General features: G+C 45.0%; 50 protein-coding genes and 1 rRNA gene (1 of these 51 running past the window's edge). 16 read left to right on the plus strand and 35 right to left on the minus strand.

The genetic code is table 11. The features are described 5' to 3' along the window. Nucleotides 1-74, minus strand: a 16S ribosomal RNA gene (locus tag L0660_RS25275); the annotation flags it as partial. Nucleotides 75-329: 255 nt separating this feature from the next. After that, nucleotides 330-1,961 (minus strand): L-glutamate gamma-semialdehyde dehydrogenase, encoded by a 1,632-nt coding sequence (gene pruA / locus L0660_RS25280; protein ID WP_235161905.1) that lies wholly within the window; start codon nucleotides 1,959-1,961, stop codon nucleotides 330-332. 157 nt (nucleotides 1,962-2,118) lie between these two features. Between pruA and thrC the strand changes: the two genes are divergently transcribed. Continuing rightward, nucleotides 2,119-3,426 carry a threonine synthase gene (thrC, locus tag L0660_RS25285; RefSeq protein ID WP_235161906.1) on the plus strand — a complete coding sequence of 436 codons (1,308 nt, stop codon included), beginning with the start codon at nucleotides 2,119-2,121 and terminating at the stop codon, nucleotides 3,424-3,426. Nucleotides 3,427-3,556: 130 nt separating this feature from the next. Here the strand turns inward: thrC and L0660_RS25290 are convergent, their stop codons facing one another. From L0660_RS25290 to L0660_RS25370, 17 genes are all read right to left on the minus strand, one after another. Continuing rightward, entirely contained in the window at nucleotides 3,557-5,365 is a 1,809-nt protein-coding gene (locus L0660_RS25290) for a tetratricopeptide repeat protein (RefSeq protein WP_235161907.1), read from the minus strand. A 439-nt stretch (nucleotides 5,366-5,804) separates the two neighbouring features. Then, nucleotides 5,805-7,412 (minus strand): Ig-like domain-containing domain, encoded by a 1,608-nt coding sequence (locus L0660_RS25295; protein WP_235161908.1) that lies wholly within the window; start codon nucleotides 7,410-7,412, stop codon nucleotides 5,805-5,807. A 78-nt stretch (nucleotides 7,413-7,490) separates the two neighbouring features. Beyond that, nucleotides 7,491-8,396, minus strand: coding sequence for a class I SAM-dependent methyltransferase (locus L0660_RS25300; protein ID WP_235161909.1), 906 nt, complete (start codon nucleotides 8,394-8,396; stop codon nucleotides 7,491-7,493). Next, nucleotides 8,396-10,258: a tRNA uridine-5-carboxymethylaminomethyl(34) synthesis enzyme MnmG gene (mnmG, locus tag L0660_RS25305; RefSeq protein WP_235161910.1), complete on the minus strand. Its 1,863-nt coding sequence runs from the start codon at nucleotides 10,256-10,258 to the stop codon at nucleotides 8,396-8,398. The genes L0660_RS25300 and mnmG overlap by 1 nt, the downstream gene beginning before the upstream one ends. 55 nt (nucleotides 10,259-10,313) lie before the next feature. Continuing rightward, nucleotides 10,314-10,727: an rRNA maturation RNase YbeY gene (ybeY, locus tag L0660_RS25310; protein ID WP_235161911.1), complete on the minus strand. Its 414-nt coding sequence runs from the start codon at nucleotides 10,725-10,727 to the stop codon at nucleotides 10,314-10,316. 137 nt (nucleotides 10,728-10,864) lie between these two features. Beyond that, a complete protein-coding gene (locus L0660_RS25315; RefSeq protein ID WP_235161942.1) occupies nucleotides 10,865-14,185 on the minus strand; it encodes a DUF4175 family protein in 3,321 nt (1,106 codons plus the stop codon). Nucleotides 14,186-14,374: 189 nt separating this feature from the next. Further along, entirely contained in the window at nucleotides 14,375-15,112 is a 738-nt protein-coding gene (locus L0660_RS25320) for a hypothetical protein (protein WP_235161912.1), read from the minus strand. 96 nt (nucleotides 15,113-15,208) lie between these two features. After that, complete coding sequence (gene trpA / locus L0660_RS25325; RefSeq protein WP_235161913.1) at nucleotides 15,209-16,009, minus strand: tryptophan synthase subunit alpha; 801 nt, start codon at nucleotides 16,007-16,009, stop codon at nucleotides 15,209-15,211. Next, nucleotides 16,006-16,362 (minus strand): Dabb family protein, encoded by a 357-nt coding sequence (locus tag L0660_RS25330; protein WP_141110440.1) that lies wholly within the window; start codon nucleotides 16,360-16,362, stop codon nucleotides 16,006-16,008. Before L0660_RS25330 ends, trpA begins: the two co-directional genes overlap by 4 nt. A 69-nt stretch (nucleotides 16,363-16,431) precedes the next feature. Then, the gene (locus L0660_RS25335) at nucleotides 16,432-16,632 is read right to left on the minus strand and encodes a hypothetical protein (protein ID WP_026632703.1); all 201 of its coding nucleotides are present in this window, start codon (nucleotides 16,630-16,632) and stop codon (nucleotides 16,432-16,434) included. Nucleotides 16,633-16,653: 21 nt separating this feature from the next. After that, on the minus strand, nucleotides 16,654-17,853 hold the full coding sequence (gene trpB / locus L0660_RS25340; protein ID WP_235161914.1) for a tryptophan synthase subunit beta: 1,200 nt from the start codon (nucleotides 17,851-17,853) through the stop codon (nucleotides 16,654-16,656). Between the two features lie 5 nt (nucleotides 17,854-17,858). Then, nucleotides 17,859-18,509 carry a phosphoribosylanthranilate isomerase gene (locus L0660_RS25345; protein WP_233799223.1) on the minus strand — a complete coding sequence of 217 codons (651 nt, stop codon included), beginning with the start codon at nucleotides 18,507-18,509 and terminating at the stop codon, nucleotides 17,859-17,861. After that, nucleotides 18,506-19,324: an indole-3-glycerol phosphate synthase TrpC gene (gene trpC / locus L0660_RS25350; RefSeq protein WP_235161915.1), complete on the minus strand. Its 819-nt coding sequence runs from the start codon at nucleotides 19,322-19,324 to the stop codon at nucleotides 18,506-18,508. Before trpC ends, L0660_RS25345 begins: the two co-directional genes overlap by 4 nt. Nucleotides 19,325-19,330: 6 nt before the next feature. Further along, nucleotides 19,331-20,320: an anthranilate phosphoribosyltransferase gene (trpD, locus tag L0660_RS25355; RefSeq protein WP_235161916.1), complete on the minus strand. Its 990-nt coding sequence runs from the start codon at nucleotides 20,318-20,320 to the stop codon at nucleotides 19,331-19,333. Nucleotides 20,321-20,377: 57 nt separating this feature from the next. Further along, entirely contained in the window at nucleotides 20,378-20,944 is a 567-nt protein-coding gene (locus tag L0660_RS25360) for an aminodeoxychorismate/anthranilate synthase component II (protein ID WP_235161917.1), read from the minus strand. A 32-nt stretch (nucleotides 20,945-20,976) separates the two neighbouring features. Continuing rightward, on the minus strand, nucleotides 20,977-22,392 hold the full coding sequence (locus L0660_RS25365; protein ID WP_235161918.1) for an anthranilate synthase component I family protein: 1,416 nt from the start codon (nucleotides 22,390-22,392) through the stop codon (nucleotides 20,977-20,979). A gap of 284 nt (nucleotides 22,393-22,676) precedes the next feature. Then, nucleotides 22,677-23,288: a CopD family protein gene (locus L0660_RS25370; RefSeq protein ID WP_310589648.1), complete on the minus strand. Its 612-nt coding sequence runs from the start codon at nucleotides 23,286-23,288 to the stop codon at nucleotides 22,677-22,679. Nucleotides 23,289-23,467: 179 nt separating this feature from the next. On the opposite strand from L0660_RS25370, the gene msrA reads away from it, so the two are divergent. Next, nucleotides 23,468-24,064, plus strand: coding sequence for a peptide-methionine (S)-S-oxide reductase MsrA (gene msrA / locus L0660_RS25375; protein WP_235161919.1), 597 nt, complete (start codon nucleotides 23,468-23,470; stop codon nucleotides 24,062-24,064). A gap of 141 nt (nucleotides 24,065-24,205) precedes the next feature. Then, nucleotides 24,206-24,733, plus strand: coding sequence for a porin family protein (locus L0660_RS25380; protein ID WP_235161920.1), 528 nt, complete (start codon nucleotides 24,206-24,208; stop codon nucleotides 24,731-24,733). 68 nt (nucleotides 24,734-24,801) lie between these two features. On the opposite strand, the gene L0660_RS25385 is transcribed toward L0660_RS25380, so the two are convergent. The 8 genes from L0660_RS25385 to L0660_RS25420 form a co-directional block, all read right to left on the minus strand. Further along, nucleotides 24,802-25,581 carry a hypothetical protein gene (locus L0660_RS25385; RefSeq protein ID WP_235161921.1) on the minus strand — a complete coding sequence of 260 codons (780 nt, stop codon included), beginning with the start codon at nucleotides 25,579-25,581 and terminating at the stop codon, nucleotides 24,802-24,804. Nucleotides 25,582-25,640: 59 nt separating this feature from the next. Then, nucleotides 25,641-26,372: a hypothetical protein gene (locus L0660_RS25390; RefSeq protein WP_235161922.1), complete on the minus strand. Its 732-nt coding sequence runs from the start codon at nucleotides 26,370-26,372 to the stop codon at nucleotides 25,641-25,643. A 73-nt stretch (nucleotides 26,373-26,445) separates the two neighbouring features. Further along, complete coding sequence (locus tag L0660_RS25395) at nucleotides 26,446-27,168, minus strand: RluA family pseudouridine synthase (protein ID WP_233799233.1); 723 nt, start codon at nucleotides 27,166-27,168, stop codon at nucleotides 26,446-26,448. 78 nt (nucleotides 27,169-27,246) lie between these two features. Then, the gene (locus L0660_RS25400) at nucleotides 27,247-27,507 is read right to left on the minus strand and encodes a type II toxin-antitoxin system RelE/ParE family toxin (protein WP_235161923.1); all 261 of its coding nucleotides are present in this window, start codon (nucleotides 27,505-27,507) and stop codon (nucleotides 27,247-27,249) included. 4 nt (nucleotides 27,508-27,511) lie between these two features. Next, nucleotides 27,512-27,709 (minus strand): hypothetical protein, encoded by a 198-nt coding sequence (locus L0660_RS25405; RefSeq protein ID WP_235161924.1) that lies wholly within the window; start codon nucleotides 27,707-27,709, stop codon nucleotides 27,512-27,514. 32 nt (nucleotides 27,710-27,741) lie between these two features. Beyond that, the gene (locus L0660_RS25410; protein WP_026632585.1) at nucleotides 27,742-28,452 is read right to left on the minus strand and encodes an ABC transporter ATP-binding protein; all 711 of its coding nucleotides are present in this window, start codon (nucleotides 28,450-28,452) and stop codon (nucleotides 27,742-27,744) included. Nucleotides 28,453-28,489: 37 nt separating this feature from the next. Beyond that, nucleotides 28,490-28,942, minus strand: a complete 453-nt coding sequence (locus L0660_RS25415; RefSeq protein WP_235161925.1) for a hypothetical protein — start codon at nucleotides 28,940-28,942, stop codon at nucleotides 28,490-28,492. Nucleotides 28,943-28,978: 36 nt separating this feature from the next. Next, complete coding sequence (locus L0660_RS25420) at nucleotides 28,979-31,642, minus strand: tetratricopeptide repeat protein (protein ID WP_235161926.1); 2,664 nt, start codon at nucleotides 31,640-31,642, stop codon at nucleotides 28,979-28,981. 171 nt (nucleotides 31,643-31,813) lie between these two features. Between L0660_RS25420 and atpD the strand changes: the two genes are divergently transcribed. Both atpD and atpC read left to right on the plus strand, forming a co-directional pair. After that, nucleotides 31,814-33,328, plus strand: a complete 1,515-nt coding sequence (atpD, locus tag L0660_RS25425; protein WP_026632588.1) for a F0F1 ATP synthase subunit beta — start codon at nucleotides 31,814-31,816, stop codon at nucleotides 33,326-33,328. A 28-nt stretch (nucleotides 33,329-33,356) separates the two neighbouring features. After that, nucleotides 33,357-33,599 (plus strand): ATP synthase F1 subunit epsilon, encoded by a 243-nt coding sequence (atpC, locus tag L0660_RS25430; RefSeq protein WP_026632589.1) that lies wholly within the window; start codon nucleotides 33,357-33,359, stop codon nucleotides 33,597-33,599. Nucleotides 33,600-33,722: 123 nt separating this feature from the next. Here atpC and L0660_RS25435 read toward each other — a convergent pair whose 3' ends face one another. Together L0660_RS25435 and L0660_RS25440 are read right to left on the minus strand one after the other, a co-directional pair. Further along, nucleotides 33,723-34,070 (minus strand): putative toxin-antitoxin system toxin component, PIN family, encoded by a 348-nt coding sequence (locus tag L0660_RS25435; RefSeq protein ID WP_235161927.1) that lies wholly within the window; start codon nucleotides 34,068-34,070, stop codon nucleotides 33,723-33,725. Further along, nucleotides 34,067-34,309: a hypothetical protein gene (locus tag L0660_RS25440; RefSeq protein WP_235161928.1), complete on the minus strand. Its 243-nt coding sequence runs from the start codon at nucleotides 34,307-34,309 to the stop codon at nucleotides 34,067-34,069. The genes L0660_RS25435 and L0660_RS25440 overlap by 4 nt, the downstream gene beginning before the upstream one ends. A gap of 298 nt (nucleotides 34,310-34,607) precedes the next feature. Between L0660_RS25440 and L0660_RS25445 the strand changes: the two genes are divergently transcribed. The 8 genes from L0660_RS25445 to L0660_RS25480 all read left to right on the plus strand — a co-directional run bounded on the left by L0660_RS25445 (nucleotide 34,608) and on the right by L0660_RS25480 (nucleotide 44,580). Further along, complete coding sequence (locus L0660_RS25445; protein ID WP_235161929.1) at nucleotides 34,608-35,942, plus strand: APC family permease; 1,335 nt, start codon at nucleotides 34,608-34,610, stop codon at nucleotides 35,940-35,942. Nucleotides 35,943-35,971: 29 nt separating this feature from the next. After that, nucleotides 35,972-38,404 carry a TonB-dependent receptor plug domain-containing protein gene (locus L0660_RS25450; RefSeq protein WP_235161930.1) on the plus strand — a complete coding sequence of 811 codons (2,433 nt, stop codon included), beginning with the start codon at nucleotides 35,972-35,974 and terminating at the stop codon, nucleotides 38,402-38,404. 200 nt (nucleotides 38,405-38,604) lie between these two features. Beyond that, a complete protein-coding gene (locus tag L0660_RS25455; protein ID WP_235161931.1) occupies nucleotides 38,605-40,356 on the plus strand; it encodes a tetratricopeptide repeat protein in 1,752 nt (583 codons plus the stop codon). Then, on the plus strand, nucleotides 40,346-41,200 hold the full coding sequence (locus L0660_RS25460) for a DUF4292 domain-containing protein (protein WP_235161932.1): 855 nt from the start codon (nucleotides 40,346-40,348) through the stop codon (nucleotides 41,198-41,200). The genes L0660_RS25455 and L0660_RS25460 overlap by 11 nt, the downstream gene beginning before the upstream one ends. Nucleotides 41,201-41,298: 98 nt before the next feature. Continuing rightward, nucleotides 41,299-42,639, plus strand: coding sequence for a murein hydrolase activator EnvC (locus tag L0660_RS25465; protein WP_026632594.1), 1,341 nt, complete (start codon nucleotides 41,299-41,301; stop codon nucleotides 42,637-42,639). A 45-nt stretch (nucleotides 42,640-42,684) separates the two neighbouring features. After that, nucleotides 42,685-43,503 (plus strand): 3-methyl-2-oxobutanoate hydroxymethyltransferase, encoded by an 819-nt coding sequence (gene panB, locus L0660_RS25470; RefSeq protein WP_233799240.1) that lies wholly within the window; start codon nucleotides 42,685-42,687, stop codon nucleotides 43,501-43,503. Between the two features lie 27 nt (nucleotides 43,504-43,530). Beyond that, entirely contained in the window at nucleotides 43,531-44,262 is a 732-nt protein-coding gene (locus tag L0660_RS25475) for an RluA family pseudouridine synthase (protein ID WP_233799241.1), read from the plus strand. Nucleotides 44,263-44,271: 9 nt separating this feature from the next. Beyond that, the gene (locus tag L0660_RS25480; protein ID WP_235161933.1) at nucleotides 44,272-44,580 is read left to right on the plus strand and encodes a DUF6787 family protein; all 309 of its coding nucleotides are present in this window, start codon (nucleotides 44,272-44,274) and stop codon (nucleotides 44,578-44,580) included. Nucleotides 44,581-45,302: 722 nt separating this feature from the next. On the opposite strand, the gene L0660_RS25485 is transcribed toward L0660_RS25480, so the two are convergent. Genes L0660_RS25485 through L0660_RS25495 form a run of 3 tightly spaced genes read right to left on the minus strand, consistent with a single transcriptional unit; the run spans nucleotide 45,303 to nucleotide 51,011 of the window. Continuing rightward, complete coding sequence (locus L0660_RS25485; protein ID WP_235161934.1) at nucleotides 45,303-47,624, minus strand: CehA/McbA family metallohydrolase; 2,322 nt, start codon at nucleotides 47,622-47,624, stop codon at nucleotides 45,303-45,305. A 13-nt stretch (nucleotides 47,625-47,637) separates the two neighbouring features. Continuing rightward, nucleotides 47,638-49,065 carry a DUF5723 family protein gene (locus L0660_RS25490; RefSeq protein ID WP_235161935.1) on the minus strand — a complete coding sequence of 476 codons (1,428 nt, stop codon included), beginning with the start codon at nucleotides 49,063-49,065 and terminating at the stop codon, nucleotides 47,638-47,640. Beyond that, a complete protein-coding gene (locus L0660_RS25495; RefSeq protein ID WP_235161936.1) occupies nucleotides 49,062-51,011 on the minus strand; it encodes an ATP-dependent DNA helicase RecQ in 1,950 nt (649 codons plus the stop codon). The genes L0660_RS25490 and L0660_RS25495 overlap by 4 nt, the downstream gene beginning before the upstream one ends. A 146-nt stretch (nucleotides 51,012-51,157) precedes the next feature. On the opposite strand from L0660_RS25495, the gene L0660_RS25500 reads away from it, so the two are divergent. Further along, complete coding sequence (locus L0660_RS25500) at nucleotides 51,158-52,498, plus strand: D-alanyl-D-alanine carboxypeptidase/D-alanyl-D-alanine-endopeptidase (RefSeq protein ID WP_235161937.1); 1,341 nt, start codon at nucleotides 51,158-51,160, stop codon at nucleotides 52,496-52,498. Between the two features lie 3 nt (nucleotides 52,499-52,501). Here the strand turns inward: L0660_RS25500 and L0660_RS25505 are convergent, their stop codons facing one another. Then, complete coding sequence (locus tag L0660_RS25505) at nucleotides 52,502-54,202, minus strand: hypothetical protein (protein ID WP_235161938.1); 1,701 nt, start codon at nucleotides 54,200-54,202, stop codon at nucleotides 52,502-52,504. Nucleotides 54,203-54,278: 76 nt separating this feature from the next. Continuing rightward, nucleotides 54,279-55,304: a toxin-antitoxin system YwqK family antitoxin gene (locus tag L0660_RS25510; protein WP_235161939.1), complete on the minus strand. Its 1,026-nt coding sequence runs from the start codon at nucleotides 55,302-55,304 to the stop codon at nucleotides 54,279-54,281. A gap of 96 nt (nucleotides 55,305-55,400) precedes the next feature. Here L0660_RS25510 and L0660_RS25515 point away from each other — a divergent pair, with 96 nt between their 5' ends. Continuing rightward, nucleotides 55,401-56,342: a GDP-L-fucose synthase gene (locus tag L0660_RS25515; protein ID WP_310589649.1), complete on the plus strand. Its 942-nt coding sequence runs from the start codon at nucleotides 55,401-55,403 to the stop codon at nucleotides 56,340-56,342. Between the two features lie 185 nt (nucleotides 56,343-56,527). After that, nucleotides 56,528-57,001, plus strand: coding sequence for an Lrp/AsnC family transcriptional regulator (locus L0660_RS25520; RefSeq protein WP_015813234.1), 474 nt, complete (start codon nucleotides 56,528-56,530; stop codon nucleotides 56,999-57,001). A 77-nt stretch (nucleotides 57,002-57,078) separates the two neighbouring features. Here L0660_RS25520 and L0660_RS25525 read toward each other — a convergent pair whose 3' ends face one another. Beyond that, on the minus strand, nucleotides 57,079-57,671 hold the end of the coding sequence (locus L0660_RS25525; protein WP_235161940.1) for a DUF4301 family protein. Its footprint extends 904 nt past the window's final position; only the last 593 of its 1,497 coding nucleotides appear in the window; its start codon lies off the right edge, out of view; the stop codon is at nucleotides 57,079-57,081.

A 57,671-nucleotide genomic window follows, 5' to 3' on the forward strand; every position in this document is an offset into this window, starting at 1 on the left:
GCTGCCCCCTCGCCTTGCATGTATTAAGCCTGCCGCTAGCGTTCATCCTGAGCCAGGATCAAACTCTCCATTGTAAATTTTGTTGTGATCTCTTCCCGTTAAGGAAGGACCGAATCTTCTTAAACGAGTATTTCTTACTCTCTTGGTTTATCTCATCATGTCAAAGAACAGGGCCAATCGCGCTTTCTTTTCTTCTTTTCTCTTTCGCCGTTTGCGATTGGGATTGCAAAGGTAGAAAAAGATTTTAGGGTTGCAATATCACTTCAAAAAAAAACTCCAAAAAAATGAAAGTTCTTCAACCCTTTAAACAAATCAACAAAATTATACAATTACTGGCCTCCTAAGAAAGGATATTTGTAATCAAGTGGGGAAACTAGTGTTTCTTTTATTGCCCGAGGTGAGACCCAACGAAGCAGGTTTAAAACTGATCCAGCCTTATCATTTGTGCCGGAAGCTCTTGCCCCACCAAATGGTTGCTGTCCAACGACGGCACCAGTAGGCTTATCATTGATATAGAAATTCCCTGCGGCATTGACCAAATGCTCAGAAGCATACTGAATAGCATATCTGTCCGTTGCGAAGATGGCACCAGTTAATGCATAGGGTGAAGTGCTGTCGATGATCGGGATGATTTTTTCGAACTCATTTTCATCATATACATATACAGTAAGGACAGGTCCGAAGATTTCCTCGCAGAGCGTTACATAATCCGTTTTGTGAGCCCTTATAATGGTTGGCTGAATAAAGTAACCCTTGCTCTTGTGAAAGTCGCCGCCTGCGACAATTTCGACGTCATTGTCTACTTTGGCCTTTGCTATATATCCAGTGATTTTATCAAAAGCCCTTTCATCTATAACGGCATTCACGAAATTTGAAAAATCCTCAACTCCTCCCATTTTAATCTCCTGCAAATCTGCAAGCATTAATTTTTTGACTTCTTCCCACAAATTCGAGGGAATGTAAGCGCGGGAAGCAGCTGAACATTTTTGCCCTTGATATTCAAACGCACCTCTGATCAGACCTGTTGCCAGTGCTTTCGGATCGGCTGATTTGTGAGCCACGACAAAGTCCTTACCACCTGTTTCTCCAACGATCCTCGGAAACGTCTTATATGAAGCGATATTTTCACCTATCGTCTTCCATATAGTCTGGAATACTTTCGTGCTTCCTGTGAAGTGAATTCCAGCAAAATCGGGGTTTTTGAATATAACATCCCCAGCAACCGGGCCGTCCGCCAGGATCATATTAATAACACCATCGGGCAAGCCTGCTTCTTTGAACACTTTCATGATCACATTGGCCGAATAAACCTGCGTAAATGCTGGCTTCCATATCACAACATTACCCATCAATGCAGGTGCAGCAGGTAGATTTCCAGCAATCGCTGTAAAGTTGAAAGGTGTGATCGCAAACACAAATCCTTCCAAAGGACGATATTCCATCCGGTTCCAAACACCATCAGAAGATATGGGTTGCTGGCTGTAAATGTCCCGCATAAAGTTGACATTAAGCCGGAGAAAATCAATGATTTCACACGCTGAATCAATCTCCGCCTGATAGGCGTTTTTGGATTGTCCTAACATCGTGGCTGCATTGATCTCTGCACGGTAAGGACCAGCTATCAGATCCGCCGCTTTTAAGAAAATAGCTGCACGCTGCTCCCAATTGAGCACAGCCCAACCCTTCCTCGCTTCAAGTGCCGCGTCAATGGCAAGCTTAACATCCTCTGCGGTTCCTTCGTGAAAATGGCCCAGCAAATGCTGATGATCGTGCGGTGGCGATATGGGGCGCTTATTTTGAGAGTATATCTCTTGGTTGCCTATGTATTGCGGAATATCGATGGTTTTTGCTCTCGCTTCTTCAAGGGCTTTTGTTAACAATTCCCTTTCGGGGCTGCCTGGTGCGTAATTTTTTACAGGCTCATTCCGCACTGCGGGAACATTAAAAATACCTATAGACATATTTATAGTTTGTTAATTATTATGGATCAATTTATAAAACACAGCCTTGGCCCGACAAATTCACTGACCAATTTCAAAGTCATAAAAAATTTGTAGAACCTTCCTGCCCGCTTTTTACTTAAATTTGAATTCTAAAGTTTGCACAATAGTTACTGAAATGATATTCTATAGTACAAAAACAGCCAGTATCAAGGCCTCGGCGGAAGAAGCTATCTTCAACAGCCTGCCTGCCGATAACGGGCTATATATGCCGGAATCTATCCCGCAGCTTTCGCCTGATTTTCTCGCAAACATTGAAAATAAAACATTCAATGAGATCGCTATCGAGATAACGCATACGCTATTCGGAGACGAAATTACGAGAAGCGAAATTGAAACCATCATACATAAGGCTTATGATTTCGAGGCGCCGGTTCGGCAGATCTATGAGCATGACTATGTTTTAGAGCTTTTTCACGGGCCTTCTATGGCGTTTAAAGACTTCGGAGCAAGGTTTATGGCGGCAATCATGTCCCATTATTTGCTGCGGTCCAAAAAGCAAATAAACATTCTGGTTGCTACTTCGGGAGACACAGGCGGTGCGGTTGCTCAGGGTTTTTATAAAATTCCGGGCATTTCCGTTACAATTCTTTATCCGAGCGGTAAAGTGAGCGACATTCAGGAAAAACAGCTTACCACATTAGGCCATAATGTAACGGCGATTGAAATCGACGGCACATTTGATGATTGCCAGAAACTGGTTAAAGAAGCTTTCCTGGATCCGGAGCTAAATGCTAAATTTAATCTGGCATCTGCCAATTCCATCAACATTGCGCGCCTTATCCCCCAGTCCTTTTATTATTTCTCGGCTTATGCCCAGTTGAAAAAGCTGGGTAAGCCTGTGGTTTTCTCTGTGCCGAGCGGAAACTTTGGAAATTTGAGTGCCGGGCTCCTGGCTTACAAAATGGGCTTGCCGGTCGAACATTTCATTGCGGCCACCAATCTTAATAATGCAGTGCCGCGTTATCTGGAGAGCGGAGCTTACGAACCGAGAGCGTCCATCGAAACAGTGTCCAATGCCATGGACGTCGGTAACCCCAGCAACTTTGTGAGACTGCAAAGATTTTTTGAAGATGACTGGACATTGGTAACTGAAAAAATTACCGGATTCTATTTTGACGACGAGCAGACTAAAAATGCCATGCGTGAAGTTTTTGATAAATCAGAATATGTAATGTGTCCGCACACCGCGGTTGCTTACGAAGGTCTTAAGGAATATCGCAAGATGAACACCTCAGATTTTACAGGCGTTTTTCTTTCAACAGCTCATCCGGCCAAATTTATCGACCTGGTGGAAGAAACTTTGGAAAAATCTATTGAAATTCCTGAAAGGCTCGAAGTATTGCTCTCCATTGAAAAAGTGGCTACGAAAATGGAAGCATCGTTTTCAGACTTCAAAAACTTATTAATGAGCACATTAAGTTAAAAATTGTGTTAAATCAACCGCGCGAGCTTTGAATACAGGCAATCAATCGCATCTGAGTCCGCATATACTGAAACCAAAAGAGGCAGAAATCGTGAAGATTATGCCTCTTTTGGTTTTTGCCCAAGTATCTTTAATTTATCACATCTCCTCTTAAAAGTCGGAAACGTTTTCTTGACTCGGCGACAAAAATGCTTCCCGGATATTTTTCCATCAATTCCTGATAGAGCTTCATGGCGAGATCCTTGTCTTTTAATTTTTCCTGATAAAGTTTTGCGGATACAAACAATGCATCGTCGCCATAAATGTCGTGGCCATATTTTGTAGTCAGCACTTTCAGATTTTCCATCGCCTGCTGGTTGCTATCGAGCTTCATGTATGTTTCCGCGGTGAGCCATAGGATCTCATCTGCCAAGCTGTGATTTTGATATTTGGTATAAAGCTGTTTCAATGTATCCAGTGCTTCGAACTTTTTATTTTGGAACAACAGCAGCTCCACAGACGAATATTGCTTCATTGCTGCTTCCGTACTATCTAGTCCGGTGTTATCCATAATAAGCAGCGACAGTTCGTTGGCATCATTCGCAATTTCCCGGGAAGTGGCTTTTTTCAAAATGTCCAGCACGGCTTTGGCCAGCTCAAACTCTCCCTTATAATAATGCAGCTTCGCATTTCTCAACTTCGCTTCATAACCCAACAAGTCATCCTTCTGTGATTTCTCAACTTGTGAGTACACCAATGTCGCTTCCCAGGGTTCGCCTTGCAACAGGTAAATATCGCCCAGATCAAGCTTGCATTTGTCTACAAAATTTTTCTCTGTTTTGCCTGCATCGATAGCGGTGTTGAGGATTTCAATTGCCTTTTTGAAATCATCCATATAAAAGGCATTCAGGATCGCCATATTCCGAAGCGCCTCCACGGTCCGTACATTCACCCCGAGTTCATCCACCAATTGCTGATACTGCCCAAGAAGCTTTTGCACCTCGCTGCGCTTGATCGGATAAGTAGTTTTGACCTGCTCCTCGCGCGCAAAAATAGCCATTCTGCGGGCAACCGGATAAAGCTGGCCTTTGGGATATTCCTTTACCAAATGGTCGAAGATCGTGCCGGCATTATTATAATCAACATTCTGAAGAGCCAGCATGCCCAGGTTGTATAGCCGTGACCCATTATGTTTAAATCGTTTGTCAAGCGAGCGTTCTTGTATGAATGCTTTGTAGAAATCCTTCTTCTGGATCTGATACCAGATGAGTAATTCATTATAAAAACCTTCGGCAGGGAATTTCTGGATCTTATCATATAGCACCTTTTCCAATAATGCCTGCTCCTTTTCATCCTTCGTAAAGTCCTGCAGCATGTTTTGGACAACCTCTATATTCTGGTAACGCATGCCGTAAGACAACAGCTCATCAATCATCTGTTCCGGTGCGTTGAGATCGCGGTATACACTGGCTAATTCCAGCTGAAAAATGTCGGTTCGCTTCGCAGCTTCCCTGGCTTCTATCAATATTTGCTTCGCATATTCAGGTTTATTCATAGCCCTGAACTCTTCCGACAAATCGCGTTTAAGCTCAATCCTGGTGCCGGATGCAGCAATGCTCTGCTCAACTCTTTTTGCAGCTTCCTGGGCCTTCCCCTGGCCTTCCAGCATGACGCTCCAGTATAACTGATACCAGCTCGCATTAGGCGCATCATTTTTGGTCTGTTTTTTGAAAAACTGCTCGCCGTCGCCCCAGGCCTTTGTCTTGATAATGCAGTTCGTGTAATTCTTCAGTGCATTCTTTTCAAATGTTGTTTTCAAAAAGCTCGTATAGTAAGTCAGCGCTTTCGGACAATCATTATTCTTAAAATACTCCTCGGCCATCTCTTTCTCCGACTGCCCCACCGCGGCCGCCCCGGAAAGAAGTAATCCCATCAATACCCAACTCGAAACCTTTTTCATAATAGATAAAAAAAATTTTTCTTTAGTTATTATCCCTTACTATGTCTGTGGATAAGGGGATAATTGGTTTATCCACTGTAGATTAACATAGTTATCCACAGATTGTGAATAACTATGAGAGTTTATCCACTCAAGCTTTTAGAATTACCAACATTTAACTTGCTGAATTACAAGTTATGAATTTATCTGTTCACACTCCAGTGTTGGTAACGTAGCGGTCGGTGGGTTTTGTCTTATCCACATTAACTAAAGTGTATCAACGCGGTGTTAACTTCATTTTAGATTAAATTTACCCACACAAGTAGGCGAATCGATTTTTTATCCACAGTTATCAACGCTTATCCACACAATTGTTAACAATTTCAACCCATTTACCAACAAAATTTACGGGTTATTCACATAGTTATCCACACTTAGTGTATAAGAAATTGAGAAAATTTCACTTTGGAAGCGTGGCATTGATGTCATTTAATTCAAAATTAGCCTTCAAAAGAATTTTATCAGGGAGATAGTAGATGGTTTCGGGCTGCTTGTCCTTATCGAGCTCTCCTGTGTCCCAGCGTCGGTTACGGTTGGCATCCAGCGTCACCCTAATGTAGTATTTGCCCTGCGGGATATTAATGAAAGTGTATGGCGTTGTGTACTGCGTTTCTATCAGTTTATATTGCTCGTCGACGAGCTCAATAATGTAGCGCATGGCCGTGTCTGCATTGACAATGGCCCCTCTTATCTGCCCATAATTTTCTTCCTTTAAAACAGGATGCTTAATAAGCGTTTTGGGCAATGTGTCGCCTTCAACACTCAGCATACTGCCCTTTGGGAAGTCCCATTTGATGGTGTCTTTTGCAAATGATTTTGCGTCGATGGTTAATGTAGTACGCGTCGGATCCCAGCGATATTTGAATGCGCTGAGCGGCTCGTGCGTAAGGCTGTCCGTAATGAGTGTAATGTTCTTATCATCCAGGAACTGGATGGGCTTATTGAGATTTAGGGTGTAAGTAAATGTGTTGGTAAGCGCCTTATTTCCTTCCGGTTTTGTCGTCATATTCAATGGATCCCGCTGCCGCTCCTTCCCTCTTTGTGCTTGAAATGCTATTTTTTGTTCAAAATCAGTCACTGTTCCGAGTGAGTCTGTAACGGTCAGCTTTACTAATGTAGAATCCGGATGCGGCTGCACATTGAAAAACTTTAATGCTGCTCCATTTTCGAGCATATAGGGCAAAGTGTCGTTGTTCATAAATTTCACATCCACTTTTTCAATTGACTTACTGAAAACAACTGCATAATTATTAACACGTGGAATGGTCCGCTGGATCTTAAGCACAGTGTTATCAGAGAGGAACATATCGATATGATAGGAAGCAGAATCCGATCCGGCCGTTACCGGTTTGCTCAAAAAACCCATGCGCTCATCTTTTGCGTTGTAAAGCATGTTGCGGTTTTTGTCGTCGATCGCGATCAGTTTGTAATCTCTTGTCTGAATATTCTCAATGGAAAAGATGCCGCTGCTGTCTGTTCGGGAGAAGTAATAAGGTTTTTGTTTAGCGATGTTAAGCGTGTCGCTGAGGTTATAAAGACCTACCAGGGCGTCAAAAATGGGCTTGTTGGTCTTTATATCTTTCAATGTCCCGTAAACCCGTCCGGAATCGAGCGTGTTGCCTGTGCTAAATACGAGTTTCAAGTTTTTTGCCGGATTTTTTTCTGCAAAATCCCTTATTGCATCCCCAAAATTCAATGTATAGGTGGTGCTGTCTTTGAATTCATTTTTAAAACTCAATGAAACAGACATTCCATTCTGCTTGTATGAATATGGGTTATCAGCTTCGGGCGTGATGATCAGTTTCTGATTAATGTTGTCTACGACCACGTATTCATCAAAGAAAACCTCGACTTTCTTGCCCTTAAAATTCAGCGTTTTGTTCGGCGGATTGCTTTCCAGTAGCGTAGGCGGAATGGAATCTTTTTTACCGCCCGTTGGTGAAACCTGCTGGGCACAGCGACCGAAAATAACGAGGCAAATGATAGCAATGGCAATGGTTCTGATCATTGATTTTGGAAAGTTAAAAGGCCCGCAATACAGATAACGCGTATTGAGGGCCCAGTCGGATTTTGTCAGGATTACTGATTATTTTTTTGAAACAATGTATATAAGGCTCGATGTATTGAGATGGTCTTTGTCTTTCGCCCGCCCTTTCAAATTGGATAAAAGTCCCGTTTTTACACTATCAAGATAGTTAATGCTTCCACCGCTGTATTTCGAGCTCAACATTCCAACATAAAACGAATCAAACCACATTGGCAGAATGCTTTTGACCTCCAAATTATGCTTTTGAAGAAGCGTTTTCATTGTGCCTTTGGTGAAATGATACAAATGTCTCGGAACGTCATAGGCAGCCCAAAAACGACCGTATTTTGCAGCATCAAATGATTGCGGATTAGGAACGGCGATGAGGATCTTGCCATTTGGTTTTAAATGCTTATACAGCCAGTCAATGGTTTCATTCAGTAGATGAACATGTTCCAGGACGTGCCACATTGTAATGACGTCGAATGTTTTTGTATCGAGTTCATCGGCGTAAATGGTTTCAAAGATTGAAGCCCCTGCCCGCTTCTGCGCCAATGTTCTTGCACCCGGATCCGGTTCTGTTCCCGAAATCTGCCAGCCGTCTTTTGAAGCAGCAGTCAGAAAAACACCCGTACCGCAACCCACGTCCAATATGCTTCCTTTCGATCCGGAAAGGCTATTGATCAGCTCCACTTTTTGTTTGATCGTGCGGTTTCTTACGGCTGTATAGGCCTTCGAAATCAGATTCGTTTTCTTTTCATCGTGGTGTGAAATGTAATCGTCGGACTGATAATAGGCCCCTATCTCTGCTTCCGAAGGCCTCGGATTAGTAAACAGGAAATAACAATTGTTGCATTGCTGGATTGTAAATTCCTTATGCGATACGGTGTAATCCTCCACATTCAAATAATTATTGAAGCTGGACTTGTCACATACGGGGCAATTCTGAAGCGTTTCTAATGGCATTATCGTCCTATGAATAACATTAATACTGAAATGTCGGAAGGGCTCACGCCGCTGATCCTGGAAGCTTGTCCTATGGTAGAAGGACGCGTCCTTTTCAATTTTTCACGGCCTTCAAATGACAGCGAAGTGACCACATCATAGTTGAAATTATCAATGATGCTCAAATCTTCAAGGCGGTTCATTTTCTCAACCAGCAACATTTCCTTCTCGATATAGCTGTCATATTTGAGATTTATCTCTGCCTGATGAATGGAATCGTTTCCAAATTTTTCGAGCAAAGTCTCAACAACAAGGCTGGCTTCCGTCAGCTGGTCAATCGAAATCTGCGGTCGTTTTAAAAGTTGTGCGAGTGAAATCTTCTCCCGCAATGGAGCCGTGCCGATCGCGGCAAGCGTTGGATTGATTTCTTCCGGCGTCAATTTTGTAGCAGAGAATGCTGCGATGATTTCAGCCACTTCGGCTTTCTTCTTCTCAACATTATCAAGCCTGGTCTGATCGGCCAGTCCTAGCTTAAAACCTTTTTCAGTAAGCCGAATGTCGGCATTATCCTGACGTAGCAATGTGCGATACTCAGCACGTGAAGTGAACATTCGGTAAGGTTCTTCCGTGCCTTTGTTTATCAAGTCATCAATCAAAACACCAATGTAAGCTTCTGATCTTTTTAGTACGAATGGGTCGAGCTCATGCACATTCTGGTGCGCATTAATGCCCGCCATCAATCCCTGGCAAGCTGCTTCTTCATAACCCGTCGTCCCGTTGATCTGGCCGGCAAAGAAAAGGTTTTGGATTAAATGTGTTTCTAGTGTCGATTTCAATTGAGTCGGCGGGAAATAATCGTATTCGATTGCGTAACCCGGACGGAACATTTTAGCATTCTCGAAGCCTGGGATTTTACGGAGCGCTGCATACTGCACGTCTTCAGGCAGAGAGGTTGAGAAACCATTCACGTAAACCTCCACCGTATCCCATCCTTCCGGCTCTACGAAAATCTGGTGGCGATCTTTATCGGCAAAGCGGTTGATCTTGTCTTCAACAGAAGGACAGTAACGCGGGCCAATTCCCTTAATCCTTCCCGAGAACATCGGCGATTTTTCAAAACCAGTTCTCAGAATTTCATGCACTTCTCCATTAGTGTAAGTAATCCAGCAGCTGCGTTGCTTGGCAAGCGGCTTGGTATCCGAGTAAGAGAATTTGGACGGATTTTCATCGCCCGGTTGCTCTTCCATTTTGGAATAATCAAGCGAACGCCCGTCAACCCGTGGAGGCGTTCCGGTTTTCATGCGACCTGCTTCAAAGCCTAATGTTACCAATTGTTCGGTGATGCCGGTCGCTGCTTTTTCGCCTGTCCGGCCCCCGCCAAAGTTTTTCTCACCAATGTGGATGAGTCCGTTCAGGAATGTGCCGTTGGTAAGCACTACGGATTTGGAATGGATCTCAATGCCCAGACTCGTCTTCACGCCGCAAGCCTTTCCATCCTTAATGATGATTTCTTTCGCAGTGTCCTGCCAGAAATCAACATTCGGATTTTGCTCCAAAACATTCCGCCATTCCGTGGCAAACATTGCGCGATCGCTCTGGCATCTTGGGCTCCACATGGCAGGGCCTTTTGACAAATTGAGCATCCGGAACTGTATCATTGTTTTGTCGCTAATGATCCCAGACTGTCCGCCAAGCGCGTCGATCTCACGAACAATCTGCCCTTTCGCCACGCCGCCCATAGCAGGGTTGCACGACATTTGGGCAATGGTATGCATATTCATTGTAATCAGCAGGACGGAGGAGCCCATCGTTGCCGCAGCCGCAGCTGCTTCACAACCGGCATGGCCTGCTCCCACCACGATCACATCATATTCTTGAAACATAATTCTTTTACTTATTAAACCACTTTAATTAAAGTGTTCCACGTGGAAATGTTAACTAGAAGAGCAGAAGATACTGATCCTCTTTGGCTCGCATGGCCGATTTCAGCTTTTCGTCCGTATCATCATAACCCATTAAATGCAGCAAACCGTGTATCAAAACACGCCGCATTTCGGTTTCAAAATCGGCGTGAAACGTTGCTGCATTTTCACGAACCCGATCAACGCTGATATAAATATCTCCCTCAATCACATTGTCTTCCTCACTATTGTCAAACGTAATAATGTCCGTAAAATAGTCGTGATCAAGATATTGTTTATTGATTTCCAGGAGATAATCGTCGTCGCAAAAAATATAGTTCAAATCAGCTATCTCATAACCCTCTGATTTTGAGGTGTTTTTGATCCACTTTTTTGTTTTTAACGGGCGTAACAGGTCGAAATCGACGTTTTCGGTGAAGAAATTAAGCATACCAGGCGATAAAATATTACAAACATACTAAACTATCCGGTTAAGATCAGTTTAGCCGGTGACCGCGCCTCTAACAACTTGCTTAAAAAGTGTTAAAACGCGGTCATCGGAATGTTCATAACAAAATACAGTTATAATCAGTTCTTAGCCTGATACTTGCGGAAGTAAGTGTCCACTTCCCGCTTGTAGAATGGCGAGAATGTAGGCGGGATGGTTCTCAGTAATTCGGTTTGCTTCTCCTTCTCGCGGATGTATTTTTCAAAAGCCGCAGGTGGTTGTCTTGGCAATTGTTTCGCAGTTTGGGCCTTGCGCTGCTCATCTTCGTCCTGCTCTTTCATCGCTTTTTCAGATTCGAGCAAGCGCGTCGTGATTTCCTGGTTGCGCTTAATGAGCTCCGGTGTAATGCGTTTGTTCACCAGGTCGGTTTCAGTCTCGTCCATTTTCTCGGCGATCTCCTGTAACTCCTTGCTCATTTGTTTGCCCACCTCCGTGCCTTTCTGCGACTCCATCAGGTCCTGAATCATCTTGCGGATCATCGCCTGTTCAGCCGCCATTCTGGCCAGCTTCTCGGAATTATTTCCTTGCCCCTCCTTCCCTTCTCCAAGCTTCTTCATTTCACCGTTGAGCTTCTCCTGCATTTCACCCATGCCCTTTTGCTCACCTTTCTGTTTTCCTTTTTTGCCCTTGCCGCTTCCCGGCATCGCCATGGCCATTTGCTGCTGCATCTGGTTAAAGACGTCGCTTAGCATTAAGGCAAGGTTATTCATCGACGTCATCGCAAATTGCTGCTTCGCAGTCGCCTGATTGATCTGGCGGTCCTTGATGCTCTTTACGCTCTCGTCCATATAAGACTTCATATCATTGAGCTCACGCGTAATGAACGACTGGATCTGGATCACCCGGTTCGCAAGCGCATAAAGACTGTCCTCAACAATTTTTGCGTCATCTTTCAATTTCAATTGCTGCTGGCCCAGTTTGATAAACCGGGGGTCCTGCAAGCTCACGCCGCGGAAATCTTTCATCAATGTCTCCTGATCGAAGGATAATGTGATCAGATTTTCTAAAATGTCGCGCAATGCGTCCAGATTCTCCTGCATCTGCTCCATTTCAGCAGCCTCCATGGATTCTTCCATAGACTGCGACATTTGTTTCATCGATTTAGCCGCCTTTTTTTGCGATTCTGAGGCTTTTGTGTTTTGTTGCTTGTCAAGTTGCTTCTTACCCTCTTCCATTTGCTCAGAAGCATTCTTTTGCTCCTCTTTCTGGGTGTCCACAGGTTGTTCCAGTTCTTCGCTCATTTTCTCGACTTCCTTGGAATCTTCCTTCGCCTTTTCAAACTCTTCCTGAATCTTCTCCTGTTCCTTTTTCAGCTCCTCGTTCTTGCCTTTTTTATCGTCTGCGTTTTTATTCTTATCATTTTCCTGGCTTTTATCCGCTAGCTGGTCTTCCTTGTTAGCCAAATCATCCAGCTTTTCGACCAGATTTTCCATTTTTTGTTCCAACTGCATTTGCTTAAAAAGCTTCATCGTCCGTTCGAGCTCTTTTTCAAGGTTATTTTCCTTGTTTTTGAGCTTTTCCATCATGCTCGACATGCGGTCGCTTTGTTTTTGTTCCAACAATTTTTTCAATTCCTGGTAAAGCTTTTCCGTGTCCTTGTCCATTAGCTCGTTCATGAGCTTTTGCAGCTGGTCGAGCTTACTTTGCAGTTCCGGGCTTTGCTGGTTGAACTGCTTCGATTTTCCATTCGCATTCTGATTTTTTTCTTGCAAAGCCTGCAACTCTTTCATCAGTTCCTCGCGCTTTTTAAGCACTTCCTCAATCTGCTTTTGCTCTTTAAAATCGAGTTCTTTATTGCTTTTCAGCTTGTTATCGAGGTTATTCAAATCTTTTTGCAAACTCTGCGCCTTTTTCATGGCCGATTGCATTTGATCCTCCGTCTCTTTCTCCGACTTCTTAATTTCCGCTTCCAGCTGATCTTTGGAAGGAACTGTAAACTGAATTGCCCTCGATTTGGCGCTTTTTGGGCCGTTCACGCCATCATTGTCCCACACCTGGGCATAATACTCGATCTTATCGCCGGGAGCGAGTTTGAGGCTGTCTACATACCATTGGAAATAAAAACTCTGCGTATTCACCGTTTTATTAAAAGGCACGGGAATGCCTTTTGCCGGCGACGCCTCTTCTTGATCCGCTCTTTTTACAGAATAGAACATTTTAAGCTGAGAGAAGCCATAATCATCGCTGATTGAGCCACCCAGCACCAGATAATTATAAAGCGTCGTATCCTGGAAATTTTCGAGGTTCATAACCGGAAATTTGTCCGGAACCACATTGATGAAATAACCGATTTTTTCCGAATTCGTCGTCTCATCATTTTGCAGATTCACCTGATATTGTGAAGAGCGTTTCACCGTCTTTTTAATCTCAAAATGCTCCCCATCGCTCCCCTTCGCCCGATATAATGCAGAATCATCCTCAAATTTGATCGCCAGCGATTTGGTAGACGAAGTGTTGAAATTCCACTCGACCGTCGTTCCTTCCGGCACGGAGAGATTGCCGACATTGTTCAATCCTTCCGCAGGTTTGTTCAGATAAGCCGGATAGCGCAGGTTTACGTCAAAAGAAAGCAAAGAAGGGCGCTCGGCAACATTAATGCGATATTCCTCGGAAGTAAATCCCGCCGCGTCAAACGAGAATTTGACGTCTCTTTGCAGGTTTTTGAATGTATAGGAATAAGTCTGGTTACCATCATTATTGAGCTTGAACCGAGAGCCGTTCTGAACCAGGTAAGCAGCTGCGGGCAATGCTTCGCCTTTTAGTTTGAGTTTTAATGTAAAATCCTCATTTCTAAATGCTTTCAGATTTTTGTTTTCCAAAATAAATGAAAACGGCGCGTAAGTATAATTCTTTTGAAAATGAATGATACGCTCAGAGCTGGAAGTGAAAAATGAGGGGTTAAAAAGCAAGATTGCCGCAATGGCCGCAAGCGGATAAATGGCATACTTAATGCGCTTTTTGTTCTCATTAAAACGAATGGCATCAGAAAACTTAACAATCAGTAACTGCCCCGATTTTTGCCGGATACTTGCCTCGATCAGGTCCGATTGCGTGCCTGTTAGTCCCCTTAATTGCAATGTATTGACCAGCTTATCGCCGATTTCCGGGAAATACTCACCGATTTGTAATGCAGCCTGTTCGTCCGAAATAGGCTTTTTAAGACCAGAAAGGTGTATAATAGGCTGGATGACCCATTGAAAAAAAGAAAAAACGAGCACAGCCAAAAATCCGAAGAACAGCATTCCCCGGACCCCTGAGCTAAAGCGCCCGAAATATTCGATTGTATTAAAGAAAAGAAAAACCGTCAGCAACAGCCCGGCCGAGAAAATGATGCCCTTAAGAAGCTGGTTTTGATAGTATTTCTGACGGTATTCCTGGATGCGGAGCAAAAGGCCTTCCATTGCCGGCGTAAATGCAGCCATATATGAGTCTCGTTATATCAGTTTGGAAATTTATAACGTATGCCGGAATCAAAAATTACGATCCGCTTTGCTACGCATAAAACAAACTAATATAGCGAATTATATGGAATTCCATCGTTTAAAATGGATTTTCCTCAGGCATTTTAGTGCATTCTGCGATGGTGAATTTTAAAGCGTCAGCAAAACGCCGACCGAAGCATAATTGATCCAGTTGAAATTGTAAACTTCATCCGTGTCCGCACCGCCTTCCACGACCCGATAACCTGCCTTAACGCTGAATTTCGGATTGATCTGGTAAGCCAAACCTGCGAAAACATCCTCTGCCCTACCCTGCTTCGCTGCCAAAGCATCTCCTTCCAGGATTACAGACCAGCGGTAAGACGGCTTGTAAGACGCATAAAAGTTCACCAGCGGAACGAAGCCAATGTTGTCGAAATGCGTGTCCTGTGATTCGTTTTTGAAGCGCACATCCGCGTCACGGATCTTTGCGGTAAGTCCTAATCCCACACGCCACCTTGTTTTAGCGACAATGTCGTAGCGATAGGTAAGCCGGTAAGAGTTGAATTTGTAAAAAACCTGCAAAGGCTGGCCGCTTTGGTAAGTTAACCCATTGAAACTAACGTCTTTTCCGAAAGCACCATTGTATTTAACAGACAAAGGCGCATATAATGCGCTGATATTATGCCGCTTACCAAATGTGTAGGTGCCTCTGATCCGGTAAAAAATCTTTGGATCAATGCTCAGATCCTCCGCCAGGTTCACCTCTGTGCCGCCCACATTTGGAATGCGGACTTTGTTATAATTTGTTCCAAACACTACACCACTTTCGACATCCAGCTTAAACTGGGCAAACAGCGGTGAGGAACATAGCAGTAAAAAAACGATAATAATGTTTCGAGATCCCATATCCACTCCTTTATTAAAAAAAACAAACAACCCGATATGAGTTGTTTGTACAAAAGTGGTGCCTGAGGCAACAATGTTGATATAGGCCGTCGGAGGCTATGCCTCGATCGTTTCCGGGTAATTTTTTACACTTCTTACAAAGGATTTAATGTCCTGTTCCAAGTCATTGCTCTCCTGCAAAACTCGGATGAATGCGCTGCCAATGATCGCACCGGCCGCATGATCCGAAGCTTTTTTGAATGTATCATGATCTTTAATCCCAAATCCGATCAGGCGCGGGTTACGCAGCTGCATCGCATTCAGGCGCTCAAAATATGACTCCATATCCTCGCTTACACCCGATTTCGAGCCTGTAACGCTGGCTGAGGAAACCGTGTAAATGAAGCCTTCGCTCACTTCGTCAATCTGGCGAATGCGTTTTTCGGAAGTTTGCGGCGTTACCAGGAATATATTCAGGATGCCGTAAGCGTCAAAAATGGCTTTGTATTCATTCAAATACACATCCATAGGCATATCGGGCAGGATTAAGCCGTCAACGCCCGTCTCCGCGCATTTTTTACAGAACTCTTCAATGCCAAACTGCAAAACCGGGTTTACGTATCCCATCAGCAACACAGGAAGCGAAATTGTCTCGCGCATATCCTGCAGTTGTTCGAAGAGCATTTTCACGGTCATGCCGTTTTCCAGCGCCCTGTCATTGCTTTTTTGAATGGTCTCGCCATCCGCAACAGGGTCAGAATAAGGCATTCCAATCTCCACAAGATCGGCGCCGCCGTCCTGCAAGGCTCGTAAAACGCGCATGGTGTCATTGCGTTCGGGGAAGCCGGCTGTGAAATATACATTCAGCAAGCCGCCGTCGCTTTGCGTGCCGCTAAAAAGGTTTGTTATGCGGTTCATTCCTGTGTCCAGTAGTCGATCACCAAAACCTTGTCCAAATGCGGCCCAAGGACTTTTCCAAATGCTTTGTGGTCAGGATGAGGCAAATACACTTCGCGGGCAGCTTCGTTCTCGAATGTTACGAAAAATGCGTGCGTGAAGCCTTGCGCCAATCCTTCGGGGCTGTTGTTCGTGCCCCATTCCAGGCTTTTGATCTCCTTAATCTTCGAAGGCAATGCTCTGAAAGCATCTTCTACTTCTTTCACCTGCGCAGGCGTCGCCGAATCTTTGAATTTGAATAAAACGACGTGACGGAGCATTTTTTTCGGTGGGTTTTGAGGTGAAGCAGAAGCCATAGCGCCAAAAAGGAGCATCCCTGCCATTAATAGTAATTTGAAATTCATAGTTGGATAAAAGGTTGAACTGTAAGGAATTAATTGTTACTATGCGGAGCAATTCAGGCATTCGCCCTCGTCGCTGAATTTCAGTCTGTCAAACTCGCCAAGCTTTTCTTTGAGCTCGAGAATCTCGTCTTCCAGGTCGCACCTTTCGAAAAGCGAAAGCTCGCCGGAGTTTACTTTTCCTTCCAGCTCCTGAATTTTGAGCCTCAGATCAAAAACCTCGGGTAAGGTAAGTGTTGCCATTGCAATGTATTTATGAGTAAATTAATCGATGTATTTCATGTAAGTCGCCATGTCCTTATCACCGCGACCGGAAAGGTTCAGGATCACATTCTCGTTTTCAGAAGCACCCAGCTGACCCAAAATCGCCAGGGCATGTGAAGATTCCAGAGCCGGGATAATGCCCTCAAAGCGAGTTAGTTCAAATGCAGCCTGCACGGCTTCTTCATCCGTTGCCGACATGAAAATTCCTCTTCCGCTGTCGTACAAATAAGCATGCTGAGGGCCAATCCCCGGGTAATCCAGACCGGCTGAAATCGAAAATGGCTCCACAACCTGGCCGTCTTCTGTTTGCATTAATATCGTGCGGCTTCCGTGCAAAACGCCTGGTTTTCCCAAAGCCGTCGTCGCCGCAGAATGTCCCGAAGTAAGTCCCTGACCAGCAGCTTCCACCGCCACCAGTTTTACACTTTCATCATCCAGAAAGTGATAGAAAGCACCCGCAGCATTGCTTCCGCCGCCTACGCAAGCCACCACATAATCAGGCGTTTCTTTGCCAGTCTGCTCTTTGAGCTGCCATCTCATTTCCTTCGAAATAATGGCCTGAAAACGTGCCACCATATCCGGGTAAGGGTGCGGTCCTACCACAGAACCAATGATGTAATGCGTGTCCACCGGGTTATTGATCCAATGGCGCATCGCCTCGTTCGTAGCGTCTTTCAATGTGCGTGAGCCGCAGGTTGCAGGCCTTACTTCTGCACCGAGCATCTTCATGCGGGCCACATTAGGCGCCTGACGCTCAATGTCCAGCTCGCCCATGTACACAATGCATTCAATGTCCATCAGCGCACATACAGTCGCCGTAGCAACACCGTGCTGGCCGGCACCGGTTTCTGCAACCACACGCTTTTTGCCCAATCGCTTCGCCATCAGGATCTGCCCGATGGTGTTGTTCACCTTATGAGCGCCTGTGTGGCAAAGATCCTCGCGTTTGAGGAAAATGTTGGTTTTGTATTTTTCCGAAAGCCTGTTGGCCCGGTAAAGCGGCGTAGGACGTCCAACGTAATTGCGCAGGAGATCATTGTATTCTTTTTGAAAAGAAGGCTCTGCAATGATGCTGAGATAATTTTCACGCAGTTCTTCCACGTTTGGATACAGCATTTCGGGAATGAATGCACCTCCAAAACTGCCGTAGTAACCGCGGCCGTCCACCTGATATGACTTCTTTTCTGCTATTGCTTCCATAGTTTCTAAGCTTCCGCCTCTTCTTTCTCTTTTACACGAACTAAACTGAACAGTTCTTCCAACTTGGCAATGTCCTTCACGCCCGGCTCCGTTTCAAACTGACTGTTAACATCAATTCCATAGATAGGCAGCGTTTTGGATAACTCTATAATGTCTTCAATGTTGTCCAGCCCGATTCCCCCGCTGAGGAGAAAAGGCTTTTCATTATCGTATTTTTTCAAAAGTTTCCAGTCAAACGGCACACCGTTACCGCCTGGGTTATCGCCTTTTGTATCAAACAAAAACAGGTCACAGAACGACTTGTAATTGTTGAGCATCGCAAAGTTGAAAGACGCATCAATGCTGAATGCTTTGATCACATTAACCCCTTTCTGGCGAATGCTGCGGCAAATGTCGGGCATTTCGTTGCCGTGAAGCTGTGCGTATTGCAGGTCGTATTTCTTAACCATTGCCAGGATATGGCCCGGGCTGGCGTTTACAAACACGCCTACTTTCTTGATATTATTGGGAATGCTTTTGATAAATTCTTCATCCAACTCTTCGCCGACAAAACGGGGTGATTTTTCATAAAAAATAAACCCGATGAAGTTAGGCTGTAATGCCACCACTTTTTCAATGTTGTCTTGCTGGCGCAGTCCGCAAACTTTTATTTTCATAGAACCAAAGGATTTAAATTGCTATGTTGAGTTAAGTCATTTTGCAAATCCGCCAGTGCGGTTCCGGGATTTGCAGTCTTCATAAATGTTTCACCAATTAAAAAACCCTTATAGCCGTGACCGTATAATTTCAAAATGGTCTCGGCATCTTTCAGGCCGCTTTCTGATATTTTAACAAAAGAATCGGGAATCTGTTCACTCAGCGCGATCGAAGTTTCAATGGAGGTTTCAAAAGTTTTAAGATTTCTATTGTTAACCCCCACTATATCAATGTCTTCACCCAACGTTGCGGCCAGTTCCTCAGCATTGTGCACCTCCAACAAAACTTCCAGCCCCAATTCATGCGCTTTCTTACTTAACGAAACAACTTCCGTCGGCGTAAGGCAGGCTGCAATAAGCAAGATCACATCTGCGCCGATCGCTTTTGCTTCGTAAAGCTGATATTCATCGATGATAAAATCCTTCCGGAGCATCGGAATGGTGTGGTTGGCACGGCGTGCGCTGAGAAAATCAGTAAAAGAGCCTCCAAAGAAGTCAATATCCGTCAACACAGACAGCGCGACCGCGCCTGCATTCACGTAGTCAAAGGTCACAATTTCCGGAGCAACCCGATCATTAATGACTCCTTTGGAAGGCGATTTTCGTTTAAACTCCGCTATAATTTTGGGAGATGAAGCATTTCGTAGTGCCGCCGAGAGGGAAACCGTTTTGCGTGCAAACAAATCCTCTCTTTCCAGGTCGGAAACAGACTTATTTTGCTTAGCCTCAATGACTTCTCCTCTTTTCCGGGCAACGATTTTATCTAGTATGTTCATCTGTAATTAGTCTTCTATCAATTTTTTAAAACTTCTGAGCGCCTTTTTGCTTTCCAGGGATTCCCGCGCCGTCTCCACCGCATCCGGCAATGTCAACGCAGGATTTGCACAATGCAGTGCCAATGCAGCATTTGCCAGCACAGCCTGTTTTTGGGAAAACGTAGCTGTATCGTTCAATACATTCATGAAAATTTTGGCGGATTCCTCGACTGTTTTTCCTCCCGAAAGGTCCTCTGCGCGCAAGGTTTGTAACCCCAGATGCGAGGGATTCAGAACTTGCTCCGTTTGAGCGGTGATCATTTTAAAAGCACCTGTTAATGACACTTCGTCGTAGCCGTCTAATGCGTGAAGAACCAGAAATTGCTTATCAGTCTGTTGGTAAAGATAAGCAAAAAGCCGCGCTAATTCGAGACTAAACACGCCTACAAGCTGTTTTTTGGGGGAAACCGGGTTCACCATCGGGCCCAGCATATTGAAGAAAGTTTTCACGCCCAGTTCGCGCCGGATCGGCGCTACATTCTTCATCGAAGGATGAAAAAGCGGTGCATGCAGGAAGCAAACGCCGGCCTCATTGATCTTGCGTTCGAGCACATCCTTATCATTGGTAAACTTGGCGCCCAGATATTCCAGCACCGTGGATGAGCCGCAAAGCGAAGAAACGCCGTGGTTGCCATGCTTGGCCACCTGCTGGCCCGCGCCTGCCACTACAAAACAGGATAATGTTGAAATATTGAATGTGTCCTTCCCGTCCCCGCCCGTTCCGCAAACATCGATGGGATCATAAGCCGAAAGATCAACGGCCAGGCACAATTCCAGCATGGCGTCGCGGAAGCCTTCGAGCTCCTCCACCGTAATGCTTCGCATGGCATAAATTGTCAGGAAAGAGGCGATTTCAGAATTGGAATATTTACCCGTACTAATGCCGATGAGGACGTCTTTGGATAACTCTTTACTTAAAACCTTATATTCAAAAAGATGGCTAAGAATCTGCTTCATGATAATGCTAAGCGTAATGAAAGAATGTTTTTACTGTTGAGAAATTGAAATTGTTTTCTAAATCTTCAACCAGTTTTCCAACATTTCTTTGCCGTGCTCCGTCAGCACCGATTCCGGGTGAAATTGCAGGCCTTTTACATCATATTTCTTGTGCGAAAGTCCCATAACCCGGCCCTTTTCGTCCAGCGCCGTGATCGTCAGATCGTCCGTAAATGTTTCCGGAATAACAGTCCAGGAGTGATAACGGCCGACTTTGATCTCTTGCGGAAGTCCCTGGAAAATGCGTTCGGTGGGATCGGTCACAATGGCTGTGTCGCTGATGCCGTGCAGCACGTCGGTCATGTTTTCGAGCGTGGCACCATAAACTTCGCCGATGCCCTGGTGTCCCAGACAAATGCCCAGAATGCTCTTGCTGGGTCCATATTCGCGAATAAGCTCGTGCATAATGCCCGCTTCCGAGGGAATGCCCGGACCTGGGGAAAGAAGAATTTTGTCGTAATTCCCAACCTCCTCGAGCGCGATTTTATCATTGCGGACAATGTCCACCTGGTCATTCAGCTCGCGAAGAATGTAAACGAGATTGTAAGTGAAAGAGTCGTAATTATCGAGCACTAAAATTTTCATTATTTCCTGTATTTGAGGATTTTACCAATGATTTAAATTTCTCCTGCAAAGTCAATCGCCTTTCTCAAAGCGGCCAGCTTGCTGTTAATCTCCTGCAATTCGCTCTCCACATTCGACTTCGCCACAACGCCCATCCCAGCCCTGAAAAACAGTGTGTTATTCTTGCTAAGGAACGTCCTGATCGCAATGGCGTGGTTGAAATCCCCATTGAAATCCATAAACCCGATCGCGCCGCCGTAAATGCTCCGGTTGCTCGTTTCCATCTGATCGATGAGCTTCATTGCATTGTGCTTGGGCGCACCCGAGAGCGTTCCTGCGGGAAATGTGTCCGCCACCAGCTGCAAAGGATTTACGCCTTCATTCATCTTTCCTACGACTTTGGAAACCAAGTGGATTACGTGCGAATAATACTGGACTTCCTTATAATTCGTCACTTTCACCGCATCACAACTTCTGCTCAAATCGTTTCTTGCCAGATCAACAAGCATTACGTGCTCCGCAGTTTCCTTAGGATCATTCAACAATGCCTGTGCCGCCTCGGCATCCGCCTGGTCATCGCCCGTTCTGCGGAATGTGCCTGCTATGGGGTGGATTTCAGCTTGTCCGTTTTTGATAAAAATTTGTTTCTCAGGCGAAGAACCGAAGATCTTGTAACTGCCGTAATCGAAATAAAATAAATAAGGCGAGGGATTAATAGAGCGCAAAGCGCGGTAAACATTGAATTCATCGCCCTGGAAATCACGGCTGAAACGGCGTGAAGGCACGATCTGGAACACATCACCGCGGAGGCAATGATCGATTCCCTTCTGGATTACGCCACGCATTTCGTCATCCGTAACATTAGACGTTTCTTCGGAAGCGATCTGAAAGCCGTATTTAGGAAAATTGCGGTTTTTGATCAAAATTTCAATCTGCTCAATGCCGCTTTCCTGCTCGTCGTTGCCATACTGATGTTCAAAAATGTAAAGCTCATTTTTGAAATGGTTAATGGCGATTACATAGCGGTAAACCTGGTAAAATATCTGGTCTATTTCTGTTTCCGGACTCGCTGGCTGAATCGTAATGTCTTCAAAATAACTCACTGCATCGTAAGTCATATGTCCGAAAAGACCATTGGAAATAAATGGAAAACCGCTTTTTTCCGATTTGAAACTTTGCGCAAATGCATATAATGTCTGCACAGCATCTCTCGGATTTTCCAGCGTGATATTTTGCTGCTGCCCGTCCGGAAATTGCTGCGTAACCACATTTTGACTCAGCTTGAAAAAAGCAACCGGATCACAGCAGATGTAGGTAAATGAGTTCTCATTGCCGTGATAGTCAGAGCTTTCCAGCAAAATGGTATTGATGAAACGATCTCTTAATTTTAAATAGATAGAAACCGGTGTTAATGTGTCCGCCAATAATTTTTTGTGACGGGTCGTAATCTGAAAGGTAGGATTTGACATTTTTTAAATCTTAAAATTTTTAATAATGGCACAAAAAAAACGGCTCGCTGTCAGATGAACAGCGAGCCGTTTGTAAAGTATATTTTTATTTATACCAAAGCAATAGCTACTCGTCCATCTTGTTAAGACGTGCACGCCACCACCAAATAGTATTCAAATAGTTTTTCATATCTCGGTTTGACAAGTCATGCGATATTTCATGCGACATTGTCACTGGCAAATATAGAATAAAATAAATATGATTTAATTTATTTTAAAAAAAATTATTGCAATGTTTCGTTCAGTTACTTCTCGCGTATCCGCTTCACGATCCGGACGGCTGTCATCATCAGAACCGCAAAAATAACCAGCCCCAGCACGCCCCAGAGCCAATCGACAGTATTTTTCAAAACCACCAGGAAAACGATGGAGAAAAGAAAGATCGTGGCAATCTCATTGAAAAGCCGCAGCTGAAAAGACGAAAACCGGAATATTCCGCGACGCAGTTCCAGCAGAATCTTCCGCGTGTAAAAATGATAAGCCAGCAAACCGGCCACAAAAAGCAATTTCAGCTGCATCCAGTCCTGATCGAGCCAGGAAGGCGTAATGTATAGCATTATGGACCCGAAAATGATCGTCAGCCAGCAAGCAGGCGTCATAATGGCATTCCAAAGCAACTTTTCCATCTTGCTAAACTGCGCAAAAAGAACCTGCCGCTCCGCTTCTGTTTTGTCCCGGGCCTCGGTGTGGTAAACAAACAGCCTCGGCATATAAAACAATCCGGCAAACCAGGAGACCACGAAAATGATATGCAGCGCCTTAAAATGAAGATAAGTCATGGTTATGTAGTAATCACGGCGCGGGCAGGCCGCAGAAGCATTCTGCCCCGGGCAAACAGCCGATCTTTTTGAATTCAAATTTCGTAAATATTGTGCGAATCCGCCGGATAAACTTTCTTGGAACGCGATTGGTTTACCAATTAGCAATAATACAATTCAACAACATGAGGACTACGATCCCAATTTTCACGTTCCTGTTTTTGTGTTGCATGGTGGTGATATCATGCGCACAGTCGGATAAAAAACAAAAAAAGCAGATGAATAACGAAGCGTCTTCTACGGCATTGGACGAAGATAATGTGGATATGGCCAACACTGAAATTGCAACATTCGGAACAGGATGTTTTTGGTGTACGGAAGCTGTGCTGGAATCTTTGGACGGTGTAAAAAAAGTGGTTTCGGGCTATGCCGGCGGCAGTGTTGCCAACCCGAGTTATAAGGAGGTTTGCACGGGAACAACCGGGCATGCAGAGTGTGTGGAGGTTGTTTATGACCCGAAAGTCATCACCTATGCGGAACTTTTAGAGGCATTTTTCCGCAGCCACGACCCGACATCGCTGAATAAGCAGGGAAATGACATTGGAACACAGTATAGGTCGGTGATTTTTTATCACAACGAGGACCAGCGCAAATTAGCGGAACAGGCCAAGGCCGAACTGGACAAATCAGGCGCCTATGCGAAGCCAATCGTGACGGAAATTTCGAAAGCTCCCAAGTTTTATATTGCTGAGGATTACCATCAAAACTACTTTGCAAACAACCCGGATCAAGGCTACTGCTCATTTGTGATCGCGCCTAAACTGGACAAGTTTAAGAAGGTTTTCAAAGAAAAATTGAGAAAGAATACATTATAGATCAGGGGTGAAGTTTCGGCTTCGCCCCTTTTGTTTAGGCATCGCCCCGAATAATAACTACAATGGCACAAGTTTTGAAGCATTGAAATTATGGCTTTAATTTGTGCCATTATTATTTTTAACAATAACTAATCTATTACGATGAAAAAGATTCTATTTATGTTTTTCGTTGCGGCCGTCCTAGGCGTAACTTCGGAAAAGGCTTTTGCCCAACAATTTGAAAAAGGAGATAAATTATTGAATGTTGGTATTAACCTTGGCGGAACTTACGGCGGCGGCGGAATCGGTGCTGGTGCTTCCTACGAAGGTGGTGTACACGACTTTATTAGCGTCGGTGGTCAGTTTGACTTTGTACACTGGGGTTACGGCGGCGGAATTTATGGTTACGGCTGGAATTACAATTTCATTAGCATTGGTGCAAGGGGTTCATACCATTTTGGAAAGCACTTCCTGACTATCGATAATCTTGATCTTTACGCTGGTCCGGCATTAGGTTATCGTATTGCTACTTCTTCTTATGACGGTGTTGGTTATGATGCTTACGGAAGCGGCGTATTCTTCGGAGCGTTTGCAGGTGCACGTTACTATTTCAAACCTACTGTCGGTGTTTTTGCAGAAGTTGGTTACAATGCATCGCCATTGAAAGCAGGATTAACATTCAAGTTCTAATTAGAACAAAATATATGAAAAAGGCTTCGGAAAACCTCCGAAGCCTTTTTTTTTGTGCATTACTTGCATTAAAATTGCATGCTCAATGCTAAATGGCCTGATCTGTTTGCAGGATTAAATCCTGGACTTATGCGAAATGTTATCGGTTCGTTTCTTCTGGTGAGCTCCCTTCTTACCCTGGTTGCTTTGGAGCCGTTTTTGCCGCCCTTTACAAACCCAACCGTGCCTACTGTGACCGCACCGGCAAACCCGCCGATCATCATCCAAGCGCCTCTCATTGCTCTTTTTTCGTCCTGATAAGTCGCATAGTTCCCATTGGCGTCTGTGGCACTTACTACAATCCCGGTTCCTATTGCCGCGACAATCACGCCCGCTGAAACCCCGGCGATACCCATGATCATTCCGCCCTTTGACTTAGTTTTATAATATTTGTAGATAGCCCGAAGCCTGTCCGGGGTCGCAGTTCGCAACTCTTCTTGAAAACGCGCTTTTGGAGAAACTGCTGTGGACGATGATGCTACCGGCACAGTTGCTTTCGGAGCTGCCGGAGCATAATAACCCGGCACTTCCATCACCGCTTCAAATGTCTCAACCTCACCATTACCATAATGGATGGATGCGATTTCACTCTTTCTAGCTGAAAAAAGAGGGCCCTCGGGATCCGTTAATTTCTTATACTTCACAACATTATCATCGACTTCCTGTATGAGGACTTCGAGCTTCGTGGCATTGCGGAGGGTGATAACGTCGGCTTTGCGGGGCGTTTGGGCATGAGCGAAATAGGCGGCTAATACCAAAAACAGAAAGAAGACCGATCTGATCTTCTTCCGGAGCATTGTGATTTTCATTCAGGAAGGATGTTATAATACGACATTTAGTAACCATTAATGTTACTAAATAAAAGGTATTAAAACGATAACCTCAATGATAATTGGCCTGACTTATTGAACGGGTCCAAATTAGGACTGACTGTTAAAATGCTCAATGACTGATTTCTGCGCAACAATTCCGTCTTTACTTTCTCCGCTTTCTTGCGATGGAATTTGTAATTGCGAAAGCCGATAAGCCCAAGCCCTACACCCAATACCGGACCCGCAATGGCCAGGGAGTTTCCTATGGTTTTATTGTCCGGGCTGGTGCCTGAACCCGCTATAATAACGCCTGAAACGAGCGAAGCGGCAGCAAAAGAGGTAAATACAATAGCACCTGTTTTTCCGTCCATCGATCTGTCATGGTGATAGCGATATTTGTCCCGGAGCTGATCCGAATTCGCCATCACGACACTTCTTTCAAATTTGTCTGTGGGCAGATTAGCCATGTCGGCGTATTGCCCGACGCTATCCGGCGGAACGTGACCGATCAGGACAGAATCTCTTACATGAATGATTTTACCGGTTTTGAGGATTACCCGCGCGACATTATCGAGGTAAATGTAGCTTTTTGCGCTATCAGCCGTTCCGAGATCGCGATAATTGATCTTTTCATAACTCATTTGGGTAATCAGCGCCTGGATCTTCGAACTGTCGCGCTTGACGATAACGTCGTTTTTCTGACTTTGCGCCCAGGATGAGCTTGTAACAATAAGACTTAAAACAACGCCTAAGACCAGGCTTGGTTTGATAAATGTGTGTAAATGCATGATTTTAATGTTAGGTTGAAATGGATTGTAAGCTACACAATCTTTCCAGACAACCCTTAAAAAACTATGCTAACTATACGCCAAATTTGTTGAGTTGCTTAACAAGTACTTCAAAATCTTTGGGATACGGCGCTTCCACCCGGATAGGATCTCCATTCATCAACGCGAAGGACAATGCAAAGGCATGTAGCGCAACGCGTTGAATAAGAGGCTGTTCCTCCGTTTCTTTTTTCAAATTGAATTTTCTTTTCAAACTCGAAAGGAAAATAGGTTCACCGCCATATTGCGGGTCACAGACGATGGGCGCTTTCAGGCACGAAAGGTGAATCCGGATCTGGTGCATGCGCCCGGTGATGGGGATGCATTCCACCAATGTGTACCCGCGATAAACTTTTAATGTATTAAAAATAGTCTCTGCAACTTTGCCCTCGGCCCGGTCTATCTTAACGGCGGTTCCATTTTTTAGCGGTAAAATGGGTAAGAACACGGAAATGCTGTCGAGGTTGTGAATGCCGGTTGCAACGGCATGATAGCGTTTCGTTACTTCCCTATGCTCAAATTGCATGGCTAAATGCCGGTAAGCAGCGGGATTTTTGGCAAAAGCGAGCACGCCGGAAGTTTCTTTATCCAACCTGTGCGCCGCCTGCAGTTCCGAATTATATTCTTTCGCCAACCGCAGCACGCTTCCTCCCCTATCTGCCGTCCTTTCATCCAATGTCGCCAGATGCGGCGGCTTATTAACGAGTAAAAAGTCCTCGTCTTCAAACAATATCAGGTCCTTAAAATTGATCTTCATAAATCTTCAAATAAAAATAATCCGGAAAAACGACCATTAACGGTAATTCTTCCGGATTGGCTTATGTCACAAAGATAGTTATTTACTTCTGTATGCTTCTTTTCGGTCAGCAACCTTAATCACCTCGACGAAAAGATTTTGATCCTGAATGGTATAGATCACACGATAATTACCGACCCGGATCCTGTAACTATTCAAGGAATTTTCAAGTTTTCGAACTCCCTGCGGCCTCGGATCAGTAGCGAGATCGTCTATTTTTTCAATGATTTTAAGACGAAATGTCTTTGAGATATTTTCTAATTCCTTGATGGCAGACTTCTTGATAATAACTGTATACATGCCCTCAATCCTTCGCAATTAAATCAGCCTTTACGCTATTCCAGTCAGATGATTCTTCATTTTTGCGCAAATCAATAGCAATCTCATCCTCAATGTCTTCCAAGATTTCCAAAAGGCTGTCGCGTTCTTTTAATAAATCAAAGTCAATGACAACCGCTTTTCGTTGCCCTACTTCATCTGTCAGATAAGTAATTCCTTTCATACCCATGTTCGTTTTTCGAAAGTTACAAATTTCTAAACCAAAGCGCTAACCTTCGTTGGGTTGGGGTTGATGGTGTCGGATTCGACCAGGCCGTCGCGTAGGCGGACGATTCTGTGGGCGTAATGGGCGATGTCCTCTTCGTGGGTAACCATTACGATGGTGTTGCCTTTGCTGTATAACTGGTCGAAAAGATCCATGATTTCGTAGGATGTTTTGGAATCCAAATTTCCCGTAGGCTCATCGGCTAGCAGGATGCTGGGATCATTCACAAGCGCCCGTGCAATCGCAACACGCTGACGCTGACCGCCGGAGAGTTCGTTAGGCTTATGTCCCGCCCGATTCTCAAGCCCCACATTTTTAAGCGATAACATTGCTTTTTCTGTGCGATCTGATTTACTTAATCCCGCATAAATGAGTGGCAGTGCAACATTATCGAGCGAGGACATCCTAGGTAAAAGATTAAATGTCTGAAACACAAAACCGATTTCCTTGTTTCGGATTTCAGCCAGTTCACTTTCCGTCATGTCACTTACATCTTTGTTATTGAGGATGTAACGACCTGTCGTAGGCGTGTCCAGGCAGCCGATAATGTTCATTAATGTAGATTTTCCCGAACCGGAAGGCCCCATAAAAGCCACGTATTCCCCCTTATTGACAGAAATCGTGACCGATTTTAAAGCCTGGATCACCTCACTCCCCATCACATAACGTTTCGAAATTTCAGTGGTCTCAATGATTCTCATGTGATGGTTTTTCAGAATTGGGATAAAATATTTGACTTTAAGCGGCGGACATGATGGTGCGCAAATGGCTGCTCACATACAAAGCGGCAAGAATTACGGCTGGCGAAACCGACTCATTATCAACAGTGCCTTCATCTTTCCAGAAGCTGGTTAATGTAAATTCCGTGGCTTCCTCGGCGGTTTTTACTACCCATTTTCTTCTTGTCCAGGACTCATATTTCCAGTTATACAGCTCATCCTCGTAGGTAATCGTAGCGGACCCGTTCCAAAGATTGTATTTGATCTCGCCAAGCACCTTTGCACCGTCGATATCCAGAATTTTGGTGACAGTGTTGAGTAAGCCTTCGTTTTTGAATCTGAGCAAATAGCCGTTTAATTCGCCGTAGCCAGTGCTTTTCCAGAAATTTGTCTTTAATAACCCCACAATCAGCTTGCCTCGAAAGATCCGGCATTCGGTTCCGCTGATGTTGGATTTCCAGGATAAAGACATGTTGATGAAGTGTAATGATTTCCCTAAAATATTAAATCACTGAAATTCTGCCCGTTGTTTTTCGATAAGTGCCCGCATAGGCTGATAGCGAGTCATAAATTGCTGATAATCGGCAGGCAATGCGTACTGCCTCACCTTTTCCTCTCCTTCGTTCCCCTGACCGATCAAACCTTGTTCCAGACTCAGATACGCATATTGTGCCCATAATTGTGGCGCATATTCATTATATCGCAAGGCATCCAGCACGAGTTTGTAAGCCTTTGCAGTCTGCTTTTTCTGGCGGAAATGCGCCGAAGCCGAGGAAACAACTCTTTCATCAAAAGGATTGACCTGCACTGCATTATTAAAATTCTTGTCCGAAGGCGATTTTTGTGCAACTAAATACAACGAATCCGAAAGCGATTTGGGCTTAACACCCGAGAACAATGTTTGTTTCAGTTTTTCAATCGCAGCACTTTGTTCTTTGTCCTGAATTTTATCCAAAAGAATTACGGCAACCTCTTTTTTGTCTGCTAAGGCGTTCGCAACAGCCATGCCAATGGTCCCTTCAACGCCTTCAACTACGGACAATGTTTCAATTGCCTTGTCGTAAAGGCCGAGCTGTAAAAGCCAGTGTCCTAATATTTTATGATATAAATTGCTTTGTTCGCCGTCTTCGTCTGCCCAGCCTGTTAATGTCTCCAATGCTTTGAGTTTGTCGCCGCTGTAAAATTGGGAATACAAGGCAGCAAGGCTCAAATCCTGGGAAAGAACAGGATTTTTTGCTGCCAGTTCAGGCAATAATCTGGCTGGCGTGCTGTCTTGTTTTGCCTGGTTCACCGCGTAATTCAATAAATAAGCAAAAGATGAAACGCTCAGCAACGAATCCGCGGGAACTGCATCTTTGTTGAATGTTTCCTTTGAAAAATTTTGCCTCAGATTCTGCACAGCGAGCCAATTGGCCTGCCAGGAAAGATAATCGCGCTTTTCACTCGCCGTGGCAAGCGAATCCAGCAGGCCGGAATCGGTGTTTTTGGCGAGGATAGCGAGCAGATTCGTTGCCGGGATTTCAGCTCGTTTGGTCGTTTCCTCTGCTTTTGCAAGATAATAGTAAGCCGAATCTGCAACATTGGTTTTATAATACAGCATGCCCAGGTTATTCAGCAGCTCACCGCTTTTTGGAAACGTCCTGATGCCTTCCTGTAAACTATAAACCGCATCAAAAAACAAATTCTCCTGCACCAGAATGCCCGTTAACCCCGAATAAGCCTGGGGCGAAGGATTTTTGAGAAATGACTGTCTGAAATAAAAAGCCGCCGCATTCCTGTCGCCCTGCCGCAATGCAAGGGAGGCCAAGGCGTAATTGGATTTATGGTTTTGAAATTCCTGCTGAACAGCGAGCTTATAATATTGCTCCGAAAGCGTAAACTCCTCTGTTTTGGCATGCAAATCGCCTAATCCATTGAAATAACCCGCAATTGCCTGGTTAACCGGCAGCAATCTTTGAATAGAAAATAACACGATCAGGATGGTGAAACCAAACAAACGCGTTTGCGTAAGCCCAAATCGCATTGGCTTGTAAAGCACTTTGTAGACGGCCAGTTTTTGCTGAAAAAGGGGATAAAAATTGATCAGCACGTAAAACAAAAAGAGCACGCTCATTGCAAGCTGACCCTGCACAACTACATCTTCCAATGTTTCTAAAACCGGATCATTGGCAGTCGCCGACATATAACCTGCAAACGAAACTGCAATGATAAACATGCCTATATAAAGCCAGAAACCCGTGCTGCGGAACGGTATAATGCCATCCGTAGAATCGGCGCGACGCCGGAAACCCCAAATTCCCAGAACCCCGGATGCCAATGCCAGAAAGGCCGGACTGATCAATGTTGCATCGAAATCAATCTGCTTCGTATTTCTCAGATATAGCAAAAGCAGCAATGTCAAATACAGAATGCTGATCACTAAGAAGTTAACCAACCCGGATTTTCCTTTTGAAACAGAACCGCTCGTGCTGAGCCACACTAATCCTGCAATGATTTCCGTCGCAGAAACAAGCAAAAAGAGAATGGTAATGAGCAGCCAGAAAGGAAATGAGTAAGAAGCTGCGGTTAAAGCTGGAAATGGAGTTTTAGCTAAAAAACCAATAAGAACTGTAAGAAGAACAGTCACCGCTCCCACACCTAAAATCCGCCTTCCAATGCCAAAATCCGGCCTGAATGCATGAAAATAGTAAGTTACGCCGCCATATAAAATTACAGCGATCATAAAAAGCGCCCGGCTGGCATCCCCGAATGCGCCTAATGTTTCCAGTCTTGAAAATGCCAGAAACAGGATAAATACAATGGTGCCTGCCAGATACCAAAACCGCGACATGGTCGTCAGGGCAGCCAGGAGAATTGTTAATCCAATCAAAGAAAAAATCCAAAACAGCGCAACAGACAAAAAATCCGTTTCCATCACCGAAGCCATGAAGCTCTCCGTCACCAAATGCGAAGGCGTCGAGATCCCATATTGCCACTCCCCGATCTGCAGCACATCCACAACTGCAGTCGTCTCGGAAAGCTCGCTCACCACATTCCACCGGATCACATTCCCCAGCGGATCAATGCTCTTAACCGCAAAAAACACCAGCGCCAAAACCAAAACCAGGAAAGCCCCCACCGTCATCCTCCGCTCGGACGGCGACCAAACCTTCCAGAAAAAAAATTCCTTCATAAAATTTATTTAAACCGTTTCACAGAATTTTAACTAAGAGATTTTGTTAAAACGGACTCATTTTCTAAAAAATATCCAATAAATCAATAATTCCACTCTTGGTACTGACCAAATTATCTCCTACTTTTGCGGTCTGAAAAAAACCTCATTGGAGATAATCAAAATTATATAATGGCAAACGCGACAAACATAGGAAAAATTACGCAGGTAATTGGCCCGGTTGTAGACGTATCATTTGAGGAAAGCGGAAGTATTCCGTCGATCCTTGATGCGTTAGAAGTCATCAAATCAAATGGTCAGCGAGTAGTTCTTGAGTGTCAACAGCACTTGGGTGAAGACCGGATCCGCACCATCGCGATGGATAGTACCGAAGGGATGCAACGCGGCATGACGGTGACACCACTGGGATCCCCGATCAGAATGCCGATCGGCGAAGGAATCAAAGGTCGTCTGTTCAACGTGATCGGTGAAGCGATCGACGGACTTACACCGCTTGACAATTCGAATGGTATCTCCATTCACCGCTCAGCTCCTAAATTTGAAGATCTTGCAACTTCTACCGAAATCCTTTTCACGGGGATTAAAGTGATTGACTTGCTTGCGCCTTATGTAAAAGGAGGTAAAATTGGTCTTTTCGGTGGTGCCGGTGTTGGTAAAACCGTTTTGATCCAGGAATTGATCAACAACATTGCAAAAGCATACGCTGGTCTTTCCGTATTTGCAGGTGTTGGAGAGCGTACCCGTGAGGGAAATGACCTGATGCGTGAAATGATCGAGGCCGGTATCATTAAATACGGCGACGAATTCAAACACAGCATGGAAGAAGGCGGCTGGGACATTTCAAAAGTGGATTATAACACATTGAAAGACTCACAGGCAACTTTCGTTTTCGGACAAATGAACGAACCTCCTGGCGCACGTGCTCGTGTGGCACTTTCAGGATTGACAATGGCTGAGTATTTCCGTGACGGAGATGGCGAAGGTCAGGGTCGTGATATTCTTTTCTTTATCGATAACATTTTCCGCTTTACACAAGCTGGTTCTGAGGTGTCTGCACTTTTAGGACGTATGCCTTCTGCGGTGGGTTATCAGCCAACATTGGCCACAGAAATGGGTCAGATGCAGGAACGCATTACATCTACAAAACGCGGTTCAATTACATCTGTACAAGCAGTTTACGTGCCTGCGGATGACTTGACTGACCCTGCTCCTGCGACAACATTTGCTCACTTGGACGCAACGACAGTACTAAGCCGTAAAGTTTCTGAAAAAGGAATTTACCCAGCGGTGGATCCACTCGATTCAGCTTCAAGGATTTTGAACGCAGAAACATTAGGTGCAGCCCATTACGATTGCGCACAGCGTGTTAAGAATATTCTTCAGCGTTACAAAGAATTGCAGGATATCATTGCGATCCTTGGTATGGAAGAACTTTCTGACGAAGATAAGCTTGTCGTTTCACGCGCTCGTCGTGTAGAGCGTTTCTTGTCTCAGCCATTCTTTGTTGCAGAGCAGTTCACAGGTTTGAAAGGAACATTGGTTGATATTAACGACACGATCAAAGGTTTCAACCTGATCATGGATGGCAGCTATGACCACCTTCCTGAAATGGCTTTCAACCTGGTTGGAACTATTGAAGATGCGCAGGCAAAAGGAGAAAAAATGCTTGCAGAAGCAACGAGATAAGTTGTAGTGCATCATAAACATTGAATTCATGCATTTAGAAATCATCACCCCAGATAAAAAAGTGTTTGCCGGAGAGGCAAATGCCGTTACATTACCGGGTACTGAAGGACAGTTTCAGGTTTTAAACCGTCACGCACCATTGGTTAGCACGCTGGGCAAAGGTGATGTGGTTGTGGAAGCCGGTGGCGTAAAACAATCTTATCTTATCGACGGCGGCGTCGTAGAAGTGCTTAATAATCAGGTACTAGTACTCGCTGAGGCTGTTTTGTAAGATTCTATAACAGAATTAAAAGCAGATGAAGCGCAAGCGGCATCTGCTTTTTTTTGTTTTAAACAGCACCTATGATTTTCAAAAACTCGTCTAAGCGGATAATACTGATATTATTGAACGAGCCTAATGACAAAGATCTGATTTATCTCCGGTTACAATATAATCTGCCTTTCCATCTTGGGCTATTGCAAGCAAAAAATTGTCGTCCGGATCTGGGCTTGCAGTGACAATTGAAGTTGTCACAATAGGTTTCAGCCTGAGTTTGAGTGTATTTATAAAATCGTCTGCTTCCGAAATACTTACGTATTTCCTGAATTTATCGCGATAAGCAACTTCCCTGATTTCTTCAAGTAATGTCAGATCAGCCAGAATTTGCACATCAATATTAAGAATCACTTTTTCAAGCTTGGCTCGATGTTTCTTGCCGATCAAAGCGCTAATGTAGTCATTGGTATCAACGACCACTTTCATGCAATACGCTTGTTCTGGCTTCTATTTGCCCTTACCTCTCTTATTTCAGCATCTATTTCATCTTCTGTTATGTCTGGCTCTCCCTGCGGCAACCGCAAAGAAAGTGCATTCCATTGGCTTTGAAAATCTTCAAAAGAACCTTGGTTGCCCGTTTCTTTAATCTTCAAAAATTTCAAATTTCTTAGTAATTCCAGAACGAAGGGAGCCTTCTTTTCGGGTATTTCAATTAAAATCTCCATTGAACAGGTTGATTGTTTCCTTGTAATGATACGAATTAACATCTAAATTATTAAATCCATTCAATGTCCGGTAAGGCTCAGCAATTTAATGGCTTTTAGAGCGCAATCACCAACAAAATTGCATCATTGGACAATGATTCAAACTCAACCTCCTGCACGTTTTTTGAACATCAACCCGTCTCGCTTTTCAATATGTGCTGCGGGGCAGTTGCAGGTTTTCACAGTGAGATCAATAAGAATATAGGAGTTACAAAAAGAAAAAGTTTTCCTATTTTCGAAAACGCAACTTCACTCTCCTATGCAGCAACCGGCAGCCAAAAATGAACTTTTCAAAATCCTTGGCGTCGGTTTTGGCGTTGCAGTCACCGTTGGCGGCACCATAGGGACGGGAATTCTCAGAAAACCGGGTCCTATTGCGGAGCAACTGGGCGATTACTGGCTCATTATGGGATTGTGGGCCGCAGTGAGTTTATATGCTTTTCTGGGAACATTGTGCACGATCGAGCTGGGCACTTCTATGCCCAAAGCCGGCGCCTGGTACATTTATGCGCAACGGGCTTTTGGCAACTACGCAGGCTTCGTTGTCGGGATAAACAGCTGGCTGGGAACGTGTTCGGCATTGGGCTTCGGCGTTTATACAATGAGCGAATATCTTGCATTGCTTATTCCCGCATTTGTTGGCTATGAACCTTATGTAGCGGCTGGTATGCTCCTGATCCTGACTGGTATACATTGGATCGGGCTGGCATTGGCGAGCAGTTTCCAAAACATTATGAGTGTGCTTAAAGGGCTTGGATTGTTCATTTTTGTGGCAGTATGCTTCATCTATGGCAACGAAGTTACCGCCGAGCAGGCGCAGTTGACAACGAGCAAAATCGTCGAAACGGGCAGCTGGATCGCGCCCGTTATATTCTCGTTGCAGGCGATTTTTTACACCTATGACGGCTGGCATACGGCTGCATACTTTTCAGAAGAAGACCGCGACCCGACGAAAAATTTGCCGCGTTCCATGATTGGCGGCGTCTTGCTGATCATTATCATTTATCTGCTTTGTAACCTGGCCATTTTGCATGTCCTGCCCATGAATGAATTGTCGCAGTCCAAGCTCGCTGCGGCGGATTCTATCCGGTTAATTTTTGGAGAGGGTTCAGGAAAGATTGTCACGTTATTTTTGATGATATCCATTTTGGGGATAGTAAATGCACAGTTGCTGTTCAATCCGCGTGTACTATATTCCATGAGCCGTGACGGGCTCTTTTTCCGGGGAGGAACGGCGGTAAACAAAGGCGGGACGCCGGCCGTTGCGATGCTGATCACTTCCGCAGTTGCTATCACGCTGATCCTCATCGGCAAAGACGCCACCGAAAAGCTTTCCGACATTGCGACGTTCTTTTTTGTGCTCGGCTACACCTCCGGATTTGCCTCATTGCTTGCGCTGCGTAAAAAGGAACCGGAGTTGCCAAGGCCATGGAAAGTGCCCGCCTACCCTATCCTGCCCATTATTATGCTGATCTTATCCATTGCATTCCTGGTCGGAGCGGTCATTCAGGATCTCGCCAGCACGCAGTATGCATTATTATTTCTTGTGATCAGCTATCCGGCTTACTTGCTGGTCAGCCGCCTGAACCGTTAAATACATTAGTTCATTTTAGTTTTGAAATTATGCCATGGACAAACAACACCGTAAAGAAATGCCTCATTCCAGCTTTTTTGTTGCTATTGACTGGTTTTCAATGGCTTGATGATGATTTTACACAACGGGTAGCAGCCAGGTTATCGAATTACAGGACAGTGTTTCCGCAAGAAAAGGCATATCTGCACCTGGACAAACCCTATTATGTGACGGGCGACACGTTGTGGTTTAAGAGTTATTTGGTGGAAGGTTCGCTCCACCTTGCCGATAGCGCGAGTAATCTGCTGTATGTGGATCTGATAGAACACCGAACCGGCAAAAATGTAGCACTGCGGCGGGTTCAGCTCTCAGGTGGGATTGGGCATGGTGAAATTGTGCTAGCCGATTCCATCGGACAGGGCGCGTATACGATCCGCGCTTACACGAACTGGATGCGTAATTTTTCAGAGGATTATTTTTTTCAAAAAGACATTTATCTGTTCGATCCCGAGACCGTTTCGGAGCCTGCTGCGGCTGGCGGTTTGGACTTGAAATTTTTCCCGGAGGGTGGGCAGCTGGTGGCAGGAGTCAATACGCGCGTTGCATTCAAAGCATTGGCTGGTAATGGTTTAGGTCAGGATGTAAATGGTTTTATTTTAAACAAAAGCAAGGATACGGTCGCCTTCTATACAAGCAGTCATCTCGGGATGGGGCGTTTTGCATTTGAGCCGAAGTCGGGGGAAGTTTATAGTGCATTTGTAAAAGCGAAGGATGGCCAGGTTTCGCGTTTTGATTTTCCGAAAGTGATGGAAAGCGGTTACACAATGGTGGTCGACAATCTTTCCAGTCCTTTGAAAATGCGTGTAATTGTGTACGGTGTGTTGCCGGGAAAATCAGAATCCCTGATCCACATTGTAGGACACGCGCGCGGCATTGTTGCCTTTGTGGCCAAAGGAAAAGTTACATCCAAAGGCCTGATGTTGAACCTTCCTACAACGGGCCTGCCGGATGGCATCACACATTTGACATTGTTTGATGAACAAAATAAGCCGGTAAGCGAAAGGCTTGTTTTCATTAATCACGACAGGAATCTGAAAGTCAGTATTTCGCCTGGCAAAACGGCCTATAAGCCTCGGGAAAAAGCGGAAATTGAGATTTCCGTGACAGATTCGGCTGGTAAGCCTGTTGAAACAAACCTTTCCGTGGCCGTTACTGATGCAGGACAGATTTTGCAACAGCCTTATGATGAAACCATTGCTTCTTATCTCCTGCTTTCGTCCGATCTCAAAGGTTTTATTGAACAACCGTCGTACTATTTTGATCCGAACAAAACGGAAAAAAAGATCCATATGGATATGCTGATGATGACGCAAGGTTGGAGCCGTTTTTTGTGGGAAGATGTTTTGACTGATTCGCTTGCTGCGCCGCAACGTTTTGTTGAACAAGGCATTACACTGGAAGGAGAAGTGAAGCGAAATAATAAAAAGCTGAGCGAAAAAGTAATGTTGTCAATGTATCTCAGTAATGATAGCCTGAACACGTTCCTGACCGCCGAAACAGATCCAAACGGTCGCTTTGGAGTTTATAACCTCGTTTTTACGGATTCATTGAAAATCCGTTTGCAGGGAATGAACAAGAAAGGAAATGCCAGCCTCTCCTTTCGCCTCGACCCTTTTGCTGCGCCTAAAGCAACATTGGTAAAAGCACCTTTTTATCCCGTTACCGTGGATGCAAAACAGCTTTTGGAATACCTGAAAAGGGCCGAGCAAGACCAGGAAATAGCCCGAAAAATCAGGGAAAGCCGGGAACGCTTATTGCAGGAAGTAACCATTAAGGGCAAAAAAGAAGTGCAGCGGGATTCCAGGAAAATTTACGGCTCCGCAGACGCTTCTATCAAAGTGACTAACCAAATGGCATCCGCAGGGCGAAGTATTCTGGACATTCTTGCGGGCCGCGTGGCTGGGGTTCAGGTGGTTGGCTCAGGGATAAATGCTTCGGTGTACATTAGGGGCAATCGTGGAGAGCCATTGTTTGTGTTGGACGGAATGCCGGTGGACAAGGATATGATATCGAGTCTGAACACATTCGACGTGGAATCGATCGATGTTTTAAAAGGACCCGGTGCCGCTATTTTCGGAAGCCGCGGCGGCAATGGGGTCATTTCGATTTTGACCAAAAGAGGCAACGAGAATTACGATTACTCACAGGACATTGTCCCCGGTGTGCTGGTTTCCAAGATAGCCGGTTTTAATGTTCCCAAAGAATTTTATGCCCCAAAATATGAGGTTAGCAAGCAGCAGGCCACAACGCCCGATTACCGCTCTACCCTATTCTGGGCTCCCATGTTGAGAACGAATAAGGACGGCAAAGTTAAATTTGAATATTTTAATACAGATGCGGTGACAAATATTGATATCCGTGCGGATGCATTAAGCTTGTCTGGCACACCAGGATCGGGAAAAGCAACCTATGCGGTTGATTAGCAATGACTTTACATTCCCTGGAAAGTTTTCGAAACTTTTCAAGTCTGCTGATTTTCAGATAAGATTACCTTGTTTTGAACGTTACTAATCTTATTTGGGCTGTTGAGCCAACGAATCATACAGACAAAAATTGGTAACTTTGATTTTTACGTGTAAATGGCTTGTCACCTCTTCGGATCTGACTTTGTTTAGATAATAATATGAGGACTGCATATATAAAATGGACCCTGCTTATTTGCCTCATCGCAAGCGTCTTTGTCGCACCGGATGTGCAAGCGCAGCGGCGTGGTAAAGCACGTGAGAAAGAAGCTGAAAAACCCGAAGTAACGAGTGCCCGATTGGAGCAGGAATCGCTTGCTGCGGAAGGAATGAAGTTTATCATGAAGGATGAGCCGGATCGCGCACTTCCTATTTTTCAAAAACTCGTAGAAAGTAGTAAAAACGATCCCGCAAGTCATTATTTGCTGGCTACGGCGCTCGTAAAGCTGGAAAAGTTTGACGATGCCATTGTTTCTGCTAAAAAAGCTTATGACCTCGATAAGGAAAACATTTACTATTCCCAGCAGCTTGCAGAGCTTTACGCAAAACGCCGGAAATATTCGGAAGCTGCGGTGATTTATGAGAAATTACTCGAAAAGAGCCCCGGTAATGTGCAATATGGTGTAGAGCTTGCGGCGGTTTATGTATTTAATGATCAGTTCGATAAGGCAATTGAAACCTATAATGTGCTGGAAAAATCGCTGGGTGTGACCGAAGAAATCACGCACCAGAAAGAACAGCTTTATTTGAGACAGAATAATCTTGAAAAAGCGCTCGCGGAAGCCAAAAAGCTAATAGCCGCCGAGCCGGGTGAAGTAAGTTATCTGGTAGAACTAGCTGAAATGCTGATCGCTAACGAGCGGATCGTGGAAGCGGTGGCTCCTCTTGAAGAAGCATTGAAAGTGAACCCGGATGAGGCGCAGGCGCATGTGTTGCTGGCAGACATTTACCGTAGAAATGGCGACGTTCAAAAGTGTAACGAGGAGTTAAAACTCGTTTTTGCAAACCCTAACCTCGACGCAGACCCCAAAATTCGCGTTCTGACAGGTTATTTGACCATGCTCAAAACCGATGCCGAAATTGTGGAAGCCATTTCACTTGCAAAACAGTTATCTGAAACACACCCTAATGAATCCCGCACCAATGTGATCTATGCAGATCTGCTGATGCGCCAGAATAAAAAGGCAGAAGCACGTGATCTGTATGCCAAAGCTGCCCGAATCGACGGCTCCGTTTTTCAGGTTTGGGGCGCAGTTTTACAGCTGGATGGTGATCTGAATCAGGTTGATAGCATGCTGGTACATTCGGAAAAGGCACTTGAACTTTTTCCTAACCAGGGGATCTTCTGGTATTCGAACGGCACTGCGCAATTGGCAAAGAAAAACTACAAAGAAGCGCTTTCTGCATTTGAAGAAAGCCTGAAATTGATCGGTGATAAGCCCGAAATGATCCCGGTTATCCATGCTCAGATGGGTGATGCTTACAATGGTTTGGGCGACCACGAGAAGTCGGATGCGGCTTATGAGCTATCCTTAAAGGACAATCCGAACAATGATTACGTTTTAAATAATTACAGCTATTACTTGTCGCTGCGCGGTGAAAAGCTTGATCTGGCACTTAAAATGTCTGAAAAGCTGGTGCAGGAGCATAAGAATAATCCAACTTACCTGGATACGCATGCGTGGGTGCTATACGTGCGTAAGGATTACAAAAAAGCGAAGGAGTTTCTGGAAAGAGCAATGGTCGATACAAGCAGCGTAAGTGGCACGATTGTTGAACATTATGGAGACGTACTTTTCAAACTCGGCGAACGCGACAATGCTGTTGCGCAATGGAAGAAAGCCAGAAGTATGGGAGAGACGACCGAACTTCTTGACAAAAAAATAGCAACAGGTGCATTACATGAGCAATAAAATTACGGTTTGGGCAGTGACAATCGGGATGATCTGTTTGTCGGCTTGCCACAAGCAGCGTCTCTCCAAAAACAATAAGCCTGCACCAAGCGATTCCCTGGTTATAGCGGCCCCAAACTCAGCAGATTCATTGGCAGCTGTGCCAGCAGCAGATTCCGCTTCTGCAAGCGAGTCGGGATCGGTAAAGGTCAATTCTATTTCATTTGACTATCTGGTCGCCAAGTCAAAAGTCGATTTCAAAAGCAAATCATCTGATTTTAATAATACAAACATCAACATCCGGATGAAGAAAGACAGCATTATCTGGCTTTCCGTCACAGGTGTAGGGTTCGAAGTAGCCCGGGGACTTATAACCCGTGATTCTATCGTTTTTATGGATAAAATTCATAAGGATTACTTCGTCTTCAATTACGAGCAGCTTAGTAAGCAGTATAATTTTGACCTGAATTTCGCGCTTTTGCAGTCTGTAATCATTGGTAACCTACCCTTTCCGCAGCAGCCCGATGCGCGTTTTGTGAAGGAAAATGAGTTTTATGTACTCAAACAAATTGTTGAGCGGCTGGAAGTTGATAATTACATTGGAGAAAACAATTTGAAACTCTCCCGATTGAAAGCAACCGAAGTGCCGACACAAAATACATTTACACTTGACTATTCAGATTTTAAAGAGGTAAAAAGCTTCCTTTTTCCTTTCACAAGCCACATTGACCTGAATGTGAAGTCGCAAAAAGACCAGCAAGTCCGGCAGACCACCATGCACATTAAGCATAGTAAGGTTGATCTGGTTACCGAAAATCCAGGATTTCCATTTAGCGTTCCGGCTTCTTATAAGCGAAAAAGGTAAAAATCAGCAGGTCATGCGGCGATCATAGGGTCAAAAACCCCAAGTCTGCTTAACTTTGCCTGCCTTTTCCAGGAGTTTTGGCCGCAAGAATTAACTGTATGCCCTTTCAAAGATTGTATTTTCGTCGTTTACTATTACTGCTAACGTTCATCTTTTGTGCGTCCCTGGGTGCTTACGCGCAGAAATCGCGTGAACAGCTCGAACGCGAGAAGAGCGAGAACCAGAGCAAGATCAGAGAAATCCAGGGCATCCTGCGCCAGACATCATCCCAGAAGAATGTCAATCTTGGTCAATTGAAAGCGCTTAATCAGCAAATTAACACTTACAAAAAGCAAATAGACCTGCTTTCGGATGACTTGGACCTCTTAAATAAGGAATTGGGCGTCTTGGAGAGAAAGCGGCAGGCGCTTGACAGCAGTCTGGCCAAATTGAAGACCGAGTATGGTCACATGATCTACGAAGCTTCCAAACGGAATGTGTATTTTAATCAATTGGTTTTTCTGTTTTCTTCGGGCACTTTCAATCAGTTTGTGCTGCGCTACAAGTATTTGAAACAATATACGGAAGCGCGCCAGGGCCAGGTGAAGGAAATGGAGGTTTTGCAAGGTAAGCTAATGGACGAACGCCGTCGCATTACAGCCAAGCAAAACCAACAGAAAACGGTTTTGAATACACGGGTCACCGAGAATACCAAGCTTGAAGGACTGAAAACGAAGCAAAACGAAGTAATCCAGGAGCTTTCCCAGAAAGAAGTAGAACTTAGAAAACAAATCGCTGAAAATAAGCGTGCTACCGACCTTTTGGAGGCGAATATCCGCCGCATTGCAGAACGCGAGCGACGTGAGCGTATTGAGCGCGAGCGCCGGGAAAGAGAAGAAAGAGAGGCGCGAAGAAAAGCAGAGCGCGAAAGATTGGCACGTGAAAATGCTGAAAGAGAGAAGAAAGGTGAAGCGGCTGTTGCAGCAAAGCCAGAGGAAGAAGAAGCACCGATCAGTTCAGGCGGGATGAGCGAGGAGGAAACCACACTCGCATCATCGTTCACCGCATCACAAAACAGGTTGCCATGGCCCGTGAAAGGATTCGTATCCGGGCACTTTGGCCAGCGCCCACATGCTGTTTTGAAAGGTGTAATGGTTGATAACCTGGGTGTTGACATTCAGACAACCGCTGGCGAGCCGGTACGCTCGGTTTATGACGGTGTTGTGCTTGACGTTACAGAGATGCCTGGAATGGGCAATGTGGTGGCCATTCAACATGGTAACTACATGACCATCTATGCGAAAATGAACGGGGTTACGGTGCGGGCCGGACAAAAAGTAAAAGCCCGTGAAAACATCGGCAGGGTAGCCACCGACAGCGATGGCACATCCGAATTACAATTCCAGATCTGGAAAAATACTTCGCGTCTCAATCCGGAAAGCTGGCTGATCCGCAGGTAGGCCAGGAATCCGGAATTTATTATTTACTCATTTTCATCCAAGATTATGTCTATCCATACTCCTGATATAAAGCGCGTTACCACCCACATCATTCAGGAAATGAAAACCCGTGGGGAGAAAATATCCTGTCTTACAGCTTACGATTTTTCCATGGCAGGCATTGTAGATGCGGCTGGCGTGGAGTTGATCCTGGTAGGGGATTCGGCTTCCAATGTCATGGCCGGCCACGAAACTACATTGCCGATTACGATTGATCAGATGATATACCACGCCACATCAGTGGTAAGGGCTGTGAAAAGGGCATTGGTTGTTGTGGATTTGCCTTTTGGATCTTATCAGGGAAATTCTCGGGAAGCATTGAATTCGGCGATCCGCATTATGAAAGAGTCGGGCGCGCATGCTGTGAAGTTGGAAGGAGGATTGGAGATCAAAGATTCTATCACGCGCATATTAAGCGCGGGTGTGCCTGTTATGGGGCATTTAGGCCTTACACCGCAATCTATTTACAAGTTTGGCACTTACACTGTACGAGCCAAGCAGGAGGCGGAGGCGCAGAAGTTAATTGATGATGCGCGTATGCTGGAAGAAGTAGGTTGTTTTTCGGTTGTTTTGGAAAAAATCCCTTCTTCGTTAACGAAACAAGTTTCAGAAACCGTAACCATTCCAACGATCGGAATAGGAGCAGGGCCTCATGCAGACGGTCAGATCTTGGTTTTGCATGACCTTTTAGGCATTAATAAAGCCTTTAAGCCCAGATTCTTACGCCGCTATGCCGATCTCAATGGTGTGATGACGGATGCAATATCAAATTATATAAAAGATGTAAAAGGTAAGTCATTCCCGAATGAACAGGAATCTTATTAACCTTTTAAAAAGTAAAGAACTAATAATATGGCAAAGCGCCCATTTCAGATCATATACGAAGACAATCACCTCATTATCGTCAACAAAGAGCCAGGCATTCTGGTGCAAGGTGATGCGACGAGGGACAAATGTCTGCTCGATATGGTAAAAGAATATATCAAAGAAGAATATCAAAAACCAGGTGCGGTGTTCCTGGGCACGGTGCACAGGCTGGACAGACCGGTTAGCGGGCTTGTTGTGTTTGCTAAAACTTCAAAAGCGTTGGAACGGATGAATGAGATTTTCCGCAAGCGTGATGTTCAGAAGACCTATTGGGCAGTGGTGAAAAACCGTCCGGCAGAGAAGAAAGGCAAACTAGTACATTATCTTTCCAAAGACGAGTCCCGAAATGTGACAACGGCTTATGATTACGAGAAACCCGGAACGCAGCGTGCAGAGCTATCTTATCGCTGGTTAGGAGAGGTGAATAAGTTTCATTTGCTGGAAGTAACGCCGGTTACAGGCCGGCCGCACCAGATACGCGTACAGCTTGCATCCATGAACTGCCCGATCCGGGGCGACGTAAAATACGGTTACCCGGTTGGTAACAAGGATAACAACATTAATCTGCATGCCCGAAGACTTTATTTCGAGCATCCTGTAAAAAAGGAGCCGATCATTTGCAAGGCTGGGGTCCCTAATGATCCGTTTTGGGAAGAATTCCTGACATTGGACGATGAGGAGATCAAGCCAGAGCATCTGGATTTTCTTTATGAATAAAATCAGCTGATGATCGAAAAACTGAAAGCGCGTTGGAATGTTAAAAACGGTTGGGATGTGATAGTCATTCTAATCGTTTTCGCATGTACGGGCTTTTCGGTTTTATATGTAAAGCGTGGACTGTTTTATATACTTGGCGTCACGGAAGATTCGCCGGCCTGGCTTCGCTGGGGCATTAATATCATCATTATCTTACCGCTATACCAAGTGATTTTACTTGCCTGGGGCTGGATCTGGGGGAAGTTTAACTTCTTTTGGGAATTTGAAAAACGAATGTTCAGCCGGATCGGAAGCATTTTCAAGAGAAAAAATGCATAGGAATAGGTCGTTACATTACGCATAATGTTACATCCCTGCCGGGATTAAATCAACCTACGAAATCCCAATTGCTACCGATATTACGTCGCTCCGCGACTTTTCTTTGTTCTATGTTCTGTTTACAGGGAGGGAATGCCGGAGTCATGTAATATTGGTAGAAACATCACCCATTATGTTACATCCCTGCCGGGATTTAAATCAACCCACGAAATCCCCAATTGCTACCGATATTACGTCGCTCCGCGACTTTTGTTACTTCAATGTTACTGTTTACAGGGAGGAAATGCCGGAGGCATGTAATATTGGTAGAAACATCACCCATTATGTTACATCCCTGCCGGGATTAAATTAATCTATCAAATCCCAATTGCAACCGATATTACGTCGCTCCGCGACTTTTTGCTTCAATGTTACTATTTACAGGGAGGGAATGCCGGAGGCATGTAATATTGGTCGAAACATCATGCATTATTTTACATCCCTGCCGGGATTAAATTAACCCACGAAATCCAATTGCAACCGATATTACGTCGCTCCGCGACTTTCTTGCTTCAATATTACTGTTTACAGGGAGGGAATGCCGGAGGCATGTAACATTGGTAGAAAAACATATTCAAACGTAATGTGCAATGCCGGAGGCATGTAATATTGGTAGAAACACATTCAAATGTAATTTGCAATGCCAGAGGCATGTAACAACATCCTGAACGATTTCCAGAACACTAAGGAGCCGCGATAATTGCTTGATATTTTTTCCTGGCTTCCTCATATGCGGCTTCCGCAGCCTTTTTTTCCTCTGCTCGAATGTTAGGTTCCTTCATTTTCCAGCATTGATTCAATGTTGCCAGGCACCATTCAGCGCTTTTTTTCTCAATAACCGGCTTATTATTCACCTTTATAAAGATCGGATTGGAATGTGAGCTCGGGAAAACCCGCACAGCAGCCCAGCCTGATTTTGCTGGCTTATAAGAGAACTTAACATTATTTACCGCTCCATCCGCATTGATTTCCGTAGTGTCAACAGCTTCTCCGTTAACGACCAGCTCCACCCGGACTTTCCTGGATTTCTCGATCCTGGCCCGTTCAATGTCCCAGTAAGGCATCAGAATAATGGACGTTTTTGCAATCGCTTCACCGGCTGCATCTTGTTTTTCAGGAAGATATGCAGCGACATTGGCTGTAATATTTATCGTTTCGTTAGTTTTGACAGCAACCTCACTATCACCAACACCTGACTTTTTTCCGTTAACCGAAAAGTCCATAATATGCGATTTTCCATCCGACACGTAACTTCTGCCGGATTTGATAGCGGCCACATAATTATCATAATTATAGGGGCCAACAGGTTTAAAATAACTTCTTGCCTGACCGACCCGCGCGTCCGTAATGCATGGAAAATCGGTCTCGCCACTCAGCCTGGGCCTGAAACCGCAGTTTAATGTGTGGTAATACATGTTCAATTCCCATGGCGCAGGCGTGTCACCGGCGCTGAAAAAGTCAACCAGATCATTGGTAACCGTCACAATGTACTCGTTAGCACCGATGCCGTCCATTTTCGGCACAACATAGTTGGGTAACTTATCCGTTGGCTCCAAAGGCTGCAAACCCCAACCGGAATGCGCATAACCCACCACGCCGCCCTGCGATTTGGCCCAGGAAAGTACGGGAGCGGTCCAGCTTGGCCACTGCTCGATGAGCGTGGTGCCGGGATAATCATCTTCTTTAATGCGCAGCAGCACAATGTGCCCGGAATGCGACGACGGGAACCCCGAAACCTCTACATCATTGCGCATAATGTTCTTTTTGTCGGAAAGTGGATGGTCTTTTCCGGTAAAGAACGTCTTCTGATGATACCAGCTCGGGCCCCAGGCCAGGTTGGCCGCCATATTCAGGTCCTCGCCTAATGCTTGCCGCCACATGTCTTTGGGATCTACACCCTCGGTAGGACTGTCGTAATGGCTGCAACCGGCTGCGTGAATGTGATGATCGGCGCTGTGCCAGCCGAGCTTTGTCATTTGTATCCAGCGTTTCAGCTCAAAAGAAACAGTTATAGAATCCTTGTTTTCAGGGATAATGAGTTCTTTTGTTTGCTTAATGTACTCAGGTCCGCGCGTATAACTCACCTGATATTTGCCGGCTGGCAACATCACATGCTCGCCGTCGGCGCGGTAAATCTGGGGCTGAAAGAAAAAATCAGGATAGGTGTCGTATGCGGCAACGCGCCGGGAGGGAAGCGGGTAAATGCCGGAAAATTTTCCCGAAGCGTGTGCCTGTCCGTCGGTGATAAGGAAAGATGCCATGACGGGTTTTCCGTCCACATCTTTCACATTGAGCTTCACTTTCACAGCAGGTTTAGCATTGAAAAGAATGTGCGTCGAATTACGGAAACCAAGATCCTGGGAACCCTGACCTACGTTATAAGCCACTTCAATATCGCGCTGGCCCGCGTCCTTTGAATAAATCTGCACGATGGCATATTCCAGCTTCAAACCGGTCAGATTATCCTGCAACGGCGGTTTGGTATACATTTGAATATCAGCAAACCGGTTGGCAACTTGTCCGGGCGTCAGTTCGTGCTCTTTCTTTACTTTTGGCTCGAAAGAAGGGGAATGATAGGGTTTTTGAGCGTTCGGGCTTTCGGCTTGCAACTTGGCCGTAATGCCGGCGTCATTTTTTATTTTAACCAAAAAACTCGTCCAGCCACCCTGAATCAATGTTGCCTTAGCAGCTCCCCGCAGCACTTTTACACGTCCCTCGGGGTTAATATCGACAACATTAAGGCAATAGGGATCAAATATTTTCTGTATTTCTGCAACTGTTTCCTGGGTTAATGGCTTGTTGCCCAATGCGTTCAGCTTCTTGGCATCCTCCGCCGCTAATGCGTTTCCCGAAAATGTAAGCGCTTCCTGCAAGCGCATGGCCTGGGCCAGCAACGGCTGCGGCTCCACACCTGTTGCCTGCGGTTGCGCTGTATGGCCGTGATGTTGTGCGACCAGTAAGAATGGGAGAAATAGTTGGATGAAGAAGAGCGCAGATGTTTTCATATTATATGAAAGATCATTCCGCGTCTTTTTTCCTGTTCAATTTCCAGGCAGTAAAACCTAAATAAACCATGCTGCCTCTGGCTCCGCCTTTTTTCAATAACCCGTTAACATTACTGAACCCCAAGAAAACAGGCCCGAAATGCCCCACAGCGCCAATAGACGGCCTGTTATTTCCCTTAATAAAGGAAATGGGGAAAGAAAAATCAGAATCTTCATCCTCGAATCTGGGTGTGATTGTAAATGATTCGAGCTGGTAAGTATCCAGATATTCGCCGCTTCTGCGCTTGTATGGTTTTGTTTTGGATAAATTCAGGAAAAAACCTTTTACCAACTGAATATCTGCTTCTAAATGAAGCGCTTGCGGAAGCTGAATGTTTCGTTGGAATGTCGTGTCACGGTCGGATGGGAAAAGCGTCATGAAACCCTCCGGACCTTCGTCGCTTACATTCTCCAATTCTTTTTGGCCTACAACAGCCTCAGTTTCACGTCCCGAACTCACTTTGCTGCGGTTGGTTTTATAACGGATGGAGCCCACATCCGTCAATGATCCAGAAAGTCTTACCAGATATTCCGGGCTTTCGTCAAACACTTCTTTTGATTTATTCCAATAAGCCCCAAGCTCATAAGAAAAGCCCAGATCATAACCCCATCCGGAGCCATATTGGTCCGAATTGAAAAGATTGGAAATGCGCATTTTCTTGTTAGGATTGCTGTAACCGCTTTCATAGGCGAAATTTTGGATAACCAGCTCGCTCGTCTCATCCGCGCCGGCCAGCGGGCGAATGCTGTAACGATCGGCCGAGCCATTCAAATAGCCGATCCTGGCTCCGAAAACACGTTTTCCGGTTACACCAATACGCAGTTTGTGCGCGTCAAGATCCAGTAATTGCACGCCATAGGAAACACTTACATCCGAAAAGCTTTGCTGAACCAGATTAAAATCACCCCACGGCTGGTCGGTTGGCGGTGTGCTGCCTGTGTCTAGCCGGTGAAAATATAACGTCTGGATCGGGTCGGGCAGGTTTTTGCCTTGTACAAATCCCCTCGTCCTGAATTGTAGTGCGAGCCCCTGATATTTGCCAATGGCGATCATTGCGGAGGGCCAGCGGATTTCACTGAATGTATAAATCGGGTCATCATTGAGCAGGGAACCGGTTGTCCGGGAGCGGCCGTATAGTTCTTTCGTCGAATGTGGAATCAGCAACGGATATAACAGAGAATTTTCACCAACAAAATTGAAATACCGGTAATTGATGCTTCCTCCTAATGTTCCAATGTTGATCTGCCATTTGTGTTTGGGCCCGCCCAGGACTGCGGGATTGCGCGTGGCCCTGTACAAGCCTCCGTAATTGCTTAGTTCAAGACCTGGAATTTGCTGAGCGTGAACCGCTTGTGATAAAATGCAAAGGAATAGTGCGAAAGTAAGGACTGTTTTTTTCAATGTTGAGTTTTGTTAGTCAGGGATAGCTTCCCGGCATCATCATACCGGATCGTTTCCTCTTTGATCAATTGTTGTAATGTCTGTAAAAAATCCTTTTCAGGAATGTCTTCAAATGCTATGCCTAGCTCATTGGGTGTTACCGGGCCATTTTGTGCCAAAAAATTGGTTAACGTAGTTTCCAGTCCGGGGTTTTGAGCCAGTTCGTTTTTCTTGTTTTGAATGCAAATGTCACAAACTCCACATGCTTCCGCATCAAATTCATTGAAATATTCTAATAAAAGCAAAGTCCGGCAAATGCGGGTGTGGGATGCATAATGTGCCACAGCGCGCGCTTTTTTGATGTCCCGCTCTTTTTTCTTATTTATTTCAAAAACGTTAAGCGGTAATAATGTTGCATCATACCGGGGCGTGAGGAAAGTGAGTTGCGGTTTGCTTTTCCGGGGTTCATAGTCGATGATTTCCCGTTCGTGCATGAATTTCAATTTCTTCACAACCTCATTTTCCGGCGCGAAATAAACCTGGCCCAGCTCGTTTTCAGAGATCCGCACATATTCCGTAAACAGTTCACCGCCGTACATCCTCAGAATTACCTTGATAAACGAATCCATTTCCTGGTAACGTATCTGAAAATCGTATAATTGGCGATTATCAACGAGAAAATGAATTTTTGACGCGTCATTAAAACTTTCGCTCAGTTGCAGGAAACCTTCTTCTTCGAGCAGTTTTAAAGCATAATGCGTTTCATTTACGGCAAGGCCAAAAATTCCGGTAAACTCCTGTATATCAAAATTAAAACTGGCAAATTCACCTCCGCCCACGGCAAGTTTGTAATAATTGGCAAGTGCCTGGTAAACCCTTTTCAGGACTTCTATCGGTGGGTATTTCCTTTCTACACTTTCAGAAAGCTCTTCCAGGTCGATCTTCGTAAACAATGCAACAGCGTAAGCTTTTTGCTCGTCGCGGCCAGCGCGCCCAGCTTCCTGATAATAGGCTTCAAGGTTATCCGGCAGATCAAAATGAACCACTGCACGCACATCCGGCTTGTCAATGCCCATCCCGAATGCATTGGTAGCTACCACAACCCTTACCTGGTTTTTGATCCAAGCCGTCTGACGGTCGCTTCGCTCGCGGAAGGGCAGTCCTGCGTGATAATTCTGTGCGCTGATGCCTTGTCTGTTAAGCCAATCGGCCAGTTCCTTCGTGCGCTTTCGTGTCCGCACGTATACGATGGCTGTTCCGGCTACGTTTTTCAGGATTTGCAGCAGCTTGCGCTCTTTATTTTCTTCGGAAAAAGCTGAGTAAGAAAGATTTGCCCGGGCGAAAGATTGTTTGAAAACCCGCGCATTGCGCATTTCAAGTTTTTCGAGAATGTCGGCCCTTACTTCTTCGGTCGCAGTTGCAGTAAGCGCCATTACGGGAACATCCCGACGTTTTCCAGCGGGCGATGGAACTCCGGCGATTATTTTCCGGAAATCTGAAATTAAAAGGTAGGCCGGCCGGAAATCATAGCCCCAGGCAGAAATGCAATGCGCCTCATCAATGGCAAGCAGGCAAACATTCATTTGTTTCACCCGGGCAACCATAATGTCGGTCCGTAACCTTTCGGGAGAGACATATAAAAATTTTGTATTACCGTGTATGCAATTGTCGAGCGTTATATCGATCTCATTCTTGCTCATGCCGGAATGTATTGCAGCCGCAGAAATGGACCGGCGTTTCAACTGCTCCACCTGATCTTTCATCAATGCGATCAGTGGCGTAACCACAATGCAAACGCCTTCCATTGCAAGCACGGGCACCTGGAAACACACAGACTTGCCACCGCCTGTCGGGAGCAGAACCAGCGTATCGATGCCATTAAGAACTGTTTTGATCGCATCCTCCTGAAAAGGGCGGAAGGTGTCGTAACCCCAGTATTGCTTCAGGATAGCGTGAAGATCGGTCATGAGGGGTCTTGTCCTAGTGCGTAATGAATAAAATACAAAGTAAGGTCATAATGTTCGTTTTAGTAAAGAATTGCGCAATTGCATACGATAAAATTGTAAATTCCATTCAAATTCGCACATCATCCATAATTCCAGGTAACATTTCCATGCGCACGCTTATCTTCTTTGTTAGTGTTTTAATGCTTTCAGGTTGCTCGGTATCTCATTATTTAAGACGGGAATTAAAAAATTCCCCGGTCCTCAGTCAGCAGCATACGGGCGTCTCAATCCAAAAGCTCGGAGAGAAAAAAGAACTCGCGGCTTACCAGAGCAACAAATATTACAATCCCGCATCCAACACCAAATTATTCAGCTACTATTCAGGCTTGTGTGCCCTTGGCGATTCGATTCCAGGCCTGGAATATCTGGAATGGGGCGAGTTACTCCTTATCCGCGGCACAGGCGATCCCTCACTTTTACATCCGGATTTACCAAAGAGCAAGGTTTTTGAATTTTTGAAAAACCGAAAAGAAGCGATCTTTTTCACGCCATATAATTTTGAAAACAAGCGCTACGGCTCGGGCTGGGCGTGGAGCGATTACAACGATTACTATCAGCCGGAAATTTCGCCTTTGCCGGTTTATGGCAACATTGCGCGCTTTTCTGCGAATATGGCAGCCAGCAGTGCTGCCAAGGAAGACGAATCGAACGATGCGGTTCCCGGCGCTCCGGAAAAGGCTTCCAGGAGCTTTCGGGTTTCTCCCGCATTCTGGGATAAAGCAATGGTTCTGGATACAGCGGCTTCCGGCATTGAGCGCGACGAAATGCAGAATTTGTTCCGTCATTCCAAACTGGGTGTGCCTCAGGGCCTTATCCAGGATGTTCCGGTGCGGATGACCGACGCGATCACGGTTCAGTTGCTGAGCGATACATTGAAAAAGGAGATCAAACTGATCAACATTCCACTGGAAATCGAGCTGCAAAAGGTGAACAGCATTCCTTCCGATTCACTTTATAAAAGAATGATGCAGGTGAGCGATAACATGCTGGCAGAGCAACTGATGCTCCTTTACGCATCAGCAAACGGCCTTCCGCTCAATACGGAAAAGGCCATAGCACACGCCATTGAGCACCATATGAGTGATTTACCGGATAAGTTGGTCTGGAAGGATGGCTCAGGATTAAGCCGTTACAACCTTTTTACACCGAGAACAATTTCTGCCTTGCTTCAAAAAATCCATCAGAAAGTGCCGCAGGAAAAGCTGTTTCAGATCCTGCCGTCGGGTGGCAGATCGGGAACATTGAGCAACCAGTTCAAAGGGGAAAAACCATTTGTTTTTGCCAAAACCGGAAGTTTTAGTAACAATTACAACATTAGCGGTTATCTGATCACCAAGAAGGGCAAAACACTGGTTTTCAGCTTCATGAATAACAATTTCACACGCCCCGGCAGCGAAGTCAGGAAGGAAGTAGAGCGCATACTGACTGGCTTACATGAGAAATTTTAAGGGCTAATCAACCTCATTCCAGGTCTTACCAGTGCAGTATATCTTATTTTGTCCGTTTTTCCGGATCATTAAAAAGATCGAATAATTTCCTGGTTCAATGGTTGCCCTGTGAAAATTGGCGAAAGCACCTTTATTAAAATACATTCCCCGGCGGATGGTCGTTCTCAAAGGCACCGCGGATTGATTGGGCGGCGTAGTATAAACGTGGTCTTTTGATTTCAAAATCACATAAGCGCCATCTGTATAATCTTTCACCGGTTTGAAAAAATCCTGTTCAAAATTAATTGCCAGATAATCACCGGATTGGGTGATCAAATCAGGCGTATATATGCTGTCACAAGCCATTCCGGTGAGATCTGCCTTTGGATTCCAGCCTTCTGCGAGCGGGTCCGTGGAATTGTAGTACGCTCTGATTTTCTCAAAATGCTTTTGATCCATTGAAAACATGCGGATACCAAGCCAATCGGCATTATAACGTGCATTGAATTCCTGGGTGACGGCCGAACGGCGGTAATTAACAGCTTCTGCAAAGTTGCCGTGGAGTATCACCATGTTTAACACAATGGCCAATATCAGGAAAACAGGCGATAAGCGCAGCCTCGTATGATGACTTTTCAAGCTCAGAAAGGCAAAGTACAACGCAATGCAGCACATGGTAGAATACATCCGGTAACGACCTTTGAACATGCCCGCAAACGTATCCGTAGGAATGCGTTTATAGGTTAACGCAAGTGTGGTAATGCCGATGAAAATAAGGATAGCGAGCGCAAATATGGCTGTGCGGTTGGTATATTTTGATTTCAGCCAGGCAGCATGCCAAAGGGGTAGAATTTGTTTTTGATATAAAAAAATGAATGCGATCACCAGCAACATTCCGAATGCGGAGGCGATATACATGGCTGATAACGGAATGCTGTAAGCGCTTACAGTTGCAATGGAACCAATAAAGCCGAACAATCCGAAAAAGCCTTCTTTGACTTGTTGCGGATCGGAAAAGCTAAGGTTTTGTGTAATGGGTGTAAAGTCGAGGAAGTAAATGAGCGCTACAAAGGCGGTAAAAAGCACGGTTGTGAAAAACTGGTTCCGGCGCCCTGTAATCAGGAACATGAGCGCGATAACAGGAAAAACCATCAAGCCATTGCCATAGGTAAAAGTGGCAGCGACGGCGAAAATTAAGCTGACAAAAACCCTTTTGGGATGATAGGCAGCAAAATAAAGTGCTGACAGCACAAATAGGATCACCCCGAAGTTGCACAGCGAGCTGACGCCCCAAAAAATATTTTCGTAGGATTGAATGTTAAACCAAAGCCACATGACCGGCACAAAATACCAGATCGACAGGTGCAGCTTTTGAAATGCCTTATAAAAAATAAATGCGCACAATCCCCAGCAAATGTTGGCCACGATCATCAGCCAGACAAGGTTAACGTGGCCAAAAATGTCATAAAAAAGGAGAATAACCGACCGGGAAAAAACGAGGCGGTGCTCAGGAAATAATGTGGTCAGCAACTGCCAGCGCTCAGGCCATGTCGCTTTTTCGAACTCAGGAATAATGCCGAAAACAAGGATATCGTCAAAGGCTACGTAATTGACATTCAGTGCAATAGATTGGAAAACCCAGATATAAATGATAATGGGAGCAATACAGAGCAAAAATGCCAGCCAGATCTTATTCCGGACAAAGCCTAGGAGAGTCAAAAACATATTTCAATTCATTCATGCCGCAAAATCCGGCATGCTAATTAAGCAGGTGATTGAGGATTTTCAACCATTCAGGGCTTTAATTTTCCGTTTCCTCTTCTGTTGAGGCACGCGGATCCTTGGTATAATCGTAAAGAAGTTTGCCCTTTTCATCCCATTCCCGCAGCACAAATGGCTCAAATTCTTCATCCCAGCCCGACTTTGGATATTGGATCTCCTTCTTACGCTGACGTTTGAACTGATAGTATTCTACCCAGCGGCCAATCTTCGCGCCGCCATCGTATTTGCCGCTTACTGCCAGCTGACCTTCTTTATAAAATTGTAAATACTCGCCCTCAACCTGTCCGAACATGACCGGTAACACCTCTTTAATCTGGCTGTGGGCCGAGTCATAGTAAGTGATCTGCGATTCGGCAGGGAAGCCGCGCTCCCAGACAGACTTGTCGATCAGATTAAACTTTGTATCGTACTTCACCCATCGGCCATCTTTCACACCCATGTAGTAAAAACCTTCCTCGATCAGATTTTCGCCGCTGTATTTCTTGTAAGAGCCGTGAAGTGGCAATGCTTGTTCCTTATCCTTAATGAGCGCAGAGCTTAATTTCTTGCCTTTCTTGTCATACCAACGCGTGTTGGCGCCCATGACATACTGGTTCAGGGGTTTGTATTCCTTCAAAACATGAAAATATTCAACCGTTGCGCGGTCGCCACTTCCGTATTTGACAGACATGCTTTGCATAGGAATGCCTTCATACTGCACCTTGGCAAGTTTTGCTTTTTCCTTTTTGCTTTTGCGGTCTTTTTTCTGGCTTTTGTATTCTTTAACCTTCAACCCGAGATCCGGAATCGTCTCGCCAAACAATGTAGACAGACTTGTAGGTTTTCCATTAGCACCCCGCGTGGATGCGCCTGGCACAGACGTGCCCATTACAGGATCCAGGCCGGAAACAAAGGATTTGAGTCCCTTGGAGCGGTTAACCGTATCTTTCTTGACCGTTTCTTTTGGAAGCCAGGCGGGCGTTTCTGTCTGCTGCTCCGATTGCCCCGATGCCGTTTCTGCCATTATAAGAGCGAAAAAGCACCATAAAAGAATGATTCTTTGCATGTATATTGAATTTTTCTTCAGAGCAAGATTGTTACTTTTGTAACGAATTGATTATTTCTATATTGATTATCAACGCACAAATTTAAAAAAAACGCAGTGGAAAAAAGCGCTAAAATTTATATCGCCGGACATCGTGGAATGGTTGGCTCTGCCATTCATCGGAAATTAGTGAAAGAAGGGTTTGATAATTTCCTGCTTAAGACCTCTTCTGAGCTGGATCTGCGTGATCAAAGTGCAGTCAGAAACTTTTTTGAGACCGAGCGGCCGGAGTATATTTTTTTAGCAGCAGCGAAAGTAGGCGGGATTATGGCCAATAACATTTACAGGGCCGAATTCCTACACGATAACTTATTGATCCAGAACAATGTCATTGACAGCGCTTATCGGACGGATGCCAAAAAGCTGATGTTCCTGGGTTCCAGCTGCATTTATCCAAAACTGGCTCCGCAACCGCTTCATGAAGACTCGTTGCTGACAGGACTTTTGGAGCCAACCAATGAGCCTTATGCAATTGCGAAGATTGCCGGAATAAAAATGTGTGAAGCATACCGCGCACAGTACGGCTGCAATTTCATCTCTGTCATGCCGACAAACCTTTACGGCCCCAATGATAATTACGATCTGAACAATTCGCACGTGCTTCCTGCCATGATCCGCAAATTCCATGAGGCGAAGGAAGAAAATAAGCCATTTGTTGAGCTATGGGGCACAGGATCTCCGTTAAGGGAGTTTTTGCACGCTGATGACCTTGCAGATGCGTGTTATTTCCTGATGCAAAATTACGATGAGCCCGGTTTCCTGAATGTTGGAGTGGGTGCAGATGTGTCTATCAAAACGCTTGCCGAAATGATCCAGCGTGTAACTGGTTATACCGGAGAAATTCATTGGAACACCGACAAACCCGACGGAACGCCGCGTAAACTAATGGAGGTGAGCAAGCTGCACGCGCTTGGCTGGAAACACCGCGTGGAATTGGAGGATGGAATAGCGGTTACTTATCAGGATTTTCTGCAAAAGATCGAAACTTACGCAGTGTAAACCAATTGCATACGAAAAGTTACAATTGGTAAAAGCCTAATATTTCAAAACTAAATTCTGTTTTTGCCTACGATAATTCTATTTTTTGACAAATTTTCAGTATATAATTGTAAGATTCTTCGGGAAACTAATTAGTTTTGCAGCGTCCTAAAAAAGGGGCAATATAAAACCTTAGTCATAGAGAAATGTCGGCCATTATTAAGTTAGACCAGATAGACCGTAAAGTACTGGAGATCTTACAAACGAACGCAAAAATAACTAACGCACAACTGTCCAAAGAAATAGGCTTGTCGCCTGCACCAACTTTGGAGCGTGTCAAAAAATTAGAGCAATCAGGAATTATCAAAAGCTATCATGCGCAACTGGAGCCGGAGAAAGTAGGCTTGGGCGTTAGCACATTTGTACAAATTTCCCTGGTTGGACACAGGAAGGCGGTAACAGAGTCTTTTGTCGAGAAGATACATGCAATTCCAGAAGTTATTGAATGTCACCATATTACCGGAACAGGAGATTTTCTTCTTCGTGTGATTTCAAAAGATATCAGCACATATCAGAAGTTGATGCTTGAAAAAATAAATGAGATTGAAGAAGTTGCCAGCACACAAACGATGGTTATTCTTTCGACATTTAAAGAAAGCAAAGTATTGCCGATCCCTTGATGGGTTCTATAAAGTCACCAAATAAAAAACGCCAGATTTTAGAGTCTGGCGTTTTTTATTTGGTGTATAAATGAGTTCTACTGGTGTTGCTCACGCAGCAGATCATTCACCGTTTTTACCGGATTAAATGTAATTAAGGGCACCTCTACGAACAATGTGTTCCAATCTGCCATGGCGCCGTTCCATAGTCCTGGCAATTCCTGCGCTTTCAGCTCCTTACCATCTTTCGATTTCCCGGTAATGAAGCCCGTTAAGGGATCACGGAATTTTTTAAGATCATACAATTCGCCTTTGCTATTCTTCACCGCGCATACCAGATCCACTGGATTAAAGTGCGTTGAGTTCTTGAAAATGCTATTCTGCGACTCATCATCGACATCCACCTGCGCTGATTCTACAATCTGCAAGGACGATGAACCATCTGCATTCTCAGCCCAAAACGGACCGCCGCCCGGTTCTCCCTGATTTTTCACCATTCCGCAAGCGCGCAAAGGCCTATCCAATTTTTTCTGAAAATAGATGGCTTTCTGATCATCCGACCATGAATCGAAGTCAGCAGGAGGCACAACGCAAAGTTCTGTCTTGAAAAAAGCGTCCAATTCGCTTAGTAATGCTGGGTTAGCCTGGTCTTTCAGTTTTCCCAGATAAGAGAAAATCCTTTTTTGGTAAC

It is taken from the genome of Dyadobacter sp. CY351, assembly GCF_021502625.1.
GTDB classification, from domain to species: Bacteria; Bacteroidota; Bacteroidia; order Cytophagales; family Spirosomataceae; genus Dyadobacter; species Dyadobacter chenhuakuii.

Bases quoted from the DNA above. Each gene is read 5' to 3' on its own strand.
- pruA (WP_235161905.1), bottom strand. From the start codon at position 1,961: ATGTCTATAGGTATTTTTAATGTTCCCGCAGTGCGGAATGAGCCTGTA.
- thrC (WP_235161906.1), top strand. From the start codon at position 2,119: ATGATATTCTATAGTACAAAAACAGCCAGTATCAAGGCCTCGGCGGAA.
- L0660_RS25290 (WP_235161907.1), bottom strand. From the start codon at position 5,365: ATGAAAAAGGTTTCGAGTTGGGTATTGATGGGATTACTTCTTTCCGGG.
- L0660_RS25295 (WP_235161908.1), bottom strand. From the start codon at position 7,412: ATGATCAGAACCATTGCCATTGCTATCATTTGCCTCGTTATTTTCGGT.
- L0660_RS25300 (WP_235161909.1), bottom strand. From the start codon at position 8,396: ATGCCATTAGAAACGCTTCAGAATTGCCCCGTATGTGACAAGTCCAGC.
- mnmG (WP_235161910.1), bottom strand. From the start codon at position 10,258: ATGTTTCAAGAATATGATGTGATCGTGGTGGGAGCAGGCCATGCCGGT.
- ybeY (WP_235161911.1), bottom strand. From the start codon at position 10,727: ATGCTTAATTTCTTCACCGAAAACGTCGATTTCGACCTGTTACGCCCG.
- L0660_RS25315 (WP_235161942.1), bottom strand. From the start codon at position 14,185: ATGGAAGGCCTTTTGCTCCGCATCCAGGAATACCGTCAGAAATACTAT.
- L0660_RS25320 (WP_235161912.1), bottom strand. From the start codon at position 15,112: ATGGGATCTCGAAACATTATTATCGTTTTTTTACTGCTATGTTCCTCA.
- trpA (WP_235161913.1), bottom strand. From the start codon at position 16,009: ATGAACCGCATAACAAACCTTTTTAGCGGCACGCAAAGCGACGGCGGC.
- L0660_RS25330 (WP_141110440.1), bottom strand. From the start codon at position 16,362: ATGCTCCTTTTTGGCGCTATGGCTTCTGCTTCACCTCAAAACCCACCG.
- L0660_RS25335 (WP_026632703.1), bottom strand. From the start codon at position 16,632: ATGGCAACACTTACCTTACCCGAGGTTTTTGATCTGAGGCTCAAAATT.
- trpB (WP_235161914.1), bottom strand. From the start codon at position 17,853: ATGGAAGCAATAGCAGAAAAGAAGTCATATCAGGTGGACGGCCGCGGT.
- L0660_RS25345 (WP_233799223.1), bottom strand. From the start codon at position 18,509: ATGAAAATAAAAGTTTGCGGACTGCGCCAGCAAGACAACATTGAAAAA.
- trpC (WP_235161915.1), bottom strand. From the start codon at position 19,324: ATGAACATACTAGATAAAATCGTTGCCCGGAAAAGAGGAGAAGTCATT.
- trpD (WP_235161916.1), bottom strand. From the start codon at position 20,320: ATGAAGCAGATTCTTAGCCATCTTTTTGAATATAAGGTTTTAAGTAAA.
- L0660_RS25360 (WP_235161917.1), bottom strand. From the start codon at position 20,944: ATGAAAATTTTAGTGCTCGATAATTACGACTCTTTCACTTACAATCTC.
- L0660_RS25365 (WP_235161918.1), bottom strand. From the start codon at position 22,392: ATGTCAAATCCTACCTTTCAGATTACGACCCGTCACAAAAAATTATTG.
- msrA (WP_235161919.1), top strand. From the start codon at position 23,468: ATGAATAACGAAGCGTCTTCTACGGCATTGGACGAAGATAATGTGGAT.
- L0660_RS25380 (WP_235161920.1), top strand. From the start codon at position 24,206: ATGAAAAAGATTCTATTTATGTTTTTCGTTGCGGCCGTCCTAGGCGTA.
- L0660_RS25385 (WP_235161921.1), bottom strand. From the start codon at position 25,581: ATGAAAATCACAATGCTCCGGAAGAAGATCAGATCGGTCTTCTTTCTG.
- L0660_RS25390 (WP_235161922.1), bottom strand. From the start codon at position 26,372: ATGCATTTACACACATTTATCAAACCAAGCCTGGTCTTAGGCGTTGTT.
- L0660_RS25395 (WP_233799233.1), bottom strand. From the start codon at position 27,168: ATGAAGATCAATTTTAAGGACCTGATATTGTTTGAAGACGAGGACTTT.
- L0660_RS25400 (WP_235161923.1), bottom strand. From the start codon at position 27,507: ATGTATACAGTTATTATCAAGAAGTCTGCCATCAAGGAATTAGAAAAT.
- L0660_RS25405 (WP_235161924.1), bottom strand. From the start codon at position 27,709: ATGAAAGGAATTACTTATCTGACAGATGAAGTAGGGCAACGAAAAGCG.
- L0660_RS25410 (WP_026632585.1), bottom strand. From the start codon at position 28,452: ATGAGAATCATTGAGACCACTGAAATTTCGAAACGTTATGTGATGGGG.
- L0660_RS25415 (WP_235161925.1), bottom strand. From the start codon at position 28,942: ATGTCTTTATCCTGGAAATCCAACATCAGCGGAACCGAATGCCGGATC.
- L0660_RS25420 (WP_235161926.1), bottom strand. From the start codon at position 31,642: ATGAAGGAATTTTTTTTCTGGAAGGTTTGGTCGCCGTCCGAGCGGAGG.
- atpD (WP_026632588.1), top strand. From the start codon at position 31,814: ATGGCAAACGCGACAAACATAGGAAAAATTACGCAGGTAATTGGCCCG.
- atpC (WP_026632589.1), top strand. From the start codon at position 33,357: ATGCATTTAGAAATCATCACCCCAGATAAAAAAGTGTTTGCCGGAGAG.
- L0660_RS25435 (WP_235161927.1), bottom strand. From the start codon at position 34,070: ATGAAAGTGGTCGTTGATACCAATGACTACATTAGCGCTTTGATCGGC.
- L0660_RS25440 (WP_235161928.1), bottom strand. From the start codon at position 34,309: ATGGAGATTTTAATTGAAATACCCGAAAAGAAGGCTCCCTTCGTTCTG.
- L0660_RS25445 (WP_235161929.1), top strand. From the start codon at position 34,608: ATGCAGCAACCGGCAGCCAAAAATGAACTTTTCAAAATCCTTGGCGTC.
- L0660_RS25450 (WP_235161930.1), top strand. From the start codon at position 35,972: ATGCCATGGACAAACAACACCGTAAAGAAATGCCTCATTCCAGCTTTT.
- L0660_RS25455 (WP_235161931.1), top strand. From the start codon at position 38,605: ATGAGGACTGCATATATAAAATGGACCCTGCTTATTTGCCTCATCGCA.
- L0660_RS25460 (WP_235161932.1), top strand. From the start codon at position 40,346: ATGAGCAATAAAATTACGGTTTGGGCAGTGACAATCGGGATGATCTGT.
- L0660_RS25465 (WP_026632594.1), top strand. From the start codon at position 41,299: ATGCCCTTTCAAAGATTGTATTTTCGTCGTTTACTATTACTGCTAACG.
- panB (WP_233799240.1), top strand. From the start codon at position 42,685: ATGTCTATCCATACTCCTGATATAAAGCGCGTTACCACCCACATCATT.
- L0660_RS25475 (WP_233799241.1), top strand. From the start codon at position 43,531: ATGGCAAAGCGCCCATTTCAGATCATATACGAAGACAATCACCTCATT.
- L0660_RS25480 (WP_235161933.1), top strand. From the start codon at position 44,272: ATGATCGAAAAACTGAAAGCGCGTTGGAATGTTAAAAACGGTTGGGAT.
- L0660_RS25485 (WP_235161934.1), bottom strand. From the start codon at position 47,624: ATGAAAACATCTGCGCTCTTCTTCATCCAACTATTTCTCCCATTCTTA.
- L0660_RS25495 (WP_235161936.1), bottom strand. From the start codon at position 51,011: ATGACCGATCTTCACGCTATCCTGAAGCAATACTGGGGTTACGACACC.
- L0660_RS25500 (WP_235161937.1), top strand. From the start codon at position 51,158: ATGCGCACGCTTATCTTCTTTGTTAGTGTTTTAATGCTTTCAGGTTGC.
- L0660_RS25505 (WP_235161938.1), bottom strand. From the start codon at position 54,202: ATGTTTTTGACTCTCCTAGGCTTTGTCCGGAATAAGATCTGGCTGGCA.
- L0660_RS25510 (WP_235161939.1), bottom strand. From the start codon at position 55,304: ATGCAAAGAATCATTCTTTTATGGTGCTTTTTCGCTCTTATAATGGCA.
- L0660_RS25520 (WP_015813234.1), top strand. From the start codon at position 56,528: ATGTCGGCCATTATTAAGTTAGACCAGATAGACCGTAAAGTACTGGAG.